Origin of the sequence: Streptomyces sp. NPDC020490, from assembly GCF_044335305.1 — a bacterium.
GTDB lineage: Bacteria > Actinomycetota > Actinomycetes > Streptomycetales > Streptomycetaceae > Streptomyces.
Map to the genome: position 1 here is coordinate 303,997 of NZ_JBIRUY010000003.1, position 48,084 is coordinate 352,080.

The following is a 48,084-nucleotide window of genomic DNA, read 5'->3' on the forward strand; positions in this document are numbered from 1 at the left end:
GGATCCGGCAGTGGGTGCAGGCCTCGCGGGCGAGTACCGAGACCCGGCCGACGGTCGTGGTGCTGTACGGCGAGCCCGGCAGCGGCCGTACGACGCTCGCGGTGCGTGCCGCGCACGATCTGAAGGACTACTTCCGCGGCGCGTGCGTGGTGGACCTGCGCGGCGGCAGCCCCGAGGAGCCGCCGCTGCCGAGCCGCGACGCGCTGCTGCACCTGCTCAACCGGCTCGGCGCGCCCCGCGAGCAGTTGCTGTTCCGCGAGCGTTCCTCGCCCGACCAGCAGGTCAAGCGGCTGAGCGAGCTGTTTCAGCAGCATCTGACGGGCGTGCCGGTCACCGTCGTCCTGGACGACGCCGCCGACCCCGAGCAGGTCGGCCTGCTCGTTCCCGAGCGCTCCGACAGCCTGGTCCTGGTCACCGCCCGGCACCCGCTGGACCTGCCCGCCGGTCTCCACGCCCGGGTGCACCAGCTGCCGGTGCGGGCGCTGGACGCGGCCGGCGCCGAGGAGCTGCTGGGCGCGGCGGCGCAGGACAGCTCCGGGCCGTACGACGCCGAGTCCGCCGACCGGATCCGGGAGTTGTGCGGCGGGCTGCCGCTGGCGCTGCGCGTCGCGGGCTCGACGCTGGGCCCGCGCTCACCGCGCCGGCTCGCGGCGGACCTGGGGGCGTACGGTCCGGTCGCGCCGGTCGAGCGGGTGCTGTGGCTGAGTTACACCGACCAGTCCGAGCCGGCGCGCCGTCTGCTGCGCCGGCTCGCCCTGGCGGGCCGCGCCTCGCTGGGCGCGGCCGCGGCGGCCGCCCTGCTCGCGACGGACGAGGCGGAGGCGACCCGTCATCTGACCGCGCTCTCCCGCGCGGGCCTGATCGACCACGTGCGCGGCAACCGCTACCGCCTGCACGACCTGGTGCGCGCCTTCGCGCAGGCCCGTCTCATGGACGAGGAGGACCCGGCCGAGCGTACGGCGGCCCAGGAGCGCCTGATCGTGAACTACGCCGAGCTCGCGGACTCGGTGCTGCGTCTGGTCGACGGCAACATGTCGACCCGCTCCGACCGTTTCAGCCCGCACGGCTTCACGTCCCTGGACGAGGCGCTGCGCTGGCTGGACGACGAGTCGAGCTTCATCACCGCCACCCTGCGGCACACGGAGGGCGTGGACCAGGGGGCGGTGCTGAACCTGCTCGGGGCGCTGTGCGACTACTGCCTGCTGCGCGGCGACCTGTACCGCCTGGGCGAGATCAGCGAGCTGGCGCAGGAGGTGGACCAGGGCCTGCTGGTCCGCTCGGTGCAGTGGCGCACCGGCATCGCGGCCCGCCAGCTGGGCGAGCTGGACAAGGCGCGCACGACGCTGGCGTCGGTGGTCGACCTGTACCGGGACGCCCACCACGACGCGGGTGCCGCCCGCGCCCTGTGCTCGCTCGGCATCACGTTCCACCATCAGGGCAACCTCACCGAGGCCGCGGCGAAGCTGCGCGAGGCGCTGGAGCTGCAGGCGCCGCCCGAGCTGGCGACGGACCGGGCGTGGACGATGCACGCGCTGGCTGCGGTCGAGCGCGACCGCGGCCGGCTGGCGGAGGCGCTGGAGCTGCTCACCGAGTCCCTGGTCCTGCACGGCGCGGGCGAGTCCGTGCACGGCGAGGCGTGGGCGCACTTCCAGCTCGGCCAGCTCTCCCTGCGCCGGGGCGACGTGCCGCGCGCGGAGTCGGAGCTGCGCGCGGCCCTCGACCGGTACGGCCGCACCCGCGACGCCCGCGGCGAGGCCTGGGCGATGACCCAGCTGGCCCGCGCCCGGCTGGTGGCCGGCGACCCGTCCCCCGCGGTGGACGGGCTGCGCGGGGCGGCGGCCCGCCACCGGGAGAACGAGGACGCGCGCGGCGAGGCGTGGACGGTGTACTACCTGGGCCAGGCGCTGGAGGAGACGGGGAACCTGGACCTGGCCGTGCGCGAGCTGGAACGCTCGCGCACGATGTTCTCGCGGATGCGGGACGTGTACGGGCTGGCCTGCGCCCGGCACCACTCGGCGCGGGTGACCCGTGATCTGCGCGCGGCGCAGACGGGGTCGTTGCGCAACTCTGGTTTCGCCCGCCAGCTCCTGGTGGACGCGCGGGCCGACTTCCAGCGCATCGGGGTGGCGCACGGTGAGGCGTGGACGTGTCTGGAGCTGGCGGTGGTGGACGCGGGCAACGCGCGGACGCAGCAGGCGCTGGGCCTGTGCGACGAGGCGGCCGGGCTGTTCGCCTCGTACGGTGACCGGCGCGGGGAGGACTGGGCCCGCTTCCTGCGCTGCACGCTGCTTCCGTACGCGGCCCCGGGCGGGGTGGATGTCGGAGCGGCGGTCGCGCAGGAGGAGCTCGCCGAGCTGTCCCGCACGCGCCACCGGCTGCGCGACGAGAAGCTCGACGAGTACGTCGACGCCTACCGGCTCCTGCTGGAGCGGGGCGTGAACCTGGACGCGGGCTGGCAGGCGTGGCGGCTGGGCATGGTGCCGAGCCGCCACGCACGGGAGGTGATGGGGGTGGCGGTACCCCCCGCACACTGACCAGCGGCGACCCCGGGACCGGCGAACCAGCGCGCCGGTCCGACGCCGGGCCCGTCGCCGCCGGGCCGGGGGACCAGCGGGCCGGTGGACCGGCAGGCCCGTCCGCCCCTGGCGTGGCGCACTCCGGGCTCGTCCACCCGCGAGTCGGGCGGGCCGCCGGGCGCGTCCGCACCCGGGGCCGATGGGCCGACGGGCCCCTCCGCTCGCGGGCCAGGCTGGCCGCCGGGCCCCTCCGTCCTCGTGGACGGGTGGGCCGGGCCTGCCCGCGCCGGGGCCGTCAGCTCCGGTGTGCCTTCCGGTCGTCGGCGGCGGTGGTGTCCGCCTCGGCGTCCGGGTCGGCCGGCTCCTTGAACTTCACCTTGCCCATGTGGCGGTTCATGGACTTCATCAGTCCCCACACCGCCAGCGCCATCGCCGCGAAGACGATGAAGCCGAGGACGCCGGGGGTGACCTTGTTCTCGTCCACCTCCTTGGCGAGGGGGACGAGGTGCGTCATTGCCAGGCTCACGCTTGCGCTCATATCAGGCATTGTCGCGGATGCCCGCGAACAGGTCGTCCTCGGGGAGGGAGGTGTCGACGAGCGACTTCGCCAGCTCGTACTCCTCCGTCGGCCAGACCTCCTTCTGGAGCTCCATCGGCACCCGGAACCAGCCGCCGTCGGGGTCGATCTGCGTGGCGTGCGCGATCAGGGCCTTGTCGCGGATCTCGAAGAAGTCGGCGCACGGGATGTGCGTGGTCAGCGTGCGCTCCTTGCGCTCGAACTCCTTCCAGCGCTTGAGCCACTCCCCGTAGGGCGACTCCAGGCCGCGGTCGAGCATCGCGTTGTGCAGCGCCTCGGTGCGGGGGCGGTTGAAGCCCTGGTTGTAGTAGAGCTTCAGCGGCTGGTAGGCCTCGCCGTACTCCGCCTCCGGGTACTTCTCACGGTCCGCCGCGCCCTCGAACGCCACCATCGAGATCTTGTGGGTCATGATGTGGTCGGGGTGCGGGTAGCCGCCGTTCTCGTCATAGGTGGTGACGACCTGGGGGCGGAAGGCGCGGATCTTCTTCACCAGCTCGCCGGCCGCCTTGTCGACGTCCTCCAGGGCGAAGCAGCCCTCCGGCAGCGGCGGCAGCGGGTCGCCCTCGGGCAGGCCGGAGTCGACGAAGCCGAGCCATTCCTGCCGCACGCCGAGGATCTCCCGGGCCTCGTCCATCTCCTTCCTGCGCACCTCGTGGATGTTCTCCTCGACGTACTTGTCGCCCTGGAGCTTCGGATTGAGGATGGAGCCGCGTTCCCCGCCCGTGCAGGTCACCACCAGCACGTCCACCCCCTCGGACACGTACTTCGCCATGGTGGCCGCGCCCTTGCTCGACTCGTCGTCGGGGTGGGCGTGGACGGCCATCAGTCGCAGTTGGTCAGTCAAGACTCAATCCTCGGTAAGTCGGCGCCCGGTGGGGCGCGGTCCAACGGTGCCGTCCCTGAGGGACGTCGTAGAGGGGCGGCGGTCGGGTGGCGTGCGGAGGCTTCTATAGTGACCGAATCGGGGGGCGGATAATTCCGGGGTACGGCTTCGGGAGCCCCTTTCGGGACATGAGTCCCGACCCTGCCGAGAGGACGATCATGAGTACGGCGAGCACGCGACTGCCGGAGGGCCGCTACGGCCGTTCCTCGGACGAGCGCGCCGACCGGAAGCTCAAGATCGCCGGTGTGGTGTTCGGTGCCCTGCTGCTCGCGCTGATCGGCTACTTCGCCTATCACTACGTCGGCCAGACCAAGATCAGCGCCGAGGTGATCACCTTCGACACCCGGCAGAACGCGGTGAAGGTGCACCTGGAGGTCCGCAAGGACGCCGACGCGAGCGGCTACTGCACCCTCAGGTCGCAGTCCGCGGACGGCGCCGAGGTGGGCCGGGCCGACTTCCGCTTCGACGGGCACGCCACGCGGATCGACAAGGTCGTCACGCTGCGTACGACGTCCCGGGGCGCGACGGCCGAGCTGCTCGGCTGTCACACCGACTGAAACCACCCGGCCTCTCACCGAATACCGGCGGGCTGACCTGCACCGACCTGATTCTGGTGGCTTATGTCCTCCCCCTTCGGTCCGTGAATTGTTAGGCTCGTGGTTTCGCCCATCTGTGAAGGAACATTCTTCTGGGTAGGGCGATGCTTTGTCTTCCCAGTACCTACGAGGAGCACCTGTGACCCAGACCAGCGAGAACGTCACCTGGCTGACTCAGGAGGCGTACAACAAGCTCAAGGACGAGCTTGAGTACCTTACTGGTCCCGCGCGCACGGAGATCGCCGCCAAGATCGCAGCCGCGCGCGAAGAGGGCGACCTGCGTGAGAACGGCGGGTACCACGCGGCCAAGGAGGAGCAGGGCAAGCAGGAGCTCCGTGTGCGCCAGCTGACCCAGCTCCTGGAGAACGCCAAGGTCGGCGAGGCCCCGGCCTCGGCGGACGGCGCCGTCGCGCCGGGCATGGTCGTGACGATCGCCTTCGACGGCGACGAGGACGACACGCTGACCTTCCTGCTCGCTTCCCGTGAGTACGCCAGCTCGGACATCGAGACCTACTCGCCGCAGTCCCCGCTGGGCTCCGGTGTGATCGGCCACAAGGTCGGCGAGGACGCGGAGTACGAGCTGCCCAACGGCAAGAAGGCCTCGGTGACGATCCTGAAGGCCGAGCCCTACAACGGCTGACCCGGCTCCACCTGTGCTGTGACGGCCCCCGGCGTCGCGCTGACCGCGCTGACGCCGGGGGCTTCTGTCATGCCGTGGCCGACCGGTACTTGCGCACCGCGAGCGTGCGGAAGACCAGGATGATCACGACCGACCAGATCAGCGAGGCCAGCGCGGGGTGCTGCATGGGCCACGCGTCGGGCGTCTTGAAGCCCGGCGGGAGGTTGCCGAACAGTTCACGGCACGCCTGCACGGTGGCGCTGAACGGGTTCCATTCCGCGATGTGCCGCAGGAAGGTCGGCATCTGGTTGGCGTCCACGAACGCGTTCGATATGAACGTGAGCGGGAACAGCCAGATCAGACCGCCCGAGGTCGCCGCTTCGGGAGTGCGCACGGACAGGCCGATCAGCGCGCCGATCCACGAGAACGCGTACCCGAGCAGCAGGAGCAGCCCGAAGCCGGCGAGCACCTTGCCGAAGTTCTCGTGGGTGCGCCAGCCGACGAGCAGGGCGACGACCGCGAGGACGACGAGGGTCAGCGCCGTCTGTACCGAGTCCGCGATGGTGCGGCCGGTGAGCACGGCGCCCCGGGTCATGGGCAGGGAGCGGAAGCGGTCGATGAGGCCCTTGTGCATGTCGTCGGCGATGCCCGCGCCGGCGCCCGCGGTGGCGAAGGTGACGGTCTGGGCGAAGATGCCGGCCATCAGGAACTCGCGGTAGGCCTGGGTGGAGGTGGACGAGCCGACCTGGATCGAGCCGCCGAACACGTAGGTGAACAGCACCACGAACATGATGGGCTGGACCAGGCCGAAGATGACCATCTCGGGAATCCGGCTCATGCGGATCAGGTTCCGGCGGGTGATCACCAGGGAATCGCTCACGGCGCTCACTTGGCGGCCTCCTTCTTGGGTCGGCGGTCCTTGGCCGCGGCGTCGGCCGTCTCGCCGTTCCCCACGTCCTTGGTCTCGGCCACGTGGCCGGTGAGGGAGAGGAAGACATCGTCCAGGGTGGGGCGGCGCAGGCCGATGTCGTCTATCTCGATGCCGAGGACGTCCAGCTCGCGGATGACCTCGGCCAGCAGCTTGGCGCCGCCGACGACGGGCACGGTGAGCTTGCGGGTGTGCTCCTCGACGGTGACCTCGCCCTTGCCGAATCCGCCCAGGACCGTACGGGCGGAGGGGATGCGCTCGCGCTCGTGCACCACGACCTCGACGCGCTCACCGCCGGTGCGTGCCTTGAGCTGGTCGGAGGTACCGCGGGCGATGACGCGGCCGTGGTCGACGACCGCTATGTCGTGCGCGAGCTGATCGGCCTCTTCCAGGTACTGGGTGGTCAGCAGCAGGGTCGTGCCGCCGGAGACGAGCTGCTTGATGACGTCCCACAGCAACTGGCGGTTGCGCGGGTCCAGACCGGTCGTGGGCTCGTCCATGAACATCACGGGCGGTGAGACGACCAGGGCGGCCGCGAGGTCGAGCCGGCGGCGCATGCCTCCGGAGTAGGTCTTCGCGGGGCGGTCGGCGGCGTCCGCGAGGTCGAACTGGTCGAGCAGTTCGGCGGCCCTGGCCTTCGCGGCCCTGGCGTTCATCTGGTAGAGCCGGCCGACCATCTGGAGGTTCTCCCGGCCGGTCAGGTACTCGTCGACGGCGGCGAACTGGCCGGACAGGCCGATCGAGCGCCGCACCTCGTTCGGGTGCTTGAGCACGTCGAGGCCGGCGACGACCGCCCTGCCGCTGTCGGGGCGCAGCAGCGTGGTCAGGCAGCGGACGGCGGTCGTCTTGCCCGCGCCGTTGGGCCCGAGCAGGCCCAGGACGGTGCCCTCGGGGACATCGAGGTCGACGCCGTCCAGTGCTCTTACGTCGCCGAAGGTCTTCTTCAGACCTTCGGCATAGATGGCGCCTGGCATAACAGTCTCCACGTCGTCGGGGATTCTTCGGAAAGCGTAGGTTCGTGCTTTTTGCTCCGCCCGGCGGGCGGTGAGGGCGGCGATGGCACGAGACACACCGTAACGCGATGTATCGCGTCTCTCAAACGCATTTACCCGAACGAGCGACGAAGACGCCTCTGAGCTGGGCCTTCAGCCCCGGAACCGGGTTCACCCCGAGCCGGGTTCGCCCCGAGCCGGGCCGCCGCGTGCCCGGCGGCTCACTCGATGACCGTGTAACCCGCCTCGCGCAGCGCCCTGCCGACCTCGGCGCAGTGCTCCGGCCCCTTCGTCTCCAGGTGCAGCTCGACCTCCGCCTCCGTGAGCCCGAGCCGTGGGTCGGTCCGGATATGGCTCACGTCGAGCACGTTAGCGTCCACCACTGACAACGCCCCGAGAAGCGTCGCGAGCGCGCCCGGCCGGTCCGTCAGGCGCAGCCGAACCGCCAGGTAGCGGCCCTGCGCGGCCATACCGTGCCGCAGCACGCGCTGCATGAGCAGCGGGTCGACGTTGCCGCCGGACAGCACCGCCACGACCGGCGGCTCGAAGGTCCTCGGAGCGCTCAGCAGCGCCGCGACCGGGCTCGCCCCGGCCGGTTCGACGACCAGCTTGGCCCGCTCCAGGCACAGCAGCAGCGCGGTGGACAGCTCGTCCTCGCTGACCGTGCGGACCTCGTCCACCAGGTCGCGGACGATCCCGAACGGCACGTCGCCGGGCCGCCCGACCCTGATGCCGTCGGCCATGGTGACCGGGTTGTCGATCGACACCGGCCGGCCGGACGCGAGCGAGGGCGGGTAGGCCGCCGCGCCCTCCGCCTGCACGCCGACGATCCGCACATCCGGCCTGAGCGCCTTCACCGCGACCGCTATGCCGGCCACGAGGCCTCCCCCGCCGATGCCGACGACGATCGTGCGCACCTCCGGGCACTGCTCCAGGATCTCCAGGCCCACGGTGCCCTGCCCCGCGATGATGTCGGGGTGGTCGAAGGGGTGGATGAACACCGCCCCCGTCTCGGCCGCGTACGCCTGCGCGGCCGCCAGCGTCTCGTCGACCACCTGCCCGTGCAGCCGCACCTCGGCGCCGTACTCCCGGGTCGCGCTGATCTTCGGTAGCGGGGCGCCCTTCGGCATGAACACCGTCGCGCGCACCCCGAGCAGCGACGACGCCAGGGCGACCCCCTGCGCGTGGTTGCCCGCGCTCGCGGCGACCACCCCGGCGGCCCGCTCCTCGGGCAGCAGCCCGGCGATGCGGACGTAGGCGCCCCGCAGCTTGAAGGACCCCGTCCGCTGGAGGTTCTCGCACTTGAGGTGGACCGGCCCGCCCACCAGCTGGGACAGGTGCCTGCTGCCTTCCATCGCCGTCACCCGCGCGACGCCCGAGAGCATCTTCTGTGCGCCGCGCACGTCGTCGAGGGTCACGGGACGATAGGAGTCAGCCGTGCTGTAGCTCATGACTCAAGCATCGCAGTTCACGGGCGGGCGGCACCGCAATGACCACGCTCCGAGACTGGTTTGCGCAGCGCCGGTACGGCCCACGCCCCGGCCGCGTACTCTGTCCCCCATTCCAGCACCCCCTTCATGAAGTGAGCCCCCGGCCATGCCCACAACACCTGAAATGTCGATGGACATGACGACCGCCGGTGACACCGGTCTCCTCGAAACGCTGCAGCACGAGGTGGCGGTCTTCGCCCGCCGCGCCGAACAGACCCGGCTCGGCGGAGTCGGGCAGGTGCGCAACTCCATGGACCGCGCCGCCTACCTGCTGCTCAACCGCCTCGACAAGGAAGGCCCGATGGGCGTCAAGGCGCTCGCCGCGAGCATGGGCATCGACTCCTCGACGGTCACCCGGCAGGTGGCACCGCTCGTCGACACCGGCCTCGTCAAGCGGACCTCGCACCCCGACGACGGGCGGGCCGTGGTCCTCCAACTGTCCCCGCGCGGGCAGTCCCGGCTGGCGGAAGTCCGCTCCTCCCGGCGGCAGTTGATGGCCGAGCTGACCCAGGACTGGGCGCCGGAGGAACGCGAGACGTTCTGCGCGCTCCTCACCCGCTTCAACGGCGCGCTGTCCGCCCGGATGGCGACCCAGGGGGTGTCCGGCCCGGAGGCCCCGCCGGAGTCGTAGACCGGCCGGAAGTGCCCCCTCCGCCGCTGGCCCGGACTCCACGCACGCGTGTCGGTGCCGTACGCCGGCGCGCGGCGGAATTCACAGGTGCGCGGGGGTGCACGAGGGCGTACGGCGCCGCCGAGGCGGGCGGCGCGGCGGAGTTCCGCCGCTCGACCGGCGTACCCGAGTGCGCCTTGCTCTTGACCGAAAGGCCACGCCTGGCCTCATATGAGACCGGGCCCCCGTCGCACGCGGTTCCGCCGGGCCGTGGCGGCCGGACCCGGGTCCCTCAGGGCGTTCGGGCGGGAGGAGCGGTGCGACGACGGCATGCGTCGCGGGGCGAGCGCCGAGAGCGGGAGTTCGAGGCGTTCGTCGCGGGTGCGGCAGGGCGACTGCTGCACGCCGCCACGCTGCTCACCGCGGAGGCGCCGGACGACAACCCGCGCGCGCGGCGACTGCTGACCCATGCCCTCGCGCACACGTACGCGTGCTGGGACCGGCTGCGCGGCGAGGACCCGTACGACCGCGCCCGCCAGTACCTGGCCACCCGCTTCGCCCGCGCGGCCTGGCACCAGTACGGGGCGCTGGGCCGGGGCCGCCCGGCCCCGGGCAGCGCGCTGGCCCTGCTCGCACCGCAGGAGCGCTTGATCATCGTCCTCAGGCTGTACGAGGGGGTCGGCGAGGAACAGACGGCGGCACTGCTCGGCCTGCCGGTGGAACGCGTGCGGACGATCTGCGACCGGGCGACGGCGACCCTGCTGCATCCGCCGCGCCGGCCGGCCGCCCCGGCGGTGCGGGGCGGCGCGAAGGCGGTGCCGTCATGAGGGACGCCGACAGGGGGTGGCGGGAATGAACCGGGCCCAGCGGGAGGCCACCGCACGGCAGATCATGGAACGGGTGCCACCGCCCGTCCCGCCTGACCTGCACGCGGAGGTCGTGCGCCGCGGCTCGCGCCTGCTGCGCCGCAAGGCCGCCGCCCGCCGTCTGCTGTACCTGCTGCTGCTCGCCGCGAGCGTGGCGTTCCTGGTGTGGGCGATGACCGCGCGCCCGTGGGTGGAGCCGCCCTCGCAGACGACCCCACCGCTCACCGACTGGTGATCCCCGCGCCCGCCGGGCCCGGCGTGGCCTAGGCGAGCGCCTGCTGCAGGTCCTCCAGGAGGTCGTCGACGTTCTCGATGCCGACGGACAGGCGCACCAGATCGCCGGGCACCTCGAGGGCCGAGCCGGCCGCGGACGCGTGCGTCATCCGCCCCGGGTGCTCGATCAGGGACTCGACGCCGCCGAGGGACTCCCCGAGCGTGAACACCTTGGCCCGGTTGCACACCTCGACGGCCGCCTCCTCGCCGCCCTCGACCTGGAAGGACACCATGCCGCCGAACGCCCGCATCTGCTTGGCGGCGACCTCGTGCCCGGGGTGGTCGGGCAGCCCCGGGTACAGCACGCGCGTCACGCGCGCGTGACGGCTGAGCATGTCGGCGACCTTGGCGGCGTTCTCGCTGTGCCGGTCCATGCGCACCGCCAGCGTCTTGGTGCCGCGCAGCACCAGCCAGGAGTCGAACGGCCCGGCGACCGCGCCCATCGCGTTCTGGTGGAACGCCAGTTCCTCGCCCAGCTCGGGGTCGCTGACGATCAGCGCACCGCCGACGACGTCGGAGTGGCCGCCCATGTACTTGGTCAGGGAGTGCACGACGACGTCCGCGCCGTGCGCCAACGGCTGCTGCAGGTACGGCGTGGCGAAGGTGTTGTCGACGACCAGCCTGGCACCCGCGTCCTGGGCGACCTGGGCGACGGCGGCGATGTCGGTGACGCCGAGCAGCGGGTTGGAGGGGGTCTCCACCCACACCGCCTTGGTCTTCGGGGTGAGGGCGGCCCGGACGGCGGACGGGTCGGAGGTGTCGGCGACCGACCACTCCACGCCCCACCGGGAGACGACCTTGGCGAACAGCCGGAACGTGCCGCCGTACGCGTCGTTGGGGATGACCACGTGGTCACCGGGGCTGAGCAGCGTACGCAGCAGGCAGTCCTCGGCCGCCAGCCCGGACGCGAACGCGAGACCGCGGCGGCCGCCCTCGAGGGCCGCGAGGTTCTCTTCCAGGGCGGTTCTGGTCGGGTTGGCGCTGCGGCTGTACTCGTAGCCGCCGCGCAGGCCGCCGACGCCGTCCTGCTTGTAGGTCGACACCTGGTAGATCGGCGGGACGACCGCGCCGGTGAGGGGATCGGCGGTGTTGCCCGCATGGATCGCGAGGGTCTCGAAATGCTGACTGATGTGCCTGTCGCTCATGCGCACCGAGACTAGTGCGCTCGCGGCCCGGGCGACGGGTGGCGGCCGGTGCGCTCGCGGGCGGGACGGCGGCCGGCGAGGAACGGGCGGCGGCGCGACGGCCCGTCGCCCGGACCCGGCGCGGAGGTTTTCCACAGGTCCGCGGACCGGGTTGGCCAATTGTCGGCGGTGTCTGGAACGCTTGAGGCATGGAGATTCTGTGGGTCCTCATGGCGCTGGTCATGATCAGCTTCGTGCTGCTGCCCGTGCTGCGGCGGCGGCGCGGCATGATCGAGCAGGTTCCGGCCGGCCACCCGGACGCCGCCGACCCGGAGAACTACGGGTTCGTGCGGGAAGAGGAGCTGGACGTCCGCATGCCCGGACCCGACCAGGACCTGCTGGACGTCCTGGACCTGGTGCAGCGCACACAGGACTACCACGCGGCGGCGCAGCTGCTGGCCGGCACGGAGACGGAGGGCGAGGCGCGCTGGCAGCGGGTGCAGGCCTTCGCGGGCGCCGCGTCGCTGGAGCTGCAGCAGCGGCCGGGCGGGGTCGGCGAGATGCCGGGTGGGCAGTGGCTGCGGGTGTGGCGCGCCGAACAGCCCAAGGACGCGGGCGGGGCCGCCGTGCACGCGGAGTTCCTGGTGCAGCAGGCGTGGCGGACGTCGACGCCGGGCACCGACGAGTTCCGCATCATCATGGAGGAGGCGAGGTCGGCGTGCGCCGACGCGGCCCTCCTCGCGCCCGGCGATCCGATCCCGTACATCGTCGAACTGTCGGTGGCGCGCGGCCTGGCCTACCCGCGGCCCGAGTTCGAGCAGCTCTGGCTGAAGATCCTGGACCGCGCGCCGGCGCACATGGGCGCGCACCTGGCGGCCCTGCACTACTGGTGCGAGAAGTGGCACGGCTCGCGGGAGCTGGCGTACTCCTTCGCGGAGGCCGCCGCCGCCCGCGCCCCGCGGGGTTCCCTCCTCGCGGCGATGCCCCTCTTCGCGGTCTTCGAGCACCTCCCCGAGGTGAACCTGGTCAGCAGCTTCTACCAGAGCGAGGTCGTCACCAAGGCGATCCACGGCGCGCTGCACGCCGTCCACTCGGCCCGCCCGGACGACCCGATGCTGGCGCACGTGCGCCACATGCTGGTGTTCTTCCTGGTGCGCGCCGAACGCTGGTCCGAGGCCATGAACCAGCTCATACACATCGACGGTCACGTCGGCGCCCTGCCCTGGACCCTGTCGGCCGACCCGGCGGCGGAGTTCGCGGTCTACCGCGCCCTGGCAGTGGCAGGCTACGAGGCGAACGGCGGCAGCCCGGCAACCCTCCCGCACTGACCACCCGGGTCCGGTGCGGCCGGACTACCCGGCGGACCCCGCACGTACGTCAAGGCGGCCGGCCCCGCACCTCCGGCCCCCGGAACACTTCGACACCGTTTCCCGCACAGCCTCACGCCCCGACTGCCCGCCATCCGCGTCGGCCGCTTCCCTGCGGGGCGCGTTCACAGACTTCGCCACGTCCTGGCGAGCGGTGTCGGAGGTGCCTGCTCTGGGCTTCTGATCAGTGCGTGTCAGCGAGGGACGCCTGCATCGTCCAGGAACTGGTGCATGGTCTGCGTGGGAAGGCTCGGGTTGCTGAGAGCGTGGGCGGCGGTTTCCGGATTCCGGCAGCTTTGAAGCACAAGGTCTATCGGCAGCGCGGGGTGCGCGGCTGCCATGGCACGGACACGCTCGTCGGCGTCGGTGAGCAACCGGACCACTGTGTCGACGGGTGCCTCGGAGTCGAGTCCCACCAGCCACCGCTTGTTCGGGTCCGGGTCATCGGCGAAGCGCTGTCCGTTACCCACGCGCGGGAAGTTCGGGTGGCCCAGGAGTCCTCCCTTGGTGATGACATTGCAGTCCAGGTACGTCTGCAGCACCACCTCGCCGTCGACGGTCGGCTGGTTCTCACAGAGCAGGAGTCGTACGGGGTAGTCGTCGTCCTCGGAAAGCAGATCGACGGCGTCTGCGGGCAGGTGTCGGCTGTAGGCCGCGCTGCGCCGTAGCAGGGTGTTGGAGGACTTCGCGCACTGGCGCAGGACGTCAGGATCGGCGCAGAGGCGCACCCATTCGACGGGATGGAGCCGGTCGGACGGCTTGATGGTGATGTCGATCGCGGTGCGTTCGGGCTCCGTCAGTTCGGGTCTTACCGACACCGCCAGCCGGACACTGTGCGCATCGTCGTTCGCCAACGTCCTGACGATGTCGATGGGGACGTTGAGGTTGGCCGCCAACTCCCGCCGGTCCTCCTCTTCCGGGCTTGCCGCGAGTCGTTCGGCGGTCGCCGCGCTCATCGCGCCGTACCGGATCACTTCCTGCCTGGCGAAGCGGCCGAGTCCCGCGCCGAGAAGAAGGTCCGTACAGCCCTCGTCGTCGCGGCAGGCCTGCATCATGGCCGCCTGACGTACTTCGTCATCGGCGTCGCGGAGCAGACGGCTTCGCTCATCCTCGGCCAGTAGCGTCCACTGGTCGCAGGCCGCACGGCGAAGGTCCGCGTCCTGGTGGCCGGCGAGCCCGGCGACCAGGTTTGGAGCTGTGTGGCGGCAGAAGGCTGCGCTCCGGCGGACCCGCGGTTCCGGGTCGGCAAGCAGTCGCTGCTGGATGGACAGCGGCAGAGGCTCCACGGGGATGCGGAACCAGTCGGGTCCGTCGGCCAGAGCGTGGCGGACACGTGGATCGGGATCGTTCACGAGCCGAGCGCGTTGTTCCGCCGTCACTCCGGGGTTCGCAGCGAACGCCGCCCGCAGCCTGTGGTCGGGATGCGTGACGATGGCGTTCACCACCCCGTCCGGCAGAGCGCGCCAGGCGATCACGTCCCAGGCCGCTTTTGCTTCCTCGCACAGCAGCCTGATCAAGACCTCTGCCGGCGCGGCAGGATTCCGCGCGAGCGCAGCGATGGTCTCGCGGTTGCCGCAGTTGCCGCACATGGTGCCCCTCCCCGTGCAGCCCGCGGGCTTCGCGGGCCCGCAGATTGTGTGCATGACGCGTGTACATGGTCAACGTCGGCGATCAGGGCTCCGCCCCAGCCGTGAATCGCCCGCTGGAAAGGTCTGTGAACATGGCTTGACGTGGGTCATCAAGCCTCGTTCACCGACTCCATCCGTGATCAAGGCGCATCGTGCTGTTCCGGTGGCATAGGTGGATCTTCACCGCTCTCCCGACGGTTCGGCACATGGGGTTTGCCAGAGGGATCGCAGCGCGGCGACCGCGATTCGCGCTGTCTCGCCGGGCTCGGGACGTGGTGCGAGAACCCTTGGGCCGGCCGCGCCCGTGATCTTCTCAACTGCCCGGCTTCGCGCGGCAGCCCGCCGAGCGAGAACATGAAGAGGTGGCGAAGCAGATCAAGAAGGCAACTCCCGCGGAGCGACCCGTCAGTGAACCGGAAGTCTCTCCCTACCAGCGGGCACTACGAGACCGGTTGCTCGCGGCCCCTGTCGTTCCGGCGCCCGCGCCTTGGCGGCCCGTCTTCGAGCACACGTACGGAGTTCCCATCGGTGGACTGCTCGGCATCGGCTTCGCGTCGCATCCCGACAGCGGCCATGACCTGGTCATGGCCGTCTCGCACGACGGTCACGGTCTCTTCGACGCCGTCACCGGCGAAAAGATCGCCAGGGACCGCGACCCCGGCCCCGATGACAGCACCCCCGACGCGGTCGCCGACCTGACCTGCCCCGGACTGGGACCGATCGCCGACAGCCGCGTACACATCGCAGGGCTCTTCGGGGGAGGGCTGCACACCACGACCAAGGACGGCTGGACTCTGGAGGCCGTCACCCCGGCATGGCCCAACGATCGTGTGCTGCTCTCGGTCGACGGCGGACTTCCTCACTCCGGCCCGTACGGAGAGCAGTGGTGGCACATCTTCCACTCCACATACTCGGAACTTCGAACCTTCGGTTTCTCTCCCTCCGGCGAGACCATCGCCGTCGCGACGAGCAGTGACCTGTCTCTGTGGACCCGCCGCCCCGCACCCAAGACGGCTCCCGCGGTCAGTGGCTCGTAAGCGCAGGCCAGATCGCCGGTGGTCCAACTCCACACGTTCTGAAGTGTTGCGACGGTCCAGAGGCGGCCCGCCCACCAGGGACACGAACGCCGACGACCGCCGACGGGACACCGGCTGGCGATGCCGCGTCGACGGCAGCGACTCCGCCGTGGATGTCCGTGCCCATGATGACGCACCCTGACGATCCAGGTTTGAACGGCGCACGTCACTTTGCACCAGCGACAGAGGCGGTCCGGTCAGCCGTCGAAGTTGCTCCACTCGACCGGGGCGTCGGCCAGGGGGGCGAGAGCACTGCGGTGGGCAGCGTCGGCCCAGGCGCTGAAACCGTTGTCGCCTCCTTCGTCCGAGACGTGCAGGACCAGTCCTGGAGCCACGTAGAAGCGCGTGGGGGCCCCGGGCAAGAACGGGCGCAGGGGCACGGGCAGAAGTCCTTCGGTGAGCCGGTCGACCTGCTCTGCGGTGAGCCGATGCGCCAGGGCCACGTAATCGGCGCCCATGGACGCTTCGTAGAGCGAGAACTGGATGAGGAAGCCGCTCAGGGGTTCCTGCTCGGCGATCGGAGGTTCGTCGTACTCACGGAACCAGACGGTCGGATCGGCATCGGGGCCGTCGAGTGTCCACAGCAGCGACCAGAAGAACCCTCCCTGGTTCTCTTCGCCGAAGACGAGCATTTCCCCCGTGGGGTCGGTCTGCCGCCTGGACGCGGGAAGGATCCGGTTCTGCACCCCCAGGCAGCGTGGGTGGTGCTGTGCCAGTCGGTAGAAGTGCCGCAGCCCGTACGGCAGGTCGAGGACAGGCGGCTGCACCGGTGTCGGCTCGGACACCCTGGACTCGGTGGGGAACCAGCCGGTGACGAGTTGGTCGAGCGCAGTTGCCCGATCGGTGTTCACGTGTCCGAGCCACTCCAGGCTCGGGAGATCAGCCGGCGGGAGGGCAGGACGGACCCGGTCCAGGTCGGACTTGCTCAAGGGTGAATCGAGCCGAAGGACGCAGTCGGTGAGAACATGCTCGTGGCGGTCCGGATGCAGTACCGTCCGGGCCCGAGTCACGGACCCGGTGCCGAGATGTGCCAGGCCGTCCGAGACTAGAGCCATGAGGTGAACAGGCAGCTTCGTGCCATCCGCGCCCCATGTCGGTTGATCCACCAGCCTTTTCCGTACGGCCGCCGGCGCGGGGCCGACGAGGCGGACCTCGTCGGCGTTCCACACACCGCTCCTGTCGAGCGCGTCCCCGGCCTCCACGATGATCACTGTCCCGGCATCGCCGATCACGACGGTGGCGCTGCCGAAGGTGAAGCTCTCCGCGTCCGCCGAGTCACCGGCGAGCGCGTACGCCCCGGTGTCACTCACCCGTGGCATGGGGGGTATCTCGGGAGAGTGATCAGCCATGCGGACATCTTCCTCGACGGCCGGGGATGTCTGCTTCACGCGCGGCGGCTGGGTTCCTGGCACCAAGGAGGGACAGAGGACCGTCTCGCCGGGGCGTCTCTCGTGGTCAGTGCTTCGTGCGGGCCGGGAGCCGCCAACCGGGGCGGGGGAAGTGGCAGGTGTAGCCGTTCGGGTAGCGCTGCAGGTAGTCCTGGTGCTCGGGCTCGGCCTCCCAGAAGGGGCCGACCGGCTCCACCTCGGTGACGACCTTGCCCGGCCACAGGCCGGAGGCGTCCACATCGGCGATCGTGTCCTCGGCGATCCGCTTCTGCTCGTCGTCGACGTAGTAGATCGCCGAGCGGTAGCTGAGGCCGATGTCGTTGCCCTGGCGGTCCTTGGTGCTCGGGTCGTGGATCTGGAAGAAGAACTCCAGGATCGCGCGGTAGTCGGTCTTCGCCGGGTCGAAGAGGATCTCGATGGCCTCCGCGTGCGTGCCGTGGTTGCGGTACGTCGCGTTCGGCACGTCGCCCCCGGTGTAGCCGACCCGGGTCGCCGTCACGCCCGGAAGCCGGCGGATCAACTCCTGCATCCCCCAGAAACATCCGCCCGCCAGCACGGCCCTCTGCGTCTGCGCAGCCATTGCGGCCCTCCCATTACTTGTCGGCTTGGTGCTTGGTCACTCGCGCTGCCCGGTTCGCATCCCACCGGCACCCGATGCGCAACCTCCTCAACGCATGAGGCGTCCAGGCGATTCCGTGCCCGTTCAGCGGGCCCTGCGGTCGCTGCCGCGGCGCCGGCGCCTTCGGACGGTGACGCCGCGCGGGAGGGGCGGCCTGCCTGGGATTCCCGCGGGTGCGGGTTGTCGCCGTGGCGGCCGCGGTGTCGGATCGAGCCGTCGGCGCGGCGTACGGGGGCTCCTCGGTGCGGCTCCGGCGGGCGGGCTCGTCGCCCGTCCCTCTCTCCCGCTTCACCGTACATCGCATGGGGGATCTTGCCGCAAGGCCCCCATATTGGGCGAACATGGGCGCTCCGCGTGACAGGCGCGGCGGAAGAGGGGGGTTGCCATGCGGGTGCTGTTGTCCACGATCGGCTCACGGGGAGAGGTCCAGCCGGTGATCGCTCTGGCCCTGCGACTGCGGGAGTCGGGGCAGGACGCCGTCGTATGCGCGCCTCCCGACTTTCAGGAGTGGGCGGAGTCCCTGGGCATCGCCTACCGTCCGGTTGGCCCGGAGCTGCGTGCCACGGCGAAACGGCCGGCGGGGGCCGTGCCCACGCCCGAGCAGCGGCGGCAGATGATCGAGGGCACGGTTGCGGATCAGTTCGCGGCGGTGGGTTCGGCCGCTGCGGGGTGCGATGTGATCGTGGGAGGCGGCGCTCTCGCGATCGCCGCCCACTCGGTGGCCGAGCAGCGCGGCATCGGCTACGTGTACGCCGCGTTCGCCCCGGTCACGCTGCCGTCGCCGCACCACGCACCGCCTGTGTTCGGGCTGCCACTTCGCTCACCGCGTCGACCGGCTGGGAATCGGCGGTGTGCACGCGGGGAGTGAGCCGACCGCCGGTTCGCTCACCGCGGTGCTGGACCGTGCCCTCGAGTCGCGGACGGCCGGGACTGCCCGTGCCGTGGTGGGCCGGGTGGACACGGACGGCGCCCTGACCGCGGCACGCCGGCTGCTGGAGAAGGCCGCCGTCATCACCCGTTGAGGTCACAGGTCGAGCGGGAGGGCGGTGAGTTCGGCGCGGGAGCTGACACCCAGTTTGGCGTAGCAGTTCCTCAGGTGGAAGTCGACGGTTCGTGAACTGACGAACAGCTGGGCGGCCACGTCCCGGTTCGACAGGCCCTGCCGGACCAGGGCGGCGACCTGGCGTTCCTGCGGGGTGAGCGCGGTGGCGGTGGTGACGTCGCGGCGGCGGGCGGTCTCGCCGGAGGCGCGCAGTTCCTGCGCGGCCCGTTCGGCCCACGGGGTGGCGCCGAGGTCCTCGAACAGCGCCAGCGCGGTGCGCAGGTGCTCTCGGGCGTCGACGCGGCGGCGGGCGCGGCGCAGGTGCTCGCCGAAGGCCAGGTGGGTGCGGGCCCGGTCGGGCAGCCGCGGCGAGTCGGCGTGCGCGGCGAGTGCCCGCCGGAAGTGGGTCTCGGCGTCGCCGCAGCCGCAGCCGCAGCCGTCGCCGGCGCCGGCGAGCAGGGCGCGGCCGTGTTCGACGACCGCGGTCGCGGACGGCGCGCCGGTCCCCGCGGCGAACTGCTCCAGCTCGGCCAGCCGGCTGTGGGCGAGGTCGGTGCGGGCGCCCCGGACGGCGGCGTCGAACAGGTCGAGGGCGGCCAGACGCCGGAACGCCGGCCCTTCGATCTGCTCGAGGTGGTGCAGCGCGGTCGCCGGCTGCGCGGCCGCGCGCAGCCCACGGGCCCAGTGCGCCAGGTCGGCGACGAGCTGGTCGGTGATGCCGATCGGGTGCCTGTCCCGGATCTCGGTGACCCGGTCCAGGTGGCGCTCGGCATCGTCGTCCCCGCGCAACGCCGCGATCAGGGCGAGTTGCGCGGTGGGCAGCGCGGTCAGCCCCGGGTGACCGGTGCCGGCGGTCAGCGGCAGCGCCTCGGCGGCGGCGCCGGCGGCCTTCGGCCAGGCGCCGGTCGCGATCTGGAAGTGGACGCCGCGGGTGAGGGCGTGCTCGACCATGGTGAGCGCGGCGGCGCTGCGGGCGGTGGTCAGCTGCTGCTCGTGCAGTCGCAGTCCGCGCTCGTCGTCGTCGATCAGCATCGCGGCGATGCCCAGGTTGGGCTGCAACATGTGGTCGTCGACCGGGTCGGCGTCGGTGAGGGCGAACGCGCGCCGGAAGGACTCCGCGGCGGCCGCCCACTCGCTGCGGGCGACGGCGGCGAAGCCGTGCAGCAGCGCCCGAGCGGCCCGAACGCGGGGCGGCGCGTCCGGGGCGGGCTCGGCCACCAGCGCGGTCGGGTCCACCGCGCGCGGGGACCGGGCGCCGAACGCCGCGAGCGACGCGGCGAGCATCGCCAGCTGAGCCCCCAGCTCCGCGTCCACGCCGGTGGCGGTCTCGGCGGCCTGGAGGACGAGGTCGTAGCCGTCGTTCAGCGAGCGGGTGTTCCACTCGATCTGCCCCTGCAGGGCGAGCAGTCGCGCCCGCAGCAGCGGATCGGTCACGTCCGCCGCGGCGGCCCGGGCGAGCGCCGAGCCGCGTGCGGGGTGCGCGCCGAGCCAGGCCGAGGACGCGGCCAGGTACAGCCGTCGGCCGCGGGCCTCACTGGCCTCGTCGAGTTCGGCGGCGCGGGCCCAGGCGGCGGCCGCCGCCTCGTGGCCGCCGCGGGCCGCGGCGCGCTCGGCGACCCCGTCGAGGGCGGCGACGACGTCCTCGTCGGGCCGGTCGGCGGCGGCGGCCAGGTGCCAGGCCCGCCGCTCGGGGTCGCCGGTCAGCACGTCGGCGAGCGCACGGTGCGCGGCTCGGCGCTGCGCGCTGGTGGCCGCCCGGTAGACCGCCGAGCGCACCAGCGGGTGGTAGAGGGCTACGGCGTCGCCGTCCACGCGCAGCAGCCCGGACCGTTCCACCGCGTCCAGGGCGGCGTCCGCGGCGTCGAGGCGTTCGGCGGCCTCCCGGACCACGGTCAGCCGGCCCGTGTCGTCGGTCGCGGCGACCAGCAGGAACCGCTGCGCGGGCTCGTCGAGGCGGCGGCAGCGGTCGAGGAAGGCGCGCTCGACGCCGCCGGTCAGCGGCAACGGAGTGGGCAGCGGCGCCCGGCCGGCCAACTGGTCGGCGGTGAGCACCCCGGCCAGCTCGACCAGCGCGAGCGGGTTGCCGCCGGTGCCCGCGACCAGCCGGCCGCACACCGCCGGGTCGACGTCGGTCCCGGCGTGGGCGGACAGCAGCGCGTCGGCGTCGGCGCCGGTCACGCCGCCGAGCGCGACGGCGGGCAGGTCCCCGGCGTCGAAACGGCGGGCGTCGCCGTCGCGGGCGGCGAACAGCAGCGCCACGGGCTCGGCCTGCACGCGGCGGGCGGCGAACAGCAGCGCCGCGGCCGACGCGTCGTCGAGCCAGTGCGCGTCGTCGACGATGACCAGCAGCGGCGCCTTCTCGGCAGCGTCGGCGAGCAGGCTCAGCGTGCCGAGGAACGCCAGGAAGCGGTCGCCCTCGCCCTCGGCCTCACCGATCGCCGCGCGCAGCGCCGCGGCCTGCGGTGCCGGCAGGGCATCGATCCGGGCGCGCAGCGGCCACAGCAGCCGTTGCAGCGCGGCGAAGGCCAGCGGCGATTCGGACTCCACACCGGAGGTGCGCAGCACCTGGAGGTCCGGCGCGGTCGACAGCGCGTCGGCCAGCAGCGCCGACTTGCCGGCCCCGGCGACGCCACGCACCACCAGCGCACCGCCGTTGCCGGCCCGGGCAGCGTCGAGCAGCGCGGAGACTGCCGCGCGTTCGAGGTCCCTTCCGGCCAGCACGAGCCCAACGATATCGAGCACTTCCGGCACACCGGACGGCCCCGGACCCGCCCCCGGACCCGACCCCGGACCGAGATCCGACCACACACCGGGCCGCCGCCCGCATCGGCGTCGACGTCGCCGCCGTCCCCGTCCCCGTCCCCGTCGTCGCCGTCGCCGTCGCCGTCGCCGTCGCCGTCGGCCCGAGCCCGGCGGAAATCCCGGTGATTTCCCCGGTGAGACGCACCCCGTCCGGCGCCGACTCTGCTTCCTGACCGGCGCCGCCGTCAGCGCCCCGAGGCTCCCGTGACACCGCCCGACCCGCAGCCGCCCGCAGCCCGACCCGCACGCCACCCGGAGGCCTGCCGTGTCCAGCACATCGCCCGCTCCGGGCGCCACCCCCGAACCCACCAAGCCCCTGGCACGCCGCACGCCGCACGTCGCTACGGCTGTCCGCCACGCTGCTCGTCGCGGGCCAGGTCCTGTACCTCGCGGTCACCCGGTTCCCCACCGGCGGCGACGCGCACGACCCTCACACCCTGTTCGGGGCTCACGCCGGCAGCGCGGTCCGGGCGCTGGCACGCCTCGGCCGGTGCGCGGGAATGGCGACCCTCCTCGCAGCGCTGCTCGCCCTGTTCCTCGCGCTGCGGACCCGGCGATCGCCCCGGCGATTTTCCCGGTGAGACGCAGCCGCCCCGCGGCCGATTCTGCTACCCGACCCCAGCGTCACCACCACGACAACATCGAGGAGTTCCCGTGCTTTCCGGCACCCCCGCACCCCCCTTCGCGACGATCAGCGGCGATCGCGCCGACGCACGTCGTACGTCACTGCGCCGCTCCGCCATGCTGCTTCTCGTCGGACAGCTCCTGTACATCGCGGTCACCCAGTTCCACACCGGCGGGGACGCGAATGACCACCACGCCGTGTTCAGCGCCTACGCCGACAGCGGGGTCTGGACACTCGTGCACGTCGGCCAATTCGCCGGCATGGCGATCCTCCTCGCAGGGCTGCTCGCCCTGTTCTCCGCTCTGGACGGTCACAGCGGAACGGCGAGATGGGCAGGGCGATTCGGTGCCGCTTCCGCGGCGGCGACGCTGGCGCTGTACGGCGTCCTCCAAGCAGTGGACGGGGTCGCCCTCAAACATGCCGTGAACGCGTGGGCGAGCGCCCCGGCCGACGAGAAGCCGGCGCGCTTCGCGAGTGCCGAGGCCATCCGCTGGCTCGAGTGGGGAGTGAGGAGCTACCAGGACTTCGCCCTGGGCCTTGCCCTGCTCCTGTGCGCGGTCGCCGCCGTGCGGGCGGCTCGGATCCCGCGGCCGGTGGTCCACCTGATGGGGCTTTCCGGCCTCAGCTACCTGGTGCAGGGCTGGGTCGTCGGCTCCGCGGGCTTCTCCCGAACGGAGTCGATCGCCATCGTGCTGGCCTTCGTCCTGGACGTGTCGTGGATGGTCTGGCTGGTCGTGGTCGCCTGGAGGATGCAGGATCCGGAGGCCTCGTCGCCGGGCCGATGAAGCCGTGGACCGGGCGCTGGTCACCTTCGGCATCACCGGCGACCGCGCCGACACGCGGCCCCCGCGCGGCCCCCGCGCCCGGCCTGTCGACGGATTCAGCGATCGAGGGCTTACGGCCGCCCGCCGCACCGCGCCACGCCAGTTGGCGAGCCCGGCACCGCGCCACTGCGAACGATTCCGCGAGCAGGGCCGAGACGTGCCCGATCCCGGCGGTTTCCCCGGTGAGACGCAGCCGCCCCGCGGCCGACTCCGCTGCCCGACCCCGGCGTCACCACCACGACCACCAAGACCACCACGAGGAGTTCCCGTGCTTTCCGGCACCCCCCGCACGTTCATCGGCTCGACCACCTTCGAAGTCACCGGCATGACCTCCGCGCACAGCGTCCGCGCCGTCACCGAGGAGATCTCGGGTGTCGCCGGCGTCGAGTCCGTCACCGTCGACCCGGCCACCGGCAGCGTCACCGTCACCGTCTCCCGGCCCGTCGACCGCGCCGCCATCGCCGCCGCTGTCGACGACGCCGGTTTCACCCTCGTCCCGTGACCGGCCCCCCATCCCCGCCCCCGACATCCCGACCCCACCACTGGAGACATACCGTGCACAACCGAACCGCCGCCCCGTCCGCGGCCCCCGCGCCCACCGACTCCGCGGCACACGACGGCCACCGCCTGAGCGCCAGGAAATTCGCCCTCCACTTCGCCGAGATGGTCGTGGCCATGGCCGTCGGCATGGTGGTCCTGCACCCGGTGTGGATGTACGTCCTCGGCGCCGCCGCGCTGATGCACAACCCCTACACCGGCGCGCTGATCATGGCGACGAACATGACGGTGGCCATGTCCGCGTGGATGAGGTTCCGCGGCCACCGCTGGCGACCCATCGCCGAGATGGGCGCGGCCATGTACCTGCCCTTCCTGGTGCTGTTCGTGCCGCTGGCGCTCGAACTCATCGACGGCGGCGCCCTGATGCTGTGGGGCCACCTGCTCATGCTCCCGGCGATGGCCGCGGCCATGCTGCTGCGTCCGCACGAGTACGCCCACTGCTGACGCGCCGGCCCCGGCGCGGCGCCGTCGGTGACACCCGCGGCGCCACGCGAACCCGGCCGCGGCGGCGGGAGCCGTCCCCCCGCTCCCGCCGCCCCGTCCACCACCACCCCCGCGAGAGGACTCCCCGCAATGACCGAGATCACGATCCGCCGGGCCACACCGGATGACGCCCCCGAGGTGGCCGCGATGGTCCGCGAGATCGCCGCCCACGAGGATCAGACGGCGCAGGTGCACGTCACCGACGAGCAGTGGCGCGCCCTGCTCGGACGCCCCGAGGTGATCGTCCTGCTGGCCGGGCGTGGCGCCCCGGCGGTCGGCTACGTCTCCGCGGTCCGCCGGCTGCACCTGTGGACCGGCGGCGACGTGCTCGACCTCGACGACCTCTACGTCCGCCCCGGGCACCGCGACGCCGGCACCGGCCGACGGCTGATGGCCGCTCTCGCCGCGTCGGCCGCACCCGGGCGACTGCTCATCCGCTGGGGCGTGGAGGCCGGCAACGTCGACGCGCAGCGCTTCTACCGCCGCCTCGGCGCCACCCTGCGTCCCAAGATCCTCGCCGCCTGGCCGCCCAGCGCATACGCCGGCCTGGCCGCGGACGCCTGACCTGAGAGGATGCCGTGTGACCCATTGCCTGCGGTTCTTCTTCGAGGCCGGCGTAGACACCCCGCTGTGGCCGGAGGACATGGACAGCCCGTACGGCTACCCCTGCGAGCTGGACCGGCTGCCGATCGGCGCGGCGCTCCGGGAGGAGCTGGCGGCGTTGTCCGAGTGGTATCAGTCGTCGATCGACTGGGAGTACCCGCCGGGCCCCTCGCCCTGGTCGGACGAGGAGCTGCGGGTCTTCCGGCAGCGGGCGCACGCGGCCCTGGACGCTCTGCGCCGTGAGCTGGGTGAGGGCTGGACGGTCCGGGACGAGAGCCTGCTCTGACCTGATCCGAACGGCTCGGTGTCTCCGCCCGAGCGGGAAGCCGGGCGGAGACACCGAGCAGAGACACCGAGCGGGAAGCCGGGCGGAGACACCGAGCGGAGACACCGAGCCGTGACGGATCAGCGCCGGGAGAAGGTCCCCCAGCCTGCTTCGGCCTGCTTCGCCCTGCTTCGGCCTGCTTCGGCCTACTTCCCCGGCTGGGTGAACGTCAGGATCCTCGGCGCCAGGAGTTCTGCGGAGTACGGTCCGCGTGCGGTTCCGGGCTTGATGTAGTCGCGCAGCGAGGGCAAGAACTTGCCGTGCAGGGCGGGGTCGCCCTCCGCGGCCGTGTCCGAGCTCGTCGGCAGCATCTGAGGGGTGATCTCGGTGCAGTTCTTCGGCCAGCCAGGCACGCCCCGCAGCACCTGGCAGTCCCTGGTGAAGTAGTGCACGAAGAACTTGCCGCTGTTGCGGACCGTCTTCGCGTAGCCGTCCGCGGAGCCCTTGAGGCCGGTGTCCAGGATGTTCGCGACGCCCGCCAGCAGGGAGGCGTCGTTGACGGACAGGGCGGTGTAGGTGGCGTTGCCGGTTTCGGTGGCGAGGGTGTCGACCACCGCGTAGACCTGTCCGGAGTCGAGCGGAGGCGGCCGTCCCAGGTAGTAGATCGCGTCCTGCTCGTCGCCCAGGCAGTTCATGTTGATGGAGCGGCAGTACGGTCCGGCCCACCCGTACTCCCGCACCGGGTCGACCAGCCGGGAGGACGCCGAGGACTGTTTGCAGCCGTCGGCGCGGAGGCGGGCCGCGGTGGTGGTGCGGTCGCACACGGCGTCGATCAGGTTCTGCAGGTCGCCCGCCAGGTGGGATTCGCTGTTCCCGGTCCGCTTCTCGAAGGTCAGCGGTCCGTAGCGCCGTACGGGCCCCGCGGATTCGGGGGCGCGCACGCGCATCACGGACAGCGGAGGGTTCTTCCGCCACTTGTCCGCGGCCTGCTCCTGGCCGGGGTCGGGGACGGCGTACCGGAACGGGGTGGTGAAGTCGATGGCGTCCTTGCCCATGCCCAGCGGTCCGACCGGGCCGTAGGCGTCGCGGTCGGGGATCTGCTCGGTGAAGATGTCCTCGTCGGGAACGCCCTGGGCCTTCAGCGCCCGGCGCACGGCCTGGTCGGTGGTGGCGCTGGGGGTGATGATGAAGTACCGGTTCTTCCCGAAGGAATAGCCGGACCGGCGTTGCATGACGACGTTGTTGACGGTGTCGCCGAGCGCGGACACGCTCTGGGTGCGCTCCGACCGCCGGTCGCCGGGCGGGATCGTGTCGAACAGGTACTGCTCGGGCACGACGGTGTGCTGCCACTTCCGGTAGTCGTCGGCCTTCCAGTGCCCGCGCTGGCTGAACTCCCAGGTCTGCAGGGCCATGTAGCGCGCCGGGGGAGGCATCTTCCCGTAGATCACGACCGCGTCCCGCGGATCGAGCCGGTAGGTCGTCGTGTAGCCGGGGCGCGGCCGGCCGAAGACGTTCGCCGTCGCCGGATTCACGTACTCGTCCGGCCATCTCTTCATGACGGGCAGCACGTACGGGGCCGCGGGGTTGTTCGCGAGGCAGTTCTTCAGCAGCGGGTAGGTGTACTGCTTGCAGTCCTGCTGGGTGTAGAGCCGCGCGTATCCGGGACTGACCTGGAACCCGCTCTTCTTCAGGTCGCCGACCAGTCCCTCGGTGACCTGGTCGCCGGCCGGGCCCGACCCGGCGCCGGCCTGGTACTGACCGCATCCGGCCGCGGCGAGCAGCATCACGCACGTCAGCGAATACCGGACTCTAGGCGCGGCGACGTGGCCCATGGCCGTCCCTCCTGACCCAGAACGGGAACTTTACGTAGTCGAAATGTCACCATGGGTGCACATTCCGCGCAAACGCGGTGGCGGCCGGGCGGGGGTCCGCCCCGGACCGGGATCCGCCGGGACCGGTTCGGCCATCCGCTCGGCCATCCGCTCGGCCATCCGCTCGACGATCAGCGCGTCCAGCCCGTAAAGTGCCGGTTCGATCAATCGGGGGAGCACATGAGCTTTCGTACGTTTCTCATCGGGGGCGGCTGGGACGCGGCCGCCGCGGCAGCGGTCTACGGGCCCTTCCTGCGCGCCGCCGCGGACGCCGCCGGGGGCGGTGCGCCCAGGATCGGGTGCGTGATCGTCGACGAGGGCGACGGCGCGGGGCAGTTCGCGCGGTACGAGCCCGTACTGCGCAAGGTCGCCGACTGCGTCCCGGTTCCGCTGCTCGTGCCGCTCGGCGAGCGGTTCGACGTCGGTCTCCTGCGGGACGTGCAGGGGCTGCTGGTCTGCGGTGGGCTCACGCCCGCGTACCAGGAGGTGTTCAGCGACTGTCTCGACCGGCTGCCGGGCCTGCTCGCCGAGTACGGCATCCCGTACGCGGGCTTCTCCGCGGGCGCCGCGGTGGCGGCGCGGGACGCCCTCGTCGGCGGCTGGCTCGACGGCGGGGTCGCGGTGTGTCCGGAGGACAGCGCGGAGGACCTGGAGGAGGTGGAGGTGCGGGCCGGGCTCGGGATCGTGCCCTTCGCCGTCGACGTGCACGCAGCGCAGTGGGGGAACCTGCCGCGGCTGATCGCGGCGGCCGCCCGGCACGGGCTCGCCCACGGCGTCGCGCTCGACGAGAACACCATGGCGGAGGTCACGGCCGACGGACGGGTCCGGGTCGCCGGGCTCGGGCGCGCGCACTCGGTGCGGCCGGGCACCGACGGGGGCGTGCTCGTACGGGCCTACGGCGACGGCGAGGAGTTCGCCGCCGCCGGCTGAGCGCACCCGGACGGCCGGCGGTGTCCGGCGGTCCGGCGGTGTCCGGCGGTCCGGCGGTGTCCGGCGGTCCGGCGGTGTCCGGCCGGCCGGCGTCCGTCGAGGGCTCCGGCGCAACACCGCCGGAGCCCCGGAGCGCGGCGCGGGGTCAGATCGTCGAGGCGTCGATCACGAACCGGTACCGGACGTCGCTCGCCAGCACCCGCTCGTACGCCTCGTTGACCTGCTCGGCGCGGATCAGTTCGATCTCGGCGCCGATGCCGTGCTCCGCGCAGAAGTCGAGCATCTCCTGGGTCTCCTGGATGCCGCCGATGCCGGAGCCGGCGAGTGTCTTGCGGCCGCCGATCACCGAGAACAGGTTGAGGGAGACCGGCTCCTCGGGGGCGCCCACGTTCACCAGCGCGCCGTCCGTCCTGAGCAGGGACAGCAGCGCGCCGAAGTCCATCGGGGCCGACACGGTCGAGATGATCAGGTCGAACGTGCCGCGCAGTGCCTTGAAGGTCTCCGGGTCGCTGGTGGCGTGGTAGTGGTCGGCGCCCAGCTTCAGCCCGTCGTCCTTCTTGCGCAGGGACTGGGACAGGACGGTCACCTCGGCGCCCATCGCGTGCGCGAGCTTGACGCCCATGTGGCCGAGGCCGCCGAGGCCGACGACCGCGACCTTCTTGCCGGGGCCCGCGTTCCAGTGCCGCAGCGGGGAGTAGGTGGTGATGCCGGCGCACAGCAGGGGCGCGGCGACGTCCAGGGCCAGGCCGTCGGGGATGCGGACGACGTAGTTCTCGTCGACGACGATCTTCTCGGAGTAGCCGCCGTAGGTCGGCTCGCCGTCCCTGCCGATGGCGTTGTACGTGCCGACGTTGCCGGCCAGGCAGTACTGCTCCAGGCCCTTGAGGCAGTTCTCGCACTCGCGGCAGGAGTCGACCATGCAGCCGACGCCCACGCGGTCGCCGACGGCGAACCTGGTGACGCCGGGGCCGACCTCGGAGACGACGCCCGCGATCTCGTGGCCCGGGACCATCGGGAATATCGCCTCGCCCCAGCCCTCGCGCGCCTGGTGGATGTCCGAGTGGCAGATGCCGGCGAACTTGATGTCGATCAGGACGTCGTGCTCGCGGACCGCTCGGCGCTCGATGGTGGTGCGCTCCAGGGGCGCCTTGGCGGCGGGTGCGGCGTACGCAGCAACAGTGGTCATGCCGGGGGTTCTCCTAGCAAGGTCGTGTGCGCCCGGCTGCCTTTCGGCCGGGCACGACGTCCAGTGTGCCCAGCGGATCGCGGCTCACCCAGGCCACGCCTGTGCCTACGTCCGGTGTGCCTACCACTGGCGGGGTCAGGCTGCTGTGCGTACGACCGTGAATACTGGAACGCATGGAGGAACAGCCCGAAACCGTGCGGGAGCCCGCGTCGGCCCTGGACCCGCGTGCCGAGCTCAGCGAGTTCCTGCGCACCCGGCGTGCCCGGCTGAAGCCGGAGGACGTGGGGCTGCCGGACTTCGGCAGGCACCGCCGGGTGCCGGGGCTGCGCCGCGAGGAGCTGGCGCAGCTCGCCGGGGTGTCCGTGGCGTACTACACGCGCCTGGAGCAGGGCAACGGGCGGAACGTGTCGGCGGAGGTGCTCGACTCGATCGCGCGGGCGCTGCGGCTGAACGACGCCGAGCACGCGCATCTGGTGCACCTGGCGAAGCCGAAGCAGCACAAGAAGAAGCCGGCCGGGCGGACGCAGCAGGTGCGCGGCGCGCTGCGGCAGCTGCTGGACACGATGGACACGGTGCCGGCCTACGTGACGGGGCGGCGCTCGGACATCCTCGCCTGGAACCGGATGGCCGCCGCGGTCTTCGGTGACTGGGCCGAGCTGCCGGCGCAGGAGCGGAACTGGGCGCGGCTGGTGTTCCTGCGGCCCGACTACCGCGACCTTTTCGAGCAGTGGGAGCAGAAGGCGAGCGACGTCGTCAGCTTCCTGCGCATGGAGGCGGGCTGCTGTCCCGACGATCCGCGCCTGTCCTCCCTGGTGGGTGAACTCTCCGTCAAGAGCGAGGAGTTCCGGCGCCTGTGGGCCATGCACGACGTCAAGGAGAAGGGTTACGGCGTCAAGAACCTGCGCCATCCGCTGGTGGGCGACCTGACGCTGTCGTACGAGTCCTTCCGCCTGGCCGACGACGCGGAGCAGGTCCTGGTCACCTACCACGCGGAACCGGGGTCGCCGTCGGCGGAGGCGCTGCGGCTGCTCGGCAGCTGGGCGGCGGACGCGCCCCCGAAGACCTCCTCCGCCCGGCCCTGATCCACCGGCGTCCGCCCGAGCGGGCTCAGCTGTCGGTGAGTACGCGTACTCATGTGGCGATGCGGGCAGGTCCGTAAGGGTTTGTTCATGACGCTGAACCGATTTCTTGCGAGCGCGGGAGCGGCGGCGCTCGCCGTCGCGGCGCTGTCCGGGTGCGGCGGCGAACAGGCCGGGGGACAACGGCAGCAGACCGTGGACGCCGCGGGCGCGCGGGCGGCGACCGGCCCGGGCACGAATGCCGAGCTGGCGTTCCTGGAGATGCTGGAGCGGGTGGGCGCCCCGTGCGTGCCGGATCCTCCGACTACGGCGGAGTCCGACGACCCGGCCCCGGGTGAGCATCCGCCCACGAGCCCGGACGAGCCGCTGCCGGTGGACAAGGAGCCGCCCACCGAGGAGCCGCCCGCGGAGGAGCCGTCCCCCGCCGCCACGGCTGAGCCGGTCCGGCTGAAGGGAGTGGAGGCATGCGAGGGGCGGGTACACAGCGAACGCGTCACCCTGGCGCTGACCGGCCTGGACAAGCCCACCCCGCGCCAGGTGGCGAGGAAACTGAACAAGCTCGGCTACCCCGGCTCCCGCGTCCACGGCCTCAGGGCCGAGCGGGGCGCGGTGCGCTTCTCCGTGGACCTGCGGGTGATGGGCGGGCAGCTCGCGCTCAAGGGGACCGCGGCCGGCGGGAAGACCGCCGTGGAGGCGTTCGCGCACCCGGCGGAGGGCGCGTTCCGGCCGGGCGGCTGACGGCCGCTCAGGGGAACGCCCCCGCCGCCACGTGAGGCGCGGAGTCGGCGAGAGGCCCGCCGGAAGGCGTCTTCCGGCGGGCCTCTCGGCCTTTCAGGCCGCTGGGTTCCTGGTCAGGAACCGGGGACTACTTGCCGTAGTAGGCGTTGTAGATCGAGATCGTCGACTTGTTGTTCTTCTTGTCGGTGATCTTGGCGTGGAAGGAGATGGCCTTCCCCTTCGCCGGGTTCTTCACGGTGATCTTGCCGTGGACCACGCTGACCTTCTTCCAGGTCTGGCCGTAGTCGTACGACACCCACACGCCCAGCGACTTGAGGTTGCTGCCCTTGGCGGAGCCCTCGACGACGACCGGGATGCTCACCGTCTTGCCGGCCTCGACCCTGCTGTCCAGTCCCGTGGCCGCGTTGAAACGGACCGTGGAGGCGGGCAGCTTGGTGAAGTCGGAGGTCTTCTTGGAGCGGAACGTCCAGCTCGCGTCGATGCGGGTGGAGGCCGCCGCGACCTTGACGGTGCGCTTGACCGACGTCGTCAGCTTGTAGTCCGCCTCACCGGAGGGGACCTTGAACTCGCCGTCGCCGAACAGCGGGTCGTCGTTGGAGCCGACCTTGGTGCCGTTGCGGTAGAGCGTGGTGGTGACCAAGGTGAAGAGCGAGGAGCCCGCGTGCCCCTTGCCGTCGGCGAACAGCGGCACGAGGCCGGAGATGCTGTTGCCGTCGCGGTACAGGCCGTAGTCGGAGTTCAGGTGCGGTCCGAACACGGCGGTGTTGAAGGTCTTCGAGTAGGTCTGGCCCGCCTTGAAGGTCTGCGGGGCGCCGATGGTGTAGCCGGCCTCGGTGATCGGGAAGCCCTCGGAGTCGGTGCCGCCGTACTGCTCGAACTCCAGGTCCCACCGCACGCCGCCCGAGGTGGACAGGTGCAGCTTGCGGGTGCCGGGCAGGGTCTGCGGCATGCCGATCGAGGAGGCGCCGCTGCTGCTGGGCAGCCAGCCCACCGCGCTGACCGAGCCCTTCTTGCCGCTCGCCGCGGCGCCCATGCCGACCTTGACCGTGGCGAGTTCGCTCGCCTTGTAGTGCTTGGTGTAGCCGGTGGCGAGCTGCTTGACCACCGCGCCGGTCGTGGTGTCGTACTCCTCGTCGTCGCCCTTGGTCCAGTGGCCGTCCCACTGCTGGGTCAGCGAACCGTCGGTGATCTCCGGGCCGAGGCCCTTGGTGCGGAAGTTGTCGTAGGAGTCCAGCCACCAGCCGAACGACATGCCGACGCCGCCGGACTCGACCGCGTAGCCGGGCGACGCGAACTGCGACTTGGCGGCGGCGTCCGGGACGGTGATGTCGACCGGCTTCGCGGTCCGCGCGTCCAGCGTGATCGTCGTGTTCTTGGTGACGCTCAGCTTCGGCTGGGCCAGCGAGTCGACGCCCTTGGCGAAGTCCTCCGGGTCCACGATGACGCCGGTGTCGAGGACGTAGCCGCCCTTGGGCACGCGCGCGGTGACGGTGCCGGAGGGGTCGTAGGGCGAGTAGAAGTCGCCCTCGCCGAGGCCGGAGACGCCGGCCAGGGTCGCGACGTAGTTCTTGGCCGGGTTGCCGTCACGGCCGATGAACTTCAGCGTGACGTCGTAGGACTGGATCTCGCGCTGGACCGCGGCCGCGGTGCGCACGCTCTGCCCGCCGCCGGTCGCGGTCACGTACGCGGAGTACATGCCGTCGACCGTGCCGCCCAGCCTGGTGTCGACGGTGAGGTCGACGGTGGCCTTGCCGCCCGCGGGGACGGTGACCGTGGTGGCGCCGAGCTTGAAGAAGCCCGCGGGAGCCGCCTGGCCCTTGGGGTTGGTGGCGGTGGACGTCAGCTTCAGGGTGACGTCCTTCGTGCCGAGGTTGCGGTACGTCAGCTGCTTGGTGACCGGCTTGTCGTCGGTGTGCGGCCACTGCTGGACGCCGAAGCTCTCCGACACCGGGTCGGCGATCACCGTCTGCTTGATGGCCTTGTCGACCTGGATGCGGCCCGAGCCCTGCTGGAACGGCGTGTACCCGCCGTCCTTGGCGGAGCCGGTCAGCGCGCCCTTGAGCTCGGCGAACGACCAGTCCGGGTGCTGCTGCTTGAGGATCGCCGCCGCGCCCGCCACGTGCGGGGTCGCCATCGACGTGCCCGAGATCGTCAGGTAGCCGGCCGGCTTCTCGCCGACCTCCTGGTCGATGACGCTGCCGGGGGCCGCCGCCGCGGTGATGTCCACGCCGGGAGCGGTCACGTCGGGCTTGATCTGCCCGTCGAGTCCGGGGCCGCGGCTGGAGAAGGAGGCCAGCTTGTCCTTGTCGTCGACGGCGCCGACGGTCAGGGCGTCGGCGGCGCTGCCCGGCGAGCCGATGGTCTGGTCGCCGAAGTCGCCGTCGTTGCCGGCGGCGATGGCGAACAGGATGCCCTTCTGCTCCGACAGCTTTTTGACCTCGGCCTCGAGCGGGTCGATCTCCGGCGTGTCGCCGCCGCCCAGGCTGAGGTTGACGACGTCGGCGCCCTGTTCGGCGGCCCACTCCATGCCCGCGAGGATCTGCGAGTCGTCGCCGTAGCCGTCGTCGCTGAGGACCTTGCCGTTGAGCAGCTTGGCGCCCGGGGCGACGCCCTTGTACTTGCCGCCGGACTTGGCGCCCGTACCGGCCGCGATGGAGGCGACGTGCGTGCCGTGGCCGAACTTGTCGGAGGCGTCGGGCGAGGTGGAGAAGTTCTTGGCCGCGATCACCTGGTCCTTGAGGTCCGGGTGGGTGGCGTCGACTCCGGTGTCCAGAACGGCGATCTTCACCCCCTTGCCGTCGTAGCCGGCCGCCCACGCCGTGGGCGCGCCGATCTGCGGCACGGACTTGTCCAGGCTGGCCTTGCGCACGCCGTCGAGCCAGACGTGGGCGATGCCGGAGGCGGTGCGGTCGCCGTCGGTGACGGCGTCCCACAGCTCGGGCGCGTCCTGCTTCGGCGTCTGCACCGCGTCCGCGTTCAGGGTCTTCAGGCTCTCGCGGAGCTTGCCCGCGTCCCGTACGTCGGCCCGGGCGGCCGCCGCGGCGCCCCGGTAGCCGACGATGACCTTCAGGCCCCGCTTCTGCGAGGTGCGGGTGGCGGCCTTGTTCAGCTCGGTGACGTCGAAGAGGCGCTGGTCCACCTTGCCGGTGGCGATCATGCGGGCGACGTCGGCCGGTACGACCAGGGTGTGGCCGTCGGCCCTGCGGATCTGGACGGGTATGTGCTCGCGTCCCTTGGCCGGCTCCAGGCCGACGACACGGCCCTTGGCGTCCACGGCGACGCGGTCACCGGTGATCAGGGTGATGCGGTGCTTGGCGGTGAGGGCCGCCTTCGAGGCGCTGCTCGCCGGTCCGGGCTTGGCCGACGCCGGGCTGGTCATGCCCGCCGCCAGGGCCACGGCGGCCGCGGTGGCGATCGTGGCCGCGCATGCTCTCTTCACTTGTCGACGCAAGTCTCCCCCTGGAGATGAAGTTCCGGGCGTCGTCCCCCGTCACCCGGCCGGGGGTGGTCTCGTACAAGCGCGCGTACGCCCCCCGGGAACACGCAGTATGCCGGGGGGTGATCAGGCGTCTCAAGGGATGAGAGAAGGGCCTCAGGTGTATGCGGCAACTGTTACGCCGCCGCACGAACACTGTTACAGCTTCGTCGAATTGGGCCTCCGCGGGCCGCTTGACAGACGCGTCCCGCGGGCGGGCGGCGGGACTTCGCGGCAGGCCCTACGCGCCCGCGTTCTCCTTGACGGTGATGCGTCCCTTGCGGATCGTCGCCAGGCGCGGGGCCCGCCGCGCGATCGAGGAGTCGTGGGTGACCATGATGAAGGTCAGCCCGAGTTCCTTCCACATCCGCTCCAGCACCTCCATGATCTCGTCGCGCATCGACTCGTCGAGGTTGCCGGTGGGTTCGTCGGCGAGCAGCACCTTCGGCTGCTTGACCAGGGCGCGGGCGATGGCGACGCGCTGCTGCTGGCCGCCGGACATCTCGGACGGCAGGTGTCCGAGCCGCTCGCCGAGACCGACCGACGTCAGTGCCTCGGCGGCCCGTTCGCGCCGCTCCCCGACCTTCACGCCGAGCGGTACGAGGGCGGTCTCGACGTTCTCCTGGGCGGTGAGCGTCGGGATGAGGTTGAAGGACTGGAAGACGAAGCCGATGTTCTCGCTGCGCACCTTGGTGAGCCTGGCCTCGGACAGCTTCGCCAGGTCGACGCCGTCGAGGACGACCTCGCCGGCGGTGGGCCGGTCCAGTCCGCCGAGCATCTGCAGCAGGGTGGACTTGCCGCCGCCGGTGGGGCCCTGGATGACGAGCCGGTCGCCGTCGCCGATGGTGAGGTCGATGCCGTCGAGGGCGTCGACGGTCTCCTTGCCGCGGGTGTAGCGCTTGGTGACGCCTCTGAGTTCGTACATGGTCAACTCCTGCCTGACGTATGGGGATCGGGGCCCGCGCCGGTCGGGCGGGCCCCGGGGGCGTGCGGAGGGGCGCGTAAGGGGGCGTGTGGAAGGGGCGCCGAGGGGGTGCGCTACTCCACGCGCCGCAGTGCGTCCGCCGGCCGCAGCCGCGAGGCCCGCCAGCCGCCGAACGCGCCCGCGATCAGGCCGCCGGCCACCGCGAGGGCGACCGCGAGGGCGATCGTCGTGGCGCTCACCGGCGCGGTGAGCGCGACCTCGAGGGTCTTCGCGGCCTGGCGGCCGGGACCGCCGCCGAAGCCGCCGCCCCCGGGGCCGCCCATCCCTCCGCCGCCCCCGCCGGAGCCCAGCTGGGCCTGCAGCGTCGGGCTGATCGCGGTCACGGCGTACGCGCCCGCCAGGCCGAGCGCGATACCGAGGGCGCCGCCGACCAGTCCGTTGACGATCGCCTCGCCGACGACCTGCCCGGTCACCCGGCCCGACTTCCAGCCCAGCGCCTTGAGCGTGCCGAACTCGCGCACCCGGCGCGAGACCGCGGAGGAGGTGAGCAGGCCCGCGACCAGGAAGGCGGCCACCAGCACGGCGATCGACAGCCACGTGCCGACGCTGGTGGCGAGGGAGGAGGCCGTGGACAGGGAGCCGGAGACGGTGTCGGCGAGGTCGGCGGAGGTGGTGACCGTCGTACCCGAGATGTTCTTCCGGATCGCCGACTTGACGGAGTCGATCTTCTGCGAGTCGGTCGCCTTGACGTAGATCGTGGTGACCTTGTTCTTCGAGTCGCTGAGGGTCTGGGCCTGCTTCAGCGGGATGTAGAGGTCGGCGGCCGAGTCGCCGCTGTCGGCGGTGGCGACACCGATGATCTTGAACTTGGTGCCCTTGACGGTGACGGTCGAACCGACCTTGTACTTCTTCTCCTTGGCGTACGCGGAGTCCACGACGGCGACCTTCGCGTCGGTCTCCGTGGTCTTGAACGTGCGGCCGCTGGTGATCTTCGACCAGGTCAGCGGGCCGAGGGCCGGCTCGGTGACGTCGGTGCCGTAGACGGAGTAGTTGTTGACGTCGAAGTTGGCGCCGCCGCCGCGCACTTCGCCCTGCGGCTGGCCGGTGCCGCCGGTGCCGCCCGGCATGCCGCCCTCGCCGCTCTGCTGGCCGCCGTCGCCGTTCTGCTGGAACTGACCCCGCGTGAACTGGCCGCTGACCTTGATGACCTGGAGGCTCAGACCGCCGACGGCGTCCGAGACGCCGCTCTGTCCGGCGACCTTCGTCACCGTCGAGGTCGACAGCGTCTGGAAGCCCTGGACCATGACGCGGTCGCTGCTCTGCTCCTTGTCGGAGCCGGCGTCCTGCGCGTCGAAGTCGAAACGGGGACGGTCCGAGCCGCTCGTCGGGGGCGCGGCCGCCTTGGTGACCGTCATGTCGGTACCGAGGCCGTACAGCGACTGGAGGACCTTGTCCTGAGCCTTGCCCATGCCGGACGCCACGGAGTTGACCACGATCACGAGCGCGATGCCCAGCGCGAGGCCGGAGGCGACGACGAGCGCCGCCTTTCTACGGCGCCGCAGTTCGCGCCTCAGGTAGGTGAAGAACATGGCCGCAAGGTAGGTACGCCCCGTGATGACTCGATAAGGCGGCCATAAGGGAAGCATGAGAAGGCTGCGGCCCGGGCCCAGAAACAACGGTGCCGCCCCTGGGGGGCGGCACCGGTCACCTGTCGAGCAGCGGTCAGACGGCCGATCCGGCCTTCCACTCGGCCCAGTTCATGTTCCAGCCGTTGAGGCCGTTGTCGGGGGCCACCGTCTTGTCGCCGGTGTTCGAGACGACCACGACGTCACCGAGGATCGAGTTGTTGTAGAACCACGCGGCCGGCGTGTTCGGGTCGTTGGCGCCCTTGGTGTCGGACAGGCCGACGCAGCCGTGGCTGGTGTTCACGCTGCCGAAGATGGACTTCGCGCCCCAGTAGTTGCCGTGCACGAAGGTGCCGGAGTTGGTCAGGCGGATGGCGTGCGGCACGTCCTTGATGTCGTACTCGGCCTTGCCGTCGTTGTCGGTGAAGCCGACGGTGGTGCCGTTCATCCGGGTCTCTTTGAACTTCTCCGACATCACCATGATGCCCTCGTACGTCGTGTTCTCGGGCGAACCGGCGGAGATCGGGATGGTCTTGACGACCTTGCCGTCCTGCGTGACCTTCATCTGCTTGGTCTTCGCGTCGACGTAGGAGACCCGGTTGCGGCCGATGTGGAAGGTGACCGTCTTCTGCTGGACGCCGTAGACGCCGTCGGCGCCCTCGACGCCGTCGAGCGCGAGCTTCAGCGTGACGGTGGAGTTCTCCTGCCAGTAGTCCTCGGGCCGGCAGTCCATGCGGTTGGTGTTGAACCAGTGGCAGACGACCTCCTGGCCGCTGCTGGAGGTGACCGTGATGCCCTTCTGGACGGCGGCCTTGTCGGTGATCGCCTTGTCGAAGTTGATCGACACCGGCATGCCGACACCGACGGTGGAGCCGTCCTCCGGCGTGAAGTTCGCTATGAAGCTGTTGGACGGGGAGACCGTGGTGAAGGAGGCGTTCTCGTGGGCCACGCGGCCTTCGGAGTCCTTCGCGGCCGCGGCGACCTTGTAGGTGGTCGAGCGCTCCAGCTGGACGCTCGGCTTCCAGCTCGTCTTGTCGGCCGACAGCTGCCCGGAGACGGCTTTGCCGTCGGCAGACGTCATCGTCACGCTGGTCAGCGTGCCCTTGCTGACGGTGACGGCCGCGGAGTTGTTGATGGAGGCGTTGTCGGAGCCGTCCTTGGGCGTGATCTTGATGTCGGCCTCGGACGCCTTCTTGGCGGCCGCCTCGTCGGCCTTGGCCTGGGAGGTGTCGCCGCCCCCGCTGCTTCCGGAGGCGCTGTCGCCGCCGCCGGAACACGCCGAGAGCACCAGCACGCCACCGAGCAGTGCGGACGCGACCGCGAAGCCCCTGCGCCGCTTACTGTTCGTCATCACACGCTTCTCCATAGTTGCCGTATCCCCAAACCCCAAGAGCCCCCGTCAACGAACTCCAACGCTCCGACCGGTGCGCCCCGTTCCACATCTACCGCATGTGTGGGGCACGACACGTCCGCCGCGGCGGGTGGTGCGGGTGACGGTCCGTGCGCCAGGTGGGACGACGAAACCCCGGGCGGCGGCTGCCGGCCGGGGGCTCACGGTCCCCGGACCGACGTCAGGCGCTGCCGCCCGCCGGTTCGCTCTCGTCGCCCTCCTCGACATCATCCTCGTCCAGGTACCCGTCCGGCGAATCGGGGTCGTGGTCGATGCGCTCGGCCGACCAGGAGGCCTGCGCGAGCTCGGCCCCCGGCACCTCACTGACCAGGTCGAACGGATCCACGAGGTAGGCCAGGGCTTCCGCGGTGTCTTCCGTCACAGCACTCTCGGCGTGTACCCGCTCACCGGCCGGCATATCGGGGTCGTCCGCGATCCGCTCCAGGGCGGCCCGGGTCAGGGCGCCGGAGTCCTCGATTTCGAGGACGAGTTCGACGCGAAGGCGGACAAAACGTGACGTGTCTTCAGTGCTCATGCCCCGGAGCGTACGACTCATTCCTCCCGTGACTTTCCTGTGACCCTCGCCTTTCACTACCATCGGCCCACACGGCCAATTCGCCAGCGCCACAAGGGGATCGATATTCCGTGTCATCCGCTCGCCGTCCGTTGCTGACCGCCACCGCCGCGGGGACGCTGCTGTGCGCCCTGTGGTTCGTCCCGTCCGCCAACGCGACTCAGGACACCCCTGTCGGACAGCAGCCCTCGGCGGGCACGACGACGCAGGCCAGGGCCGCTTCGGCGGGGGACACGACGGCGTCCGCAGCGGACTCCCGGCTCGCCGACACCGGCAGCTTCGACACGACCCCGTACGTCGTCGGCGGCTCGCTCTTCCTCACCCTCGGCGCGGGATTCGTCGCCTACTCGGTACGCCGGGAACGTCTGGGTTTTTGAACTCGTTTGACGTTCCCTTGGCGAGGACTTCATAGTCCGCTCATGAAGAGATCATCGGGCGCGCGCATGGGCGCCGCGGTTGCCGTGAGCGTGCTGTCGCTCGCCCTCACCACGGGATGCGGCGGGGACTCCGGCGCGAAGGACGCCAAGGCGCCGGCCGGCGAGGACTCCCCGTCCGCCGCGTCCACCGCGGCCGCCGCGAAGGCGCTCGGCGCGGGCGAGCTGGAGAAGCTCATCGTCACGAAGGCGGACCTCGACGGGTACGACGTCCGGCCCGCCGACACCGGTGACCGCTTCGCCGCCTCGAAGGACCAGGTGACGGTGGCGGACGCGAAGTGCCAGCCGATCGCCTACGTCCTGACCGGTTTCGCGCCGGGCGACGAGAGCGCCTACGTCAACCGGATGGTGACCGAGAAGAGCACCAAGCCCACCGCCTCGGGCACCTCGGACGAGGACCTGGAGAACGCGATGGACGGTCTCCAGGACGTGCTGGACTCCACGATGACCATCGTCTCGCTCTCCTCCTACGACGGCGGGGGCGCCGAGGAGACGATGAAGTCCGTCACGGACGCGGTCGGCGGCTGCGCGGGCGGGTTCACGGTCTCGGCCAAGGGCCAGGACACCCAGACGTTCACCGAGGTCGCCGGGGAGAAGTCCTCCGGGACCGGTGACCAGTCGGTGGCCTTCGCGGTGACCAGCAAGGTCGAGGGCGGCACGACCACCGTGCACGCCGAGGTCGTGCGGCACGGCTCCACGGTCGCCACGTACTACACGCTCAGCCTGGCCGCGCTGGCCGGCAAGAAGGACACGTACGACATCCCCGCCGACGTCGTCCGGGCCCAGGCGGCCAAGCTCAAGTGAGCCTCCGGGGCCGTGAGCCCGAGTGACGCTCCAGGGCCGTGAGCCCGGGTGACCCTCCGGGGCCCTGAGCCCGGGTGACCCTCCGGGGCCCTGCCGCGCGGCGGCGGGGCCCCGGCCGGCTCACCGCAGCGGTCCGGTGACCTTCTCGACCGCGGCCACCAGCCGTCCGTCCCGCACGAACGCGTCCGCGGCGGCCAGGTCGGGCGCCAGGAACCGGTCGGGGCCCGGCCCCTGGACACCGGCGGCCCGCACGGCCTCGATCACCGCGCGCGAGGCGGGCGCGGGCGTCAGGCCCTCGCGCAGCTCCACGGCACGGGTGGCGGCGTACAGCTCGATCGCGAGCACGCGGGTGAGGTTGTCGACGGCGGTGCGCAGCTTGCGGGCGGCCGACCAGCCCATCGAGACGTGGTCCTCCTGCATGGCGGACGACGGGATCGAGTCCGCCGACGCCGGTACGGCGAGCCGCTTCAGCTCGCTGACCAGCGCGGCCTGCGTGTACTGGGCGATCATCAGGCCGGAGTCGACGCCGGGGTCGTCCGCGAGGAACGGCGGCAGGCCGTGGCTGCGGTTCTTGTCGAGCAGGCGGTCGGTGCGGCGCTCGGCGATGGAGGCGAGGTCGGCGGCGGCGATGGCGAGGAAGTCGAGCACGTAGCCGACCGGGGCGCCGTGGAAGTTGCCGTTGGACTCCACCCGCCCGTCGGGAAGAACCACCGGGTTGTCGACCGCCGACGCCAGTTCGCGCTCGGCGACCAGGCGGGCGTGGGCGAGGGTGTCGCGCCCGGCGCCGGCGACCTGCGAGGCGCAGCGCACCGAGTAGGCGTCCTGCACACGCGGGGCGTCGTCCTGGTGGTGGCCGGTGAGTCCGGAACCCGTCAACACCGCCAGCATGTTGGCGGCGGAGGCGGCCTGCCCGGGGTGCGGGCGGATGGCGTGCAGCTCGGGGGCGAGCACCCGGTCGGTGCCGAGCAGGGCCTCCAGGGTCAGGGCGGCGGTGACGTCGGCGGACTTGTAGAGGGTGTCCAGGTCGGCCAGGGCCATGACCAGCATGCCGAGCATGCCGTCGGTGCCGTTGAGGAGGGCGAGGCCTTCCTTCTCGCGCAGTTCGACGGGGGCGATCCCGTGCTCGGCGAGCAGCTCCCCGGCGGGCCGTACGGCGCCGTCGGGCCCCTCGGCGTCCCCCTCCCCCATGAGCGTCAGGGCGCAGTGGGACAGCGGGGCGAGGTCGCCGGAGCAGCCGAGGGAGCCGTACTCGTGCACGACCGGGGTGATGCCGGCGTTGAGGACGTCCGCCATGGTCTGCGCGACCTCGGGGCGGACGCCGGTGTGCCCGGAGCAGACGGTCTTCAGCCGCAGGAACATCAGGGCCCGCACGACCTCGCGCTCCACCCGCGGGCCCATGCCGGCGGCGTGCGAGCGGACGATGTTGCGCTGCAGCCGGCTGCGCAGGTCCTGGCTGATGTGCCGGGTCGCCAGGGCGCCGAAGCCGGTGCTGACGCCGTAGACGGGGTCGGGCTTGGCCGCCAGCGCGTCCACGATCCCGCGGGCGGCAGCGAGGGCCGCCACGGCCTCCGCGGAGAGCTCGACCCGGGCGCCGGCGCGCGCCACGGCGAGAACGTCGGACGCGGTGACCCCGGACGTCCCCACCACCACAGTGTGCATATCCATATTCAGGAGCGTACGCAGTGAATTCCGCGATGTCACCAGTGGGTGGTGGGTGCACTCCTTACCCGGGCATCCGGGCAATACCTTGGGCACCCGGCACAGGTCACACGCGGCGACCACGGAACCGGCGGCGCTCGGCCGTCCGCTCCCCGGAGGGCTCGTCGGCCATCCGCACCACGGGGTCGTCGGGCCCTTCCCGGCCGGCGACCACCGGCTGGGCGGCGCGTACCGCCTTGGCCCGGTACTGGGCGGCGTCGGCGAGGCGGAACAGGCGGCGGGCCGAGCCGACCGGCCCGATCGGGTCGTCGGTCGAGGCGACCCCGCAGGCGACCCCCTCGCCCAGCTCCAGCTCGGCGGCCCGGCGGCACAGTTCGCGGGCCGCCTTGACGACCTCGTCGGCGGACGGGCCGACCGCGAGCAGGCAGAACTCGTCGCCGCCGAGGCGGGCGGCCAGGGCGCCGGGGAGCATGGCCCCGCACAGGGAGAGGACCGAGCCGAAGCGTTCCAGCAGGCGGTCGCCGACGGCGTGGCCGCGGGTGTCGTTGACGTGCTTGAGCCCGTTCAGGTCGCACACGACGAGACTGACGACGGTGCCGTCCGCGCGGTGGCGCTCGATCGCCTCGTCCAGCCGCGCGTCGACGGCACGGCGGTTGGCGAGGCCGGTGAGCGCGTCGGTGTAGGCGAGGCGCCTGACCTCCTCCAGACGCTCGGCCTGGGCGATACCGGCGGCGACGACTGCGGCCAGGACGGTGGCGAAGTCGGCGTCACCCGGCCCGAAGAGGGGATCGCCGGCCCGGCGCGCGACGTACAGCTCGCCCCAGGCCCGCCCGTTCAGCACGATCGGCGCGACCACGCAGCAGCCGCGGCCCCGGCGCCGCAGGGCGGCGACGCGCTGGTGGACGTAGCCGGGGCGGCCCCCGGCGGCCGGGCCCTCGGCGGTCTCCACCCAGGCGTTGGGACCGCCGCCGCCTGCCCAGCGCTCGTGCAGGAACTCGGTGATCTCCGGGAACTGGTGCACCGGATAGGACTCGTCGTCCGGGAACTCCTGCTCGCCCTCGGCCCGCTCTCCGACGTTGACGAGAACCCTGAGCCTGCCGAGGTCGCGCTCCCACACCGACAGCGCGGCGAAGCTCCCGCCCAGCGCGCGGCACGCGCCGGCCGCCGCGGCACGCCACGCCTCGCGCGTGCCGTGGGCGGCCGCCATACCCTGCGCCAGCGCCACGACAGCCGCGAGCCGCTTGTCCTCACCCATCACCCCAGGCTAGGGACATCCGAGACGATTAGGGACATTCAATTCGCCCAGCCGCGCCCCGTCCCGGCAACCGGCACTCGGACCCGACCCCCGGCACCCCGCCCCAGCGACCACACCGGGCCGCAACCCGCAGACGGGGGGCCCGGCCCGGCACCCCGCCCCTCGCCCCGGCCCCGGCCCCGGCCCCGGCAGCCGACCGTCACAGCCGCAGCCGAGCACCCGATGCCCGCTGCCCGCTGTCCGCTGTCCGCTGTCCGCTGTCCGCTGTCCGCTGTCCGGAGACCCGACCTCTCGACCCCGGCCACCCGGCGGCCCGGTCACCCCGTCCGGCGACCGCACCCGATCACGCGTCCGCCACACAACGCCCGACAACGGCACCCCAGCAGCCGCCCGCCGCTCCACCGGCACCCACGCCGGGTATCCGCCGCCGGAAACCGGGCCCCGGCCTCGACGACACCGGGCGACGCCCCGGCAGCCGACCGCAGCAGCCGCAGCCGCAGCCGCAGCCGCACGGTCGCTGTCGCCGAACAGGGGCCGGCGCACCCGCCGGGCGGCGGCCTCGGCGGCGGCCTCGGGGTGCCGGGCCCTGACCGAGACGAGGTCGGGGGGCACCCGACGCCCGCTGCCCGGCGACCCGACCGCTCGACCCAGGCCACCCGGCGGCCCGGTCACCCCGTCCGGCGACCGCACCCGAACACGCGTCCGCCACACAGCACCCGGCAACGGCACCCCAGCAGCCGACCGCCGCTCCACCGCCACCCACGCCCGACATCCGCCGCCCGAAACCGGGCCCCGGCCGCCCGCCCCCGTGGCCACACCCGGCGATGCGCCTCATACGCGGGACCAGTCCGGCGTCCCGTCCCGCGCACCGGCACCCGCAGCGGCAGCGGCAGCGGCGGGCCAGGAGACGCCCTGCAGCCGACCGCCGCAGCCGGGGACCCGCTGCCCGGCGGCCGGCGACACGGCTGCTCGGCCCCGGGCGCCCGGCGGCCCCGTCATCCCGTTCGGCGACTGGCGGCTCTGTGTGTTCACTCGCCCGGCCACTGGGGCTTGCGCTTCTCGTTGAAGGCCGCCACTCCTTCCGCACGGTCTCCGGAGAAGGCCACCGAGCGCCAGGCCGCGTCCTCGACCTCCAGGCCGGCCCGCAGGTCGAGGCCGTGGCCGAGGCGCAGTGCGCGCTTGGCGGCCCGCAGGCCGACGGGGGAGTTCGCCGCGATGCGGGAGGCCAGCGCGAGCGCCTCCTCGCGGTCGCGTCCCTGCTCGACCAGTTCGTCGACGAGCCCCAGCTCATGGGCCTCGGCGGCCTCCAGGCGCCGCGCGGTGAAGATCAGCTCGGCGGCCCGTGCGGCGCCCACCCGGCGCGGCAGCAGCTGGGTGCCGCCGCCGCCCGGGATCACGCCGACGGACACCTCCGGCAGCCCCACCACGGCCGTACGGTCGGCCACGATCAGGTCGCACGACAGCGCCAGCTCGAAGCCGCCGCCCAGGGCGAACCCGTGCACCGCCGCGATCGTGGGCACCGGCAGCTCCAGCACACCGGTGTACGCGCCCCGCGCGACGGGCCGCTGGCGCACCAGTTCCGCGTCGGTGAAGGAGTTCCGCTCCTTCAGGTCCGCCCCGACGCAGAACGCCCGCTCGTGCGTCGAGGTCACCACGACCACCCGCACGTCACGGTCGGCGCCCAGCGCCGCGCACGCCCCGGCGATCGAGCGGGCCATCTCGGTGGAGACGGCGTTCATGGCCTTGGGCCGGTCCAGGGCCAGCTCCGCGACATGCCCGACGTCCCCGTCGCCGTGCCGCCGCACCAGCACGAACTCCCCGAACCGCTCCTCGCTCATGACGCCCTCCGGTTAACGCGGGTTAACAAGATACGTCTCGATCATCCCAGCCCAGGCCCGGCGGCGAAAGGCGCACCCGTCGACCCGTTCGAGTGACATACCGCCCGACTCCCACCCCACCGGCCACGGCAGCGCATACCGTTCCCCCGCCACGGCGCACCGGGGGCGGGGCGCGGCGGGGAGGGGCTGCCATGACAGACGCGACGGACACGACGGGCACAGCGGGCATAACGGAGGCGATCGATCCGACGGACGCCGCCGACACCCCTCACCCCGGCTTGCGCGGGCCCTGTCTCCGTATCCGGGGCCGGCACCGCAGACCTCGCCGACGCCGGGCGCTGATCGCCGCCGGGGGCCTGGCGCTGGCCGCCGGCGCGCTGAGCCTCGCCCGCCTGACACCCGACGCCCCCGAGGCGGCCCGGGCGCCGAGCACCGCCACGACCCCGTCGCCCGCCGCCACCACCGCGTCGGCACCGTCGAAGACAGCGAAGCCGTCCGCCGCCGCGCGGGGCGGTACGAGCACGCGGCGGGCCGCACAACCGAGCGCCGACCCGGTACCGGCCTCGGCCACCTCGTCCGCGCCCGTCCCCGCTGCCACGGCCCTCCCCGAAACCACCGACGGCCCGCACCCCACGGCAACGCCCCGCCCACCGGCCACGACGAGCACCGCCCCGCCGGCGACCCCGGCGCCCAGCGGCACCAGCACACCGCCCGCGCCGCAGCCGAGCGCCCCCGGCCTGCCGGACCTGTGCATCCCGGTCATCGGCCTGTGCGTGGACCTGCCCGGCGGCCACGACGACTGACGTCGCCCGCGACCGGCGTCCGTGACCACGCGAGCCGGTCAGCCCGCGAGCCGGTCAGCCCGCGAGTCGTCGGCTCGCGAGTCGTCGGCCCGTCACCCGGGCCCGCCGCTCCGCCGGGTCAGCAGCCAGGGTTCGACCACACCGAGGCCGCGCACCGGGCGCTGCCACATCGGCTGGAGGGCGAAGCGGTACACCGGAGGCTCCTCGCCCTCCTTCTCCGCGGTCGCCGCCGCCTCGGCGGCGGCCGCCTCCGAGGCGGGCGCGTCACCGACCCGGATCAGTTCCTCGGCCAACGCGCTGTCGACGAGGACGGCGTCGCGGGGAGCTATCGACGTCAGGCGGGACGCCAGGTTCACCGTCGTACCGAAGACGTCGCCCATGCGGGTGGTCACGGTGCCGAAGGCGATGCCGACGCGCAGCTCCGGCATCGTCTCGTCGTTGGCCATCGTCTCGATCAGGCGCAGCGCGATCTCCGCGGCGACCCCGGCGTCGTCGGCCGCGTAGAGCACCTCGTCGCCGAGCGTCTTGATGAGCCGTCCGCCGTGCGCGGCGACGAGGTCGGCGGCGGTCGTCTCGAAGGCCTCGACGAGTTCGCCGAGTTCCTCCTCCTCCATCCGGCGGGTGAGGCGGGTGAAGCCGACCAGGTCGGCGAAGCCGACCGCGAGGCGCCGGTCGACCATCTCCTCGTCGTCGGCGGCCTGCACGACCCGGCCGGCGGAGGCGGCGAGCTGGCGGCGCCAGACGTAGACGAGGAACTCCTCCAGCTCGGGCAGCAGCAGCTCGACGATCGGGTACGTCACCTCGGTGCGCGTCATCCCCGGCTCAGGCGGCTCGGTCAGGCCCTCCAGGAAGGAGTCGATCTGCCACTCGGCCAGGCGTGCGGTGGTCTGCCCGGTGGACCGGGCGACCTGCACGGCCATCGCCTCGCTGAGCAGCCCCGCCTCCACCAGGCCGGCCAGCCGCCGCAGGGCCAGCACGTCGGCCTCGGTCAGCGCCTTGGCCTGGCCGATGTCCGCGAAGCCCATGGCCCGCCAGAACCGGGAGGCCAACTCCATGGAGACGCCGGCGCTGCGGGCCGCCTGGAACGGGGTGTAGCGCCGCTCGGCGCCGAGGATGAGCTGTTCGAGACGCAGGGCGAGCGGATCCTCGCCGGAGTCGGCGGCGTCGTGGTCCACCCGGTCGTGCGCGCCCGCGCCGGAGCCCGTGTCGTCGACGGTCACGCCTGCTGCCCTTCCGATCTGTCACGGTCAGGTATCGACCGGCCTCAACTGTACGGCAGGTGTGCGGTAGCTCACTCCCGGCCGGAACAGCGGGAGCCGCGGTCACAGCCGCGCTCGGAGCCGTGGTCACAGCCCCGCACGGCACGTCGGCCGAAGCCGCGCACAGCACAATGACCGACGCCGCGCCCGGCACACCGGCCGGCACCACGCACCGCACACCGACCGACGCCACGCTCGGCACACCGGCCAGCACCGCGCACAGCACACCGCACACCGCACACCGCACACCGGCCAGCACCGCGCACAGCGCACCGCACACCGCACACCGATCAGCGCCGCGCTCGGCACACCGGCCGCGCCCCCGCCCGACCGGGCGCCCGACCAGGCACCCGACGGAGCGCCCGGCCGGGACCCGCGCCGTCACGCCGGTCTGAGGTGCACGATGTCGCCCGCGCCCACCGGCTCCTGCACTCCGTCCGCCGTCGCCAGCACCAGCCTGCCGTCCCCGTCGACCGCCACCGCCTCCCCGATGACCGACCGGTCGCCGGGCAGTTCGGCCCGTACCGTCCGCCCGAGCGTCGCGCAGCCCGCCGCGTACGTCTCCTGCAGCCCCGAGGCCGCCGGGTCGCCGCCCGCGGCCCGCCAGCGCCGGTACCAGTCCTCCAGCGAGCGCAGCATCGCCCGCAGCAGGGGGTCGCGGTCCGTGCTCACCGCTCCGGCCAGCACCAGCGAGCCCGCCTGCGGCACCGGCAGCTCGTCCTGGCGCAGGGTGACGTTGACGCCGACGCCGACGACCACCGCGTCGCCCGCGGCCCGCTCCGCGAGGATGCCGCCGGCCTTGCGTTCCTCGCCGCCGACGGTGACCAGGAGGTCGTTGGGCCACTTGAGTGCCGTGTCCACGCCCGCCGACCGGGACAGTCCCGTGGCCACCGCGACGCCGGTGAGCAGCGGCAGCCAGCCCCAGCGGGCCACGGGCACGTCGCCCGGCGTGAGCAGCACGGAGAAGTAGAGGCCCGAGCGGGCCGGCGCCGTCCACCGGCGGTCCAGGCGCCCCCGGCCGGCCGTCTGCTCCTCGGCGACCAGGACGGTTCCCTCGGCCGCCTCGCCCGACTGCGCGAGAGCGGCGAGGTCGGAGTTGGTGGAACCGGTGCTCCGCACCACTCGTATCTCACGCCACAGGCTGCCCTCGTGCACCAGCCCGCGCCGCAGCGCGGCGGCGTTCAGGGGCGGGCGGTCGAGGTCGGACCAGCGGCTGTCGTCTGCTGCATCGGGCGGCGTCATGCAAGCCACCCTAGGTGTGGTGCACGCCGCACTGCCGATCGAGGGGCACGCCACTACGCTACGGATGAGTAACCGTCCCCCCTTTTGAGCAGGCAGGGAGCCGCATCCCGATGTCCGAGCCGGAAGAGCGTCAAGAGATCGACATCCACACGACCGCGGGCAAGCTCGCGGATCTGCAGCGCCGTATCGACGAAGCGACGCACGCCGGCTCCGCACGCGCCGTGGAGAAGCAGCACGCCAAGG

General features: G+C 72.3%; 43 protein-coding genes (1 of these 43 only partly in view). 21 read left to right on the plus strand and 22 right to left on the minus strand.

Annotated elements, in window-relative coordinates; all coding sequences use genetic code 11:
• Positions 1-2,534, plus strand: partial view of a tetratricopeptide repeat protein gene (locus tag ACH4ZX_RS06215; RefSeq protein WP_398268259.1) — the 3' portion only. 667 nt of this gene lie to the left of the window's left edge; only the last 2,534 of its 3,201 coding nucleotides appear in the window; the start codon falls outside the window, past its left edge; the stop codon is at positions 2,532-2,534.
• A gap of 277 nt (positions 2,535-2,811) precedes the next feature.
• Here ACH4ZX_RS06215 and ACH4ZX_RS06220 read toward each other — a convergent pair whose 3' ends face one another.
• Together ACH4ZX_RS06220 and mca are read right to left on the minus strand one after the other, a co-directional pair.
• Positions 2,812-3,063, minus strand: a complete 252-nt coding sequence (locus ACH4ZX_RS06220) for a hypothetical protein (protein ID WP_398268262.1) — start codon at positions 3,061-3,063, stop codon at positions 2,812-2,814.
• Positions 3,056-3,937 (minus strand): mycothiol conjugate amidase Mca, encoded by an 882-nt coding sequence (gene mca / locus ACH4ZX_RS06225; RefSeq protein WP_398268265.1) that lies wholly within the window; start codon positions 3,935-3,937, stop codon positions 3,056-3,058. The genes ACH4ZX_RS06220 and mca overlap by 8 nt, the downstream gene beginning before the upstream one ends.
• 197 nt (positions 3,938-4,134) lie before the next feature.
• On the opposite strand from mca, the gene ACH4ZX_RS06230 reads away from it, so the two are divergent.
• Entirely contained in the window at positions 4,135-4,533 is a 399-nt protein-coding gene (locus tag ACH4ZX_RS06230; RefSeq protein WP_398268268.1) for a DUF4307 domain-containing protein, read from the plus strand.
• A gap of 178 nt (positions 4,534-4,711) precedes the next feature.
• The gene (gene greA, locus ACH4ZX_RS06235; protein WP_324787360.1) at positions 4,712-5,212 is read left to right on the plus strand and encodes a transcription elongation factor GreA; all 501 of its coding nucleotides are present in this window, start codon (positions 4,712-4,714) and stop codon (positions 5,210-5,212) included.
• Between the two features lie 67 nt (positions 5,213-5,279).
• Here the strand turns inward: greA and ACH4ZX_RS06240 are convergent, their stop codons facing one another.
• From ACH4ZX_RS06240 to ilvA, 3 genes are all read right to left on the minus strand, one after another.
• The gene (locus ACH4ZX_RS06240; protein WP_324787359.1) at positions 5,280-6,080 is read right to left on the minus strand and encodes an ABC transporter permease; all 801 of its coding nucleotides are present in this window, start codon (positions 6,078-6,080) and stop codon (positions 5,280-5,282) included.
• Complete coding sequence (locus ACH4ZX_RS06245; RefSeq protein WP_398268272.1) at positions 6,077-7,093, minus strand: ATP-binding cassette domain-containing protein; 1,017 nt, start codon at positions 7,091-7,093, stop codon at positions 6,077-6,079. Before ACH4ZX_RS06245 ends, ACH4ZX_RS06240 begins: the two co-directional genes overlap by 4 nt.
• A gap of 239 nt (positions 7,094-7,332) precedes the next feature.
• Positions 7,333-8,562: a threonine ammonia-lyase gene (gene ilvA, locus ACH4ZX_RS06250; RefSeq protein ID WP_398268275.1), complete on the minus strand. Its 1,230-nt coding sequence runs from the start codon at positions 8,560-8,562 to the stop codon at positions 7,333-7,335.
• Positions 8,563-8,725: 163 nt separating this feature from the next.
• Between ilvA and ACH4ZX_RS06255 the strand changes: the two genes are divergently transcribed.
• The 3 genes from ACH4ZX_RS06255 (at position 8,726) to ACH4ZX_RS06265 (ending at position 10,312) form a co-directional block, all read left to right on the plus strand.
• Complete coding sequence (locus tag ACH4ZX_RS06255) at positions 8,726-9,232, plus strand: MarR family transcriptional regulator (RefSeq protein ID WP_360742246.1); 507 nt, start codon at positions 8,726-8,728, stop codon at positions 9,230-9,232.
• A gap of 296 nt (positions 9,233-9,528) precedes the next feature.
• Positions 9,529-10,038, plus strand: a complete 510-nt coding sequence (locus ACH4ZX_RS06260; protein ID WP_398268278.1) for a sigma factor-like helix-turn-helix DNA-binding protein — start codon at positions 9,529-9,531, stop codon at positions 10,036-10,038.
• Between the two features lie 25 nt (positions 10,039-10,063).
• Positions 10,064-10,312 (plus strand): hypothetical protein, encoded by a 249-nt coding sequence (locus ACH4ZX_RS06265; RefSeq protein ID WP_398268281.1) that lies wholly within the window; start codon positions 10,064-10,066, stop codon positions 10,310-10,312.
• A 28-nt stretch (positions 10,313-10,340) separates the two neighbouring features.
• Here the strand turns inward: ACH4ZX_RS06265 and ACH4ZX_RS06270 are convergent, their stop codons facing one another.
• The gene (locus ACH4ZX_RS06270; RefSeq protein WP_398268284.1) at positions 10,341-11,495 is read right to left on the minus strand and encodes a cystathionine gamma-synthase; all 1,155 of its coding nucleotides are present in this window, start codon (positions 11,493-11,495) and stop codon (positions 10,341-10,343) included.
• A gap of 188 nt (positions 11,496-11,683) precedes the next feature.
• Between ACH4ZX_RS06270 and ACH4ZX_RS06275 the strand changes: the two genes are divergently transcribed.
• Entirely contained in the window at positions 11,684-12,802 is a 1,119-nt protein-coding gene (locus tag ACH4ZX_RS06275) for a hypothetical protein (protein WP_398268287.1), read from the plus strand.
• Positions 12,803-13,035: 233 nt separating this feature from the next.
• Here the strand turns inward: ACH4ZX_RS06275 and ACH4ZX_RS06280 are convergent, their stop codons facing one another.
• Entirely contained in the window at positions 13,036-14,430 is a 1,395-nt protein-coding gene (locus tag ACH4ZX_RS06280; RefSeq protein ID WP_398268290.1) for a hypothetical protein, read from the minus strand.
• Positions 14,431-14,831: 401 nt separating this feature from the next.
• Here ACH4ZX_RS06280 and ACH4ZX_RS06285 point away from each other — a divergent pair, with 401 nt between their 5' ends.
• Complete coding sequence (locus ACH4ZX_RS06285) at positions 14,832-15,506, plus strand: hypothetical protein (RefSeq protein WP_398268293.1); 675 nt, start codon at positions 14,832-14,834, stop codon at positions 15,504-15,506.
• 236 nt (positions 15,507-15,742) lie between these two features.
• On the opposite strand, the gene ACH4ZX_RS06290 is transcribed toward ACH4ZX_RS06285, so the two are convergent.
• Together ACH4ZX_RS06290 and msrA are read right to left on the minus strand one after the other, a co-directional pair.
• A complete protein-coding gene (locus ACH4ZX_RS06290; protein WP_398268295.1) occupies positions 15,743-16,777 on the minus strand; it encodes a hypothetical protein in 1,035 nt (344 codons plus the stop codon).
• A 223-nt stretch (positions 16,778-17,000) separates the two neighbouring features.
• Complete coding sequence (msrA, locus tag ACH4ZX_RS06295) at positions 17,001-17,513, minus strand: peptide-methionine (S)-S-oxide reductase MsrA (protein ID WP_398268298.1); 513 nt, start codon at positions 17,511-17,513, stop codon at positions 17,001-17,003.
• Positions 17,514-17,937: 424 nt separating this feature from the next.
• Between msrA and ACH4ZX_RS06300 the strand changes: the two genes are divergently transcribed.
• Together ACH4ZX_RS06300 and ACH4ZX_RS06305 are read left to right on the plus strand one after the other, a co-directional pair.
• The gene (locus ACH4ZX_RS06300; protein WP_398268301.1) at positions 17,938-18,420 is read left to right on the plus strand and encodes a glycosyltransferase; all 483 of its coding nucleotides are present in this window, start codon (positions 17,938-17,940) and stop codon (positions 18,418-18,420) included.
• Positions 18,404-18,574, plus strand: a complete 171-nt coding sequence (locus ACH4ZX_RS06305) for a hypothetical protein (protein WP_398268304.1) — start codon at positions 18,404-18,406, stop codon at positions 18,572-18,574. Before ACH4ZX_RS06300 ends, ACH4ZX_RS06305 begins: the two co-directional genes overlap by 17 nt.
• Positions 18,575-18,576: 2 nt before the next feature.
• On the opposite strand, the gene ACH4ZX_RS06310 is transcribed toward ACH4ZX_RS06305, so the two are convergent.
• Positions 18,577-21,315: an AAA family ATPase gene (locus ACH4ZX_RS06310; protein ID WP_398268306.1), complete on the minus strand. Its 2,739-nt coding sequence runs from the start codon at positions 21,313-21,315 to the stop codon at positions 18,577-18,579.
• A 735-nt stretch (positions 21,316-22,050) separates the two neighbouring features.
• On the opposite strand from ACH4ZX_RS06310, the gene ACH4ZX_RS06315 reads away from it, so the two are divergent.
• The 5 genes from ACH4ZX_RS06315 to ACH4ZX_RS06335 all read left to right on the plus strand — a co-directional run bounded on the left by ACH4ZX_RS06315 (position 22,051) and on the right by ACH4ZX_RS06335 (position 24,775).
• Positions 22,051-22,806 carry a hypothetical protein gene (locus ACH4ZX_RS06315; RefSeq protein ID WP_398268309.1) on the plus strand — a complete coding sequence of 252 codons (756 nt, stop codon included), beginning with the start codon at positions 22,051-22,053 and terminating at the stop codon, positions 22,804-22,806.
• Between the two features lie 307 nt (positions 22,807-23,113).
• Positions 23,114-23,347, plus strand: coding sequence for a heavy-metal-associated domain-containing protein (locus tag ACH4ZX_RS06320; RefSeq protein ID WP_398268312.1), 234 nt, complete (start codon positions 23,114-23,116; stop codon positions 23,345-23,347).
• Positions 23,348-23,400: 53 nt separating this feature from the next.
• Positions 23,401-23,847, plus strand: a complete 447-nt coding sequence (locus tag ACH4ZX_RS06325) for a hypothetical protein (RefSeq protein ID WP_398268315.1) — start codon at positions 23,401-23,403, stop codon at positions 23,845-23,847.
• 129 nt (positions 23,848-23,976) lie between these two features.
• Positions 23,977-24,450, plus strand: coding sequence for a GNAT family N-acetyltransferase (locus tag ACH4ZX_RS06330; RefSeq protein ID WP_398268318.1), 474 nt, complete (start codon positions 23,977-23,979; stop codon positions 24,448-24,450).
• Between the two features lie 16 nt (positions 24,451-24,466).
• On the plus strand, positions 24,467-24,775 hold the full coding sequence (locus tag ACH4ZX_RS06335) for a hypothetical protein (protein WP_398268321.1): 309 nt from the start codon (positions 24,467-24,469) through the stop codon (positions 24,773-24,775).
• A gap of 185 nt (positions 24,776-24,960) precedes the next feature.
• On the opposite strand, the gene ACH4ZX_RS06340 is transcribed toward ACH4ZX_RS06335, so the two are convergent.
• Entirely contained in the window at positions 24,961-26,586 is a 1,626-nt protein-coding gene (locus ACH4ZX_RS06340; protein WP_398268324.1) for a hypothetical protein, read from the minus strand.
• Between the two features lie 219 nt (positions 26,587-26,805).
• On the opposite strand from ACH4ZX_RS06340, the gene ACH4ZX_RS06345 reads away from it, so the two are divergent.
• Positions 26,806-27,555: a hypothetical protein gene (locus ACH4ZX_RS06345; protein WP_398268327.1), complete on the plus strand. Its 750-nt coding sequence runs from the start codon at positions 26,806-26,808 to the stop codon at positions 27,553-27,555.
• 145 nt (positions 27,556-27,700) lie between these two features.
• Here ACH4ZX_RS06345 and ACH4ZX_RS06350 read toward each other — a convergent pair whose 3' ends face one another.
• Complete coding sequence (locus ACH4ZX_RS06350) at positions 27,701-28,741, minus strand: NAD(P)-dependent alcohol dehydrogenase (RefSeq protein ID WP_360742295.1); 1,041 nt, start codon at positions 28,739-28,741, stop codon at positions 27,701-27,703.
• Between the two features lie 173 nt (positions 28,742-28,914).
• Here ACH4ZX_RS06350 and ACH4ZX_RS06355 point away from each other — a divergent pair, with 173 nt between their 5' ends.
• Both ACH4ZX_RS06355 and ACH4ZX_RS06360 read left to right on the plus strand, forming a co-directional pair.
• The gene (locus ACH4ZX_RS06355; protein ID WP_398268330.1) at positions 28,915-29,823 is read left to right on the plus strand and encodes a helix-turn-helix domain-containing protein; all 909 of its coding nucleotides are present in this window, start codon (positions 28,915-28,917) and stop codon (positions 29,821-29,823) included.
• An 87-nt stretch (positions 29,824-29,910) separates the two neighbouring features.
• Entirely contained in the window at positions 29,911-30,558 is a 648-nt protein-coding gene (locus tag ACH4ZX_RS06360) for a hypothetical protein (RefSeq protein WP_398268333.1), read from the plus strand.
• A 127-nt stretch (positions 30,559-30,685) separates the two neighbouring features.
• Here the strand turns inward: ACH4ZX_RS06360 and ACH4ZX_RS06365 are convergent, their stop codons facing one another.
• The 5 genes from ACH4ZX_RS06365 to ACH4ZX_RS06385 all read right to left on the minus strand — a co-directional run bounded on the left by ACH4ZX_RS06365 (position 30,686) and on the right by ACH4ZX_RS06385 (position 38,508).
• Complete coding sequence (locus ACH4ZX_RS06365; RefSeq protein ID WP_398268336.1) at positions 30,686-33,997, minus strand: S8 family peptidase; 3,312 nt, start codon at positions 33,995-33,997, stop codon at positions 30,686-30,688.
• Between the two features lie 277 nt (positions 33,998-34,274).
• A complete protein-coding gene (locus ACH4ZX_RS06370; protein WP_398268339.1) occupies positions 34,275-34,958 on the minus strand; it encodes an ABC transporter ATP-binding protein in 684 nt (227 codons plus the stop codon).
• A gap of 113 nt (positions 34,959-35,071) precedes the next feature.
• Positions 35,072-36,547 carry an ABC transporter permease gene (locus tag ACH4ZX_RS06375; RefSeq protein ID WP_398268342.1) on the minus strand — a complete coding sequence of 492 codons (1,476 nt, stop codon included), beginning with the start codon at positions 36,545-36,547 and terminating at the stop codon, positions 35,072-35,074.
• Between the two features lie 133 nt (positions 36,548-36,680).
• The gene (locus ACH4ZX_RS06380) at positions 36,681-37,934 is read right to left on the minus strand and encodes an Ig-like domain-containing protein (protein ID WP_398268345.1); all 1,254 of its coding nucleotides are present in this window, start codon (positions 37,932-37,934) and stop codon (positions 36,681-36,683) included.
• A gap of 220 nt (positions 37,935-38,154) precedes the next feature.
• Positions 38,155-38,508 carry a hypothetical protein gene (locus tag ACH4ZX_RS06385; RefSeq protein WP_398268348.1) on the minus strand — a complete coding sequence of 118 codons (354 nt, stop codon included), beginning with the start codon at positions 38,506-38,508 and terminating at the stop codon, positions 38,155-38,157.
• Between the two features lie 110 nt (positions 38,509-38,618).
• Here ACH4ZX_RS06385 and ACH4ZX_RS06390 point away from each other — a divergent pair, with 110 nt between their 5' ends.
• Both ACH4ZX_RS06390 and ACH4ZX_RS06395 read left to right on the plus strand, forming a co-directional pair.
• The gene (locus tag ACH4ZX_RS06390) at positions 38,619-38,924 is read left to right on the plus strand and encodes a hypothetical protein (protein ID WP_398268351.1); all 306 of its coding nucleotides are present in this window, start codon (positions 38,619-38,621) and stop codon (positions 38,922-38,924) included.
• 42 nt (positions 38,925-38,966) lie between these two features.
• Positions 38,967-39,785, plus strand: a complete 819-nt coding sequence (locus tag ACH4ZX_RS06395) for a hypothetical protein (protein WP_398268354.1) — start codon at positions 38,967-38,969, stop codon at positions 39,783-39,785.
• Positions 39,786-39,905: 120 nt separating this feature from the next.
• Here ACH4ZX_RS06395 and hutH read toward each other — a convergent pair whose 3' ends face one another.
• The 3 genes from hutH to ACH4ZX_RS06410 form a co-directional block, all read right to left on the minus strand.
• Positions 39,906-41,444: a histidine ammonia-lyase gene (gene hutH / locus ACH4ZX_RS06400; RefSeq protein WP_398268407.1), complete on the minus strand. Its 1,539-nt coding sequence runs from the start codon at positions 41,442-41,444 to the stop codon at positions 39,906-39,908.
• Positions 41,445-41,550: 106 nt separating this feature from the next.
• A complete protein-coding gene (locus tag ACH4ZX_RS06405) occupies positions 41,551-42,699 on the minus strand; it encodes a diguanylate cyclase domain-containing protein (RefSeq protein WP_398268357.1) in 1,149 nt (382 codons plus the stop codon).
• 1,028 nt (positions 42,700-43,727) lie between these two features.
• Positions 43,728-44,537 (minus strand): enoyl-CoA hydratase/isomerase family protein, encoded by an 810-nt coding sequence (locus ACH4ZX_RS06410; RefSeq protein WP_398268360.1) that lies wholly within the window; start codon positions 44,535-44,537, stop codon positions 43,728-43,730.
• A gap of 191 nt (positions 44,538-44,728) precedes the next feature.
• Here ACH4ZX_RS06410 and ACH4ZX_RS06415 point away from each other — a divergent pair, with 191 nt between their 5' ends.
• Positions 44,729-45,340 (plus strand): hypothetical protein, encoded by a 612-nt coding sequence (locus ACH4ZX_RS06415; protein ID WP_398268363.1) that lies wholly within the window; start codon positions 44,729-44,731, stop codon positions 45,338-45,340.
• Positions 45,341-45,432: 92 nt separating this feature from the next.
• Here the strand turns inward: ACH4ZX_RS06415 and ACH4ZX_RS06420 are convergent, their stop codons facing one another.
• The gene (locus ACH4ZX_RS06420) at positions 45,433-46,560 is read right to left on the minus strand and encodes an adenylate/guanylate cyclase domain-containing protein (protein WP_398268365.1); all 1,128 of its coding nucleotides are present in this window, start codon (positions 46,558-46,560) and stop codon (positions 45,433-45,435) included.
• 420 nt (positions 46,561-46,980) lie between these two features.
• Positions 46,981-47,841, minus strand: a complete 861-nt coding sequence (locus ACH4ZX_RS06425) for a biotin--[acetyl-CoA-carboxylase] ligase (protein ID WP_398268368.1) — start codon at positions 47,839-47,841, stop codon at positions 46,981-46,983.
• Positions 47,842-48,084 lie beyond the last annotated feature (243 nt).

Excerpts from the sequence above, each read along its gene's own strand:
- ACH4ZX_RS06220 (WP_398268262.1), bottom strand. The coding sequence starts at position 3,063 with ATGCCTGATATGAGCGCAAGCGTGAGCCTGGCAATGACGCACCTCGTC.
- ACH4ZX_RS06230 (WP_398268268.1), top strand. The coding sequence starts at position 4,135 with ATGAGTACGGCGAGCACGCGACTGCCGGAGGGCCGCTACGGCCGTTCC.
- ACH4ZX_RS06245 (WP_398268272.1), bottom strand. The coding sequence starts at position 7,093 with ATGCCAGGCGCCATCTATGCCGAAGGTCTGAAGAAGACCTTCGGCGAC.
- ilvA (WP_398268275.1), bottom strand. The coding sequence starts at position 8,562 with ATGAGCTACAGCACGGCTGACTCCTATCGTCCCGTGACCCTCGACGAC.
- ACH4ZX_RS06255 (WP_360742246.1), top strand. The coding sequence starts at position 8,726 with ATGTCGATGGACATGACGACCGCCGGTGACACCGGTCTCCTCGAAACG.
- ACH4ZX_RS06265 (WP_398268281.1), top strand. The coding sequence starts at position 10,064 with ATGAACCGGGCCCAGCGGGAGGCCACCGCACGGCAGATCATGGAACGG.
- ACH4ZX_RS06270 (WP_398268284.1), bottom strand. The coding sequence starts at position 11,495 with ATGAGCGACAGGCACATCAGTCAGCATTTCGAGACCCTCGCGATCCAT.
- ACH4ZX_RS06275 (WP_398268287.1), top strand. The coding sequence starts at position 11,684 with ATGGAGATTCTGTGGGTCCTCATGGCGCTGGTCATGATCAGCTTCGTG.
- ACH4ZX_RS06280 (WP_398268290.1), bottom strand. The coding sequence starts at position 14,430 with ATGTGCGGCAACTGCGGCAACCGCGAGACCATCGCTGCGCTCGCGCGG.
- msrA (WP_398268298.1), bottom strand. The coding sequence starts at position 17,513 with ATGGCTGCGCAGACGCAGAGGGCCGTGCTGGCGGGCGGATGTTTCTGG.
- ACH4ZX_RS06300 (WP_398268301.1), top strand. The coding sequence starts at position 17,938 with ATGCGGGTGCTGTTGTCCACGATCGGCTCACGGGGAGAGGTCCAGCCG.
- ACH4ZX_RS06330 (WP_398268318.1), top strand. The coding sequence starts at position 23,977 with ATGACCGAGATCACGATCCGCCGGGCCACACCGGATGACGCCCCCGAG.
- ACH4ZX_RS06340 (WP_398268324.1), bottom strand. The coding sequence starts at position 26,586 with ATGGGCCACGTCGCCGCGCCTAGAGTCCGGTATTCGCTGACGTGCGTG.
- ACH4ZX_RS06345 (WP_398268327.1), top strand. The coding sequence starts at position 26,806 with ATGAGCTTTCGTACGTTTCTCATCGGGGGCGGCTGGGACGCGGCCGCC.
- ACH4ZX_RS06350 (WP_360742295.1), bottom strand. The coding sequence starts at position 28,741 with ATGACCACTGTTGCTGCGTACGCCGCACCCGCCGCCAAGGCGCCCCTG.
- ACH4ZX_RS06355 (WP_398268330.1), top strand. The coding sequence starts at position 28,915 with ATGGAGGAACAGCCCGAAACCGTGCGGGAGCCCGCGTCGGCCCTGGAC.
- ACH4ZX_RS06360 (WP_398268333.1), top strand. The coding sequence starts at position 29,911 with ATGACGCTGAACCGATTTCTTGCGAGCGCGGGAGCGGCGGCGCTCGCC.
- ACH4ZX_RS06370 (WP_398268339.1), bottom strand. The coding sequence starts at position 34,958 with ATGTACGAACTCAGAGGCGTCACCAAGCGCTACACCCGCGGCAAGGAG.
- ACH4ZX_RS06375 (WP_398268342.1), bottom strand. The coding sequence starts at position 36,547 with ATGTTCTTCACCTACCTGAGGCGCGAACTGCGGCGCCGTAGAAAGGCG.
- ACH4ZX_RS06380 (WP_398268345.1), bottom strand. The coding sequence starts at position 37,934 with ATGACGAACAGTAAGCGGCGCAGGGGCTTCGCGGTCGCGTCCGCACTG.
- ACH4ZX_RS06385 (WP_398268348.1), bottom strand. The coding sequence starts at position 38,508 with ATGAGCACTGAAGACACGTCACGTTTTGTCCGCCTTCGCGTCGAACTC.
- ACH4ZX_RS06395 (WP_398268354.1), top strand. The coding sequence starts at position 38,967 with ATGAAGAGATCATCGGGCGCGCGCATGGGCGCCGCGGTTGCCGTGAGC.
- hutH (WP_398268407.1), bottom strand. The coding sequence starts at position 41,444 with ATGCACACTGTGGTGGTGGGGACGTCCGGGGTCACCGCGTCCGACGTT.
- ACH4ZX_RS06405 (WP_398268357.1), bottom strand. The coding sequence starts at position 42,699 with ATGGGTGAGGACAAGCGGCTCGCGGCTGTCGTGGCGCTGGCGCAGGGT.
- ACH4ZX_RS06410 (WP_398268360.1), bottom strand. The coding sequence starts at position 44,537 with ATGAGCGAGGAGCGGTTCGGGGAGTTCGTGCTGGTGCGGCGGCACGGC.
- ACH4ZX_RS06415 (WP_398268363.1), top strand. The coding sequence starts at position 44,729 with ATGACAGACGCGACGGACACGACGGGCACAGCGGGCATAACGGAGGCG.
- ACH4ZX_RS06425 (WP_398268368.1), bottom strand. The coding sequence starts at position 47,841 with ATGACGCCGCCCGATGCAGCAGACGACAGCCGCTGGTCCGACCTCGAC.